Origin of the sequence: Paenibacillus sp. CFBP13512 (assembly GCF_005233705.1) — a bacterium.
In the GTDB taxonomy this organism is placed as follows: domain Bacteria; phylum Bacillota; class Bacilli; order Paenibacillales; family Paenibacillaceae; genus Saccharibacillus; species Saccharibacillus nuruki.
In genome coordinates, this window is record NZ_QGAD01000010.1 from 57672 (window position 1) to 115342 (window position 57671).

At 38.2% G+C, this 57671-nt stretch carries 23 protein-coding genes (2 of these 23 cut by a window edge); 20 read left to right on the forward strand and 3 right to left on the reverse strand.

Annotated features, from left to right (window positions below):
* Positions 1-558, reverse strand: the 5' portion of a protein-coding gene (locus tag PaeCFBP13512_RS15195; RefSeq protein ID WP_069328253.1) for a carbohydrate ABC transporter permease. Its footprint begins 354 nt before the window's first position; only the first 558 of its 912 coding nucleotides appear in the window; it begins with the start codon at positions 556-558; the stop codon falls past the left edge of the window.
* A 38-nt stretch (positions 559-596) separates the two neighbouring features.
* Positions 597-1568, reverse strand: a complete 972-nt coding sequence (locus tag PaeCFBP13512_RS15200) for an ABC transporter permease (protein WP_069328254.1) — start codon at positions 1566-1568, stop codon at positions 597-599.
* A gap of 469 nt (positions 1569-2037) precedes the next feature.
* Here PaeCFBP13512_RS15200 and PaeCFBP13512_RS15205 point away from each other — a divergent pair, with 469 nt between their 5' ends.
* The 13 genes from PaeCFBP13512_RS15205 to PaeCFBP13512_RS15265 all read left to right on the forward strand — a co-directional run bounded on the left by PaeCFBP13512_RS15205 (position 2038) and on the right by PaeCFBP13512_RS15265 (position 18482).
* Positions 2038-2559, forward strand: a complete 522-nt coding sequence (locus PaeCFBP13512_RS15205) for a general stress protein (protein WP_193555956.1) — start codon at positions 2038-2040, stop codon at positions 2557-2559.
* A gap of 234 nt (positions 2560-2793) precedes the next feature.
* Positions 2794-4530: an alpha,alpha-phosphotrehalase gene (gene treC, locus PaeCFBP13512_RS15210; RefSeq protein ID WP_137224186.1), complete on the forward strand. Its 1737-nt coding sequence runs from the start codon at positions 2794-2796 to the stop codon at positions 4528-4530.
* A 94-nt stretch (positions 4531-4624) separates the two neighbouring features.
* Positions 4625-6643 carry a PTS system trehalose-specific EIIBC component gene (treP, locus tag PaeCFBP13512_RS15215; RefSeq protein WP_137224188.1) on the forward strand — a complete coding sequence of 673 codons (2019 nt, stop codon included), beginning with the start codon at positions 4625-4627 and terminating at the stop codon, positions 6641-6643.
* A 94-nt stretch (positions 6644-6737) separates the two neighbouring features.
* Positions 6738-7466, forward strand: coding sequence for a trehalose operon repressor (treR, locus tag PaeCFBP13512_RS15220; RefSeq protein ID WP_137224190.1), 729 nt, complete (start codon positions 6738-6740; stop codon positions 7464-7466).
* Positions 7467-7779: 313 nt separating this feature from the next.
* Positions 7780-8703: a PLP-dependent cysteine synthase family protein gene (locus PaeCFBP13512_RS15225; RefSeq protein WP_069328259.1), complete on the forward strand. Its 924-nt coding sequence runs from the start codon at positions 7780-7782 to the stop codon at positions 8701-8703.
* A gap of 2 nt (positions 8704-8705) precedes the next feature.
* Positions 8706-9842 (forward strand): bifunctional cystathionine gamma-lyase/homocysteine desulfhydrase, encoded by a 1137-nt coding sequence (locus PaeCFBP13512_RS15230; RefSeq protein WP_069328260.1) that lies wholly within the window; start codon positions 8706-8708, stop codon positions 9840-9842.
* Positions 9843-10288: 446 nt separating this feature from the next.
* The gene (locus PaeCFBP13512_RS15235) at positions 10289-11056 is read left to right on the forward strand and encodes a general stress protein (protein ID WP_441343334.1); all 768 of its coding nucleotides are present in this window, start codon (positions 10289-10291) and stop codon (positions 11054-11056) included.
* A gap of 163 nt (positions 11057-11219) precedes the next feature.
* Positions 11220-11879, forward strand: a complete 660-nt coding sequence (locus PaeCFBP13512_RS15240) for a general stress protein (protein ID WP_069328262.1) — start codon at positions 11220-11222, stop codon at positions 11877-11879.
* A 280-nt stretch (positions 11880-12159) separates the two neighbouring features.
* A complete protein-coding gene (locus PaeCFBP13512_RS15245; protein ID WP_069328263.1) occupies positions 12160-12951 on the forward strand; it encodes an ABC transporter ATP-binding protein in 792 nt (263 codons plus the stop codon).
* Positions 12951-14465: an ABC transporter permease/substrate-binding protein gene (locus tag PaeCFBP13512_RS15250; RefSeq protein ID WP_137224192.1), complete on the forward strand. Its 1515-nt coding sequence runs from the start codon at positions 12951-12953 to the stop codon at positions 14463-14465. Before PaeCFBP13512_RS15245 ends, PaeCFBP13512_RS15250 begins: the two co-directional genes overlap by 1 nt.
* A gap of 233 nt (positions 14466-14698) precedes the next feature.
* The gene (locus tag PaeCFBP13512_RS15255) at positions 14699-16660 is read left to right on the forward strand and encodes an ATP-dependent DNA helicase (protein ID WP_069328265.1); all 1962 of its coding nucleotides are present in this window, start codon (positions 14699-14701) and stop codon (positions 16658-16660) included.
* A 153-nt stretch (positions 16661-16813) separates the two neighbouring features.
* Positions 16814-17596 (forward strand): hypothetical protein, encoded by a 783-nt coding sequence (locus tag PaeCFBP13512_RS15260; RefSeq protein WP_137224194.1) that lies wholly within the window; start codon positions 16814-16816, stop codon positions 17594-17596.
* 223 nt (positions 17597-17819) lie between these two features.
* Complete coding sequence (locus tag PaeCFBP13512_RS15265) at positions 17820-18482, forward strand: DL-endopeptidase inhibitor IseA family protein (protein WP_137224196.1); 663 nt, start codon at positions 17820-17822, stop codon at positions 18480-18482.
* 404 nt (positions 18483-18886) lie between these two features.
* Here PaeCFBP13512_RS15265 and PaeCFBP13512_RS15270 read toward each other — a convergent pair whose 3' ends face one another.
* Complete coding sequence (locus tag PaeCFBP13512_RS15270) at positions 18887-19126, reverse strand: hypothetical protein (protein WP_069327641.1); 240 nt, start codon at positions 19124-19126, stop codon at positions 18887-18889.
* A 424-nt stretch (positions 19127-19550) separates the two neighbouring features.
* Between PaeCFBP13512_RS15270 and ectB the strand changes: the two genes are divergently transcribed.
* The 7 genes from ectB to PaeCFBP13512_RS15305 form a co-directional block, all read left to right on the forward strand.
* Entirely contained in the window at positions 19551-20855 is a 1305-nt protein-coding gene (ectB, locus tag PaeCFBP13512_RS15275) for a diaminobutyrate--2-oxoglutarate transaminase (RefSeq protein WP_069327640.1), read from the forward strand.
* Positions 20856-20986: 131 nt separating this feature from the next.
* Positions 20987-22195: an ACP S-malonyltransferase gene (fabD, locus tag PaeCFBP13512_RS15280; protein WP_137224198.1), complete on the forward strand. Its 1209-nt coding sequence runs from the start codon at positions 20987-20989 to the stop codon at positions 22193-22195.
* Positions 22192-35004, forward strand: a complete 12813-nt coding sequence (locus PaeCFBP13512_RS15285; protein ID WP_137224200.1) for a non-ribosomal peptide synthetase — start codon at positions 22192-22194, stop codon at positions 35002-35004. Before fabD ends, PaeCFBP13512_RS15285 begins: the two co-directional genes overlap by 4 nt.
* Positions 35005-35027: 23 nt before the next feature.
* Entirely contained in the window at positions 35028-42791 is a 7764-nt protein-coding gene (locus PaeCFBP13512_RS15290) for a non-ribosomal peptide synthetase (protein ID WP_137224202.1), read from the forward strand.
* 42 nt (positions 42792-42833) lie between these two features.
* Entirely contained in the window at positions 42834-49271 is a 6438-nt protein-coding gene (locus PaeCFBP13512_RS15295; protein ID WP_161594281.1) for a non-ribosomal peptide synthetase, read from the forward strand.
* A 36-nt stretch (positions 49272-49307) separates the two neighbouring features.
* On the forward strand, positions 49308-57152 hold the full coding sequence (locus tag PaeCFBP13512_RS15300; RefSeq protein WP_137224206.1) for a non-ribosomal peptide synthetase: 7845 nt from the start codon (positions 49308-49310) through the stop codon (positions 57150-57152).
* Positions 57136-57671, forward strand: the 5' portion of a protein-coding gene (locus PaeCFBP13512_RS15305; RefSeq protein ID WP_193555957.1) for an MFS transporter. It continues 748 nt past the right edge of the window; only the first 536 of its 1284 coding nucleotides appear in the window; it begins with the start codon at positions 57136-57138; the stop codon falls past the right edge of the window. Before PaeCFBP13512_RS15300 ends, PaeCFBP13512_RS15305 begins: the two co-directional genes overlap by 17 nt.

A 57671-nucleotide genomic window follows, 5' to 3' on the forward strand; every position in this document is an offset into this window, starting at 1 on the left:
TAGTCGTAGATTGGTACAACCATCCATATGAGCCGCTTCTTGTAGTTCGATCGGAATAGTAGATTGGAAAAACGTACGAGCCACAATAATGTTCCATACCGAAGCAGCGCCCGGTAAAATCAATGCCCACATAGAGTTGACCAACCCTAATTGTTTGACAATCAAATAGGTCGGAATAAGACCACCACTGAAAAACATCGTGACCAGAAACATTCCCATAAAAAAGCCACGTCCTACAAAATCTTTACGGCTTAGAGCATAGGCAGCAGGTAAAGTGACCAATAGATTGATCAGCGTACCGACAACCGTATACAAAATCGTATTGCCATAACCGACCCAGATTTTACTATTTTCAAAAACTCTCATATATCCTTCAAATGTAATTCCTTTAGGGAGTAGCCACATTTCACCTGAATTCACATAAGAAGGTGTACTGATCGAAGCACTTAAAATGTACACGACAGGGTAAAGAACAAGCACAAAAGCAATCGCTACATAGAGGTAATTGCAGATCAGAAACAGACGATCTGTTTTCGATTCTTTGATCACAGCAGCCATAGCGTATCCTCCTTAGTATCGTATTCGTGAACAGTACATTACCATAGACTGTGCTCGGTTGTACGGCGAGCAATCTGATTGACAGTGATCAACAGAACCGCATTGATAGCGGAGTTAAACAGACCTACCGCAGTCGAGAAGCTGTATTGTACATTAATGAGTCCAGTTCGATATACAAACGTATCAATAACATCAGAAGAACTCATATTCAGTGCATTTTGCAATAATAGAATCTTCTCAAACCCAACACCGAGAATACTTCCTATACTCAAAATCAATAAAATCGTAATCGTAGGGATAATCGTAGGAATATTAATACTGATAATACGGCGGAAACGGCTTGCACCATCCATAATAGCGGCTTCATGAAGCTGTGGATCGACCGCAGACAGTGCAGCAAGGTAAATGATAGTCCCCCAGCCTGTGCTTTGCCAGACACCGGATAAGACATACATCGTTTTGAACCATGCGGGATCTGTCAGTAGACTCGGTGCACTAAATCCTGCCCATTCTATAAATTTGATAATGATACCTGTAGAAGGAGACAGGAAAGTAATAATAATTCCAGCCATAACTACAACTGAGATAAAGTGAGGTGCATACGTTACCGTTTGTACCGTACGTTTGAAAAATCCATTTTTAATTTCGTTAAAAGCGAGTGCTAATAAAATAGGTAAAGGAAAACCAACTGCTAATTCGTATAAGGAGATACTTAACGTATTCCATAATAAATCCCAGAAATAATAAGATTCAAAAAAACGCTTGAAATGAGTAAAGCCTACCCACGGGCTATCGGCTATACCTCGTGCAGGAAGAAAGTTTTTGAAGGCGATCTGAATACCATACATAGGTCCATAATGAAAGATAAGAAAGTACAAAAACGCAGGAGCAATCAATAGATACAATTCCCAATTACGTGTAATTCTTTTCCAAAGAGACTTGCGTCGCTCAGTGACAGTCACTTCAGAAATCGAGTCGTTATGAATTGTATTCGATACATTTCTTTGCATCATAGTCCTCCTTTCTTGTGGAACAGTAGAATAATAAAGAAGCGGTATATCGCTATGTGTATACTCTTATTGTAGGAAGATAACCGGTGAAGCGTAAATATGTGAATCATGAAGTAGTGCAGCAAAATCCGCATATTCCTTGTCAGTACTGGGTTTGTAGACGTTAGAGTGGGTAGGTATAGGTTCTAAAAAGATCAATAAGTATGTAAAATTTGCTGTCATATCATTAGCGATTTGGGTTATAAAAGTATTTATTTCTTGTTTTGAAAATATAATAGCGCTTACAAAATGAATAAAAATAATCAATGTTAGTTGTATGCGTTTACACATGTAAGGTTAATGATGGTATATCGCTATATGTTTAGCCAAAGGAGGTTATGTTTAAAATATCTCCATACCTTGTAACGGTATATATCTATTGAGTTCGTATAATACATATTTTAAATTCGATCATTAAAGGATGATAATCATGGATCAAAATGATAAAGTGTTGGATAAAATCGTAGGGGTATTTGATAATGAAACTCAAGTGAGTCGTACATTAGAAGATCTGAAAACGGCTGGATTTACAGAACAAGATATCTCTGTGATTGCTAAAGATCATGAAGAGATTGAACGTATTGAACAAGATACTCAAATGGATACCGCAGAAGGAATGGCTTCGGGTGCAGCTACAGGCGGAGTGTTAGGTGGAGTAGCAGGGTTATTGATCGGATTAGGAGCACTAACCATTCCCGGAATAGGTCCTATTCTGGCAGCTGGGCCGATAGCCGCTACTTTTACAGGTGCGATTGTAGGGGCGGGCGCAGGTGGACTGGCTGGTGGATTAGTAGGATACGGTGTTCCTGAAGAAGATGCGCGCCATTATGATAAACGTGTGAATGAAGGAGCTATATTAGTCTTAGTCGATGAATCAACAGGACGTGGAGCCGAAATCTACGAGATTTTCCGCAAAAATAATGCTTCTAATGCTCAATATGATGAAATGTAAAGAATAAAGATTATCCAAAGACGATTGTACAGGGAACTTAACTGTATGATCGTCTTTTTTGATGGATCGCTATCTAGCAATCTGATGTACCTTCTACATATACAAAATAAATAGTCGTTGACAACTTGTATATACAAGAATATAATCCTGTATATACAAGTTGACTGTAAGCGCTGTTGTAGAAGTTCTTATTGTAGAAATTCTATAGTGACCTTACTTAAGGAGAAATAGACTATGAATGCTTTATCTACACAATCTATAGAGATCACTCGCAAAGACTGGTGGCGTAAATCGGTCGTGTATCAAGTGTATCCACAAAGCTTTAACGATACGACAGGTAAAGGCAAAGGCGATATCAAAGGCGTAACCCAAAAGTTAGATTATTTGAAGCAACTGGGTATTGATATTGTTTGGTTGCAACCTGTATATGTTTCCCCACAAAATGATAACGGTTACGATGTAGCTGATTACTACCAGATCAACCCTCAATATGGAACGATGGAAGATATGGAAGAATTGATAGCCGAAATTAAAGCACGAGATATGTATTTGATGACCGATATTGTGGTTAATCATTCCTCAACAGAACATCATTGGTTCCAAGAAGCTTTGAAATCCAAAGATAATCCGTATCGTCATTATTATATCTGGCGTGATCCTGCTCCAGATGGTGGAGTACCTAACAACTGGCAGTCCAAATTTGGCGGTTCAGCATGGCAATATGATGAGCAAAGTGGACAATATTTTTTGACGTTATTTGATAAAACGCAAGCAGATCTCAACTGGGAAAATCCTAAAGTTCGACAAGAAGTGATTAACTTACTCACATTTTGGGCAAATAAGGGTGTTAGCGGATTTCGGATGGATGTAATTAATTTGATCTCCAAAGATCAGAATTTCCCAACCGATACAGACGAAGGTGAGCTAGCGATAAGAGATGGTCGTAAATTTTATACCGATGGGCCACGAGTACACGAGTATGTGAAAGAGTTGTATGAGAAAGTATTTGAACCTTATCAAGCGGTAACGGTAGGAGAAATGTCATCTACAACATTAGAACATTGTATTCGTTATTCTAATCCTGAAGAAAATGAATTTTCGATGACCTTTAATTTTCATCATCTCAAAGTTGATTATCCGCAAGGGCAGAAGTGGGAATTAATGCCGTATGATTTTGAAGCGTTAAAATCGTTATTATCCCACTGGCAAATAGGTATGCAACAAGGAGGAGGATGGAACGCTCTATTTTTCAACAATCATGATCAACCTAGAGCTTTATCAAGATTCTTGAATGACGATCAGTATCGAGTAGAAAGCGCCAAATTATTAGCAACCACTTTACATGGCTTGCAAGGAACACCTTATGTTTTTCAAGGTGAAGAAATTGGGATGCCTAATCCGCAGTGGTCCAGTATTGAAGAATTTCGAGATATTGAGTCTACAAATATGTATCGTATTTTACAGGAACAAGGCAAAACAGCAGCCGAAGCGTTAGACATTATTCGTGAACGTTCACGCGATAATTCACGTACACCAATGCAGTGGGATAATAGTCTTCATGCAGGATTCACGACAGGAACACCGTGGATCAAAGTAGATGAGCGTTATCCAGACATTAATGTACAATCTCAGCTTCATGATCCGTTCTCCGTCTATCATCATTATCGTCAATTGATTACACTTCGTCAGGAGATTGAAGTGCTTACGGATGGTACATATGAACGATTAGATCAGTCTCATCCTCAGATATTTGCGTATACACGTTGTAATCAGCATGAGCGAATGATTGTTATTTCTAATTTTAGTGAGCAACAAGCTATATTTAATCTACCTGATTCGATCACACAACAATATAGTGCAGAATCATTACAATCCGCTCGCTTATTAATTGGTAACACTATGGCTACGCCGTCTCTAAGTTATTCACTGATTTTGGAACCTTATGCTTCTTATATGTGGCTTATCCATTAACAAAGTATATGGTTATAAGCTAAGTAGAGCAGATTCTTTCTGTTCTACTTGGTTAGTATATTGAAATGTAGATATATTGAAGGAGTGGGGTCAGTTGGCAGATATCGATAAAAAAAGTGTAGAGCAGATTATAGCCGCAGTTGGTGGCAAAGAAAATATCGAAGTCGCTACACATTGTGTAACACGATTACGATTTGCTTTGCATGATGATAGTCTAGTAGATAAAGATGCACTGGATCAAAATGATCTGGTAAAAGGGCAATTTTCTTCACAAGGGCAGTATCAGGTCGTTATTGGCCCGGGGTTAGTAGATAAAGTGTACAACGAAATGATAGCGATTACGGGCGGTAACCGTGCTTCCAAAGACGACGTTAAAAGTGCAGCCAGTAAAAAGCAAAACCCGATCCAACGTGCCATCAAAACACTAGCAGATATATTTATTCCGATTTTGCCAGCGATTGTGACAGCAGGTCTGTTATTAGGGATTAATAATATTCTGACCGGTGCAGGTATTTTCTTTGAAGGGTTATCTTTAGTTGATGTCTATCCGCAGTGGAAAGATTTTGCTTCTATTATAAATACGATAGCGAGTACAGCCTTTACCTTTCTACCTGTACTGATTGGTTGGTCAGCCACCACGAGGTTTGGCGGTAGTCCATTACTCGGGATCGTGCTCGGTCTGATTCTGGTTCATCCAGATTTGATGAGTGCTTACAAATACGCTGATGCAGTTAATAGCGGTACAGTTCCTGTATGGAATCTATTTGGTTGGGAAATTAATAAAATCGGTTATCAAGGGCAAGTGTTGCCTGTACTTGTATCCGCTTACGTATTATCACGTATTGAAATCTTTTTAAATAAGCGAATAGCCGATTCATTCAAGCTATTATTATTAGCTCCAATTACATTGTTAATTACAGGTTTCCTTGCGTTTACAGTGATCGGGCCGGTTACTTTTGCAATCGGTAATGTAATTACAAGTAGCTTTGTTTATGTATTTGACACTGTGCCTGCTCTAGGTGGTCTGATCTATGGTGGATTGTATGCACTACTTGTCATTACAGGAATGCATCATACCTTCCTTGCGGTTGATGTACAGTTGATCGGAACACAAGGTGGTACGTTCTTATGGCCGATGTTAGCACTGTCTAATATTGCTCAAGGTGCAGGTGCACTAGCGATGGTATTGATTTTGAAAGATCAAAAAAGTAAAGGTCTAGCGATAACATCGTCTGTGTCTGCTTTTCTTGGTGTAACAGAACCCGCGATCTTTGGAGTCAATATCCGTTACAAATATCCATTCGTATTCGGTATGATTGGTTCAGCAATAGCAGGTGTATTGCTTACGATTAATCATGTATTGGCGTATTCGATCGGGGTCGGCGGTATTCCTGGATTCTTGTCTATTTTCCCGGATCAATGGGGCATCTTCTTTATCGGGATGGCGATTGTATTGATCGTTCCATTTACGTTAACGTTGATTTACGGCAAGATTATAGTACGTCGTCAGCAAAATAAGGCTTCAGCAGAGGATAACCAAACAGTATCCAAAGCAACAATGCCAACTACTACTGAATCGGTAAAAGGTTCTGCGCAACAAGCATTATCTGGTTCTAAGCCTACAGCTACAAGCGATGCAGATGCTGTCGATGTTTTGGAAGTGTTCGCTCCTGTAACAGGTGAAGCTGTGATGTTGGAACAAGTGCCTGATCCTGCTTTTGCAGAGCGACAAATGGGTCAAGGGATCGCAATCGAACCGACAGATGGAAAGATTGTAGCTCCTTTTGCTGGAACCGTCGTTCATATTATGGCAAATAGTAAACATGCGATGATTCTTGAGCATGCGACAGGAGTACAGATTCTGATTCATGTAGGGATTGATACGGTAGGCCTCAAAGGCGAAGGCTTCAATGTTCATGCAGCAACAGGTGATCAAGTAGAAGCAGGGCAGTTATTACTCGAATTCGATCGTGATACGATTCGTGCCGCAGGATATCCTATTATTACTCCTATTATCGTCCCTGATGGTCAAGATATGATTGAGTCGATTGAAGAATTACCTGGTACAGTAAATGACTTACAATCTCTTATTTTGAAAATTCATCTTAAATAATAATCTGTAGAATTAATCAGTTGGTAAAATGGAGAAAATAATTTGCTGATTTCAGATCATTTAAAAAGTGCTACAATAAATGTGGTGATGACAAGTGAATACTAATATTTTTCTACAAATTTATCATGATTATTCAGAACGTATACAATCCGGCGAGATAGCCGCAGGCACCAAGCTTCCGTCTGAAAATGATCTAACCAGAGAATATGGTATTTCCCGTGAAACTGTTCGTAAAGCACTCCAATTGCTTTCAGAGAATGGCTTTATTCATAAAATCAAAGGGAAAGGTTCATTTGTCTTGGATCTTGGGCGAATGAACTTTCCATTAAGTGGTCTGGTTAGTTTTAAAGAAATGTCAGAACGGATTGGACGTAAGTCGCAAACGATTGTGTATACGACAGAGCATATTCCTATTCCTCATGCTGTAGCTCGTCATCTGGAAACCGACAAACATGCAACGGTATGGCAAGTGATTCGCGCGCGCAATATTGAAGGCGAGAAAGTCATTTTAGACAAAGATTATTTTCGCTCAGATGTTGTTCCGTTGTTAACGAAAGAAATTGCGAGTGGATCGATCTATGCTTATCTGGAAAATGAATTGGATTTGCAGATCAGTTATGCCAAAAAAGTGATCTCGGTTGAAGATGCCACAGCGGAGGATAAAGAATTGCTAGATTTAAAACAGTACACTCATGTGGTGGTTGTACGTAATTATGTGCATTTGGAAGATACGACTCTTTTTCAGTACACAGAATCCAGACATCGCTTGGACAAATTTCAATTTGTTGATTTTGCCAGACGTTCTCCGGGAGAAGAGAAATAGCTTTAGGATGGCTTGAAAAAGAGTGCGCTATCAAAAGGTCTATACACATTCGCTGTAACATAGTGAATGTGTATAGACCTTTTTTAATTCTAAAAGTGAGCTGAATAGTTTATGTCATAGTGAGAATAAGTGTAAAGATGTTTGACTTTTAATCGTAATCTTACTACACTCAGAATATAGGTTTATAATTCCTATTTGTTTAATAGGTTTTTTTATTTTTCTATTTATTGACCAGTGGTTTAAAATGCAATATTCGTTATTATTGTTCATATAACATCATATAATGATTACGTAATTAAAGGAGCAAAATAGAATGGCTTTATATCGCAGTACGATGGATTTGATCGGAAATACACCGCTTGTGGAGATCAATGCCTATACATTACCACGAGGTATTCGTTTATTCGCTAAGTTGGAGTTTATGAATCCGGGAGGCAGTGTTAAAGATCGTGTAGGTAAAGCACTACTTCATGAAGCACTAGCTACAGGCAAAATCAAACCGGGCGGTACATTAGTAGAAGCGACAGCAGGAAATGCAGGGATCGGTCTAGCGATGGCAGCGATCCATGAAGATATTTCTGTTGTTTTTGCAGTTCCTGAGAAATTCAGTATTGAAAAGCAGACGCTTATGAAAGCTTTAGGCGCTCGAATTGTACATACGCCGACAGCTAAAGGTATGCGTGGTGCAATCGACAAAGCACGTGAACTGGTTGAAGAGATTCCCGGGGCTTATTGTCCGGGACAATTCACCAATCCTGATAATCCCAAAACGTATTATCAAACGATGGGACCTGAGATTTGGAACGATCTCGAAGGGAAAGTTGATGTTTTTGTAGCCGGTGCAGGTTCAGGCGGTACATTTATGGGCACAAGTCGTTACTTGAAAGAGCAAAATCCCAATCTTAAAACAGTGATCGTCGAACCAGAAGGTTCTATTATCAATGGTGGCGAATCCGGTTCGCACAAAACAGAAGGCATTGGCATGGAGATGATTCCAGAATTTATGGATAAATCTTATTTCAATGCGATTCATACCATCAGTGATGAAGATGCTTTTAACCGTGTCGCTGAATTGGCTCGCTTAGAAGGGCTACTAATCGGAAGCTCCGCAGGATCAGCGTTACATGCAGCACTACTAGAAGCTGAAACAGCGCCTGATGGTGCACATATTGTTACTATTTTTCCGGATAGCAGTGAACGTTATTTGAGTAAACAAATTTATGAAGGTGGTATTTAACTATGAAACGCAAAACAAAATTAATTCACGGCGGTATCTCCGGCGATCCACATACAGGCGCAGTCAACGTTCCTATTTATCAAGTCAGTACGTACAAGCAAGAAGAAATCGGTGTACACAAAGGATATGAGTATTCACGTACAGGTAATCCAACTCGATTTGCTTTAGAAGAATTGATCAAAGATTTGGAAGAAGGATTCAAAGGATTTGCCTTTGGTTCAGGTATGGCGGCTATTCATGCCGTATTCACTTTGTTCAATACAGGGGATCATGTGCTGTTAACTGATGATGTCTATGGCGGTACGTATCGGATTTTCACCAAAGTATTGGCTCGTCTTGGGATTGAGTCTACTTTTGTAGATACGACTGATCTTGAAGCGATTCGTCAAGCGATCCAGCCCAATACAAAAGCAATCTATGTGGAGACACCAACCAATCCATTGCTTAAAGTAACCGATATTCGCGCAGTAGCTGATGTCGCTCATGAACATGATCTATTATTTGTCGTCGATAATACCTTTGCGACACCATACTGGCAAAATCCGATTCCTTTAGGTGCAGACATTGTACTTCACTCGGCGACTAAATATTTGGGTGGTCATAGTGATCTTGTAGCAGGTTTGGTCGTTGTCAATAATGAGAAGCTAGCTGAAGATATTCATTTTATCCAAAATGCTGTTGGTGGAATTTTGGGTCCTCAAGATGCATGGTTATTGATTCGGGGTATCAAAACATTAGGACTACGTATGGAAGCGATAGAACGTAATGCACACGAAATCGTTACTTTTTTATCAGAGCATCCAGCAGTAAGCAAAGTGTACTATCCTGGACTTACTTCTCATCCTCAACATGAATTATCCAAAAAGCAAACAGCTGGCTTTGGCGGTATTATTTCATTTGATGTAGGTAGCGATGAGAAAGCAGCGGCATTACTGAAAAAATTAACGTATTTCACATTAGCTGAAAGTCTAGGCGCAGTGGAAAGCTTAATTTCGGTGCCTGCACGTATGACGCATGCTTCTATTCCAGCAGAACGCAGAGCAGAGCTAGGTATTACGCCAGGTCTTGTACGGATTTCTGTAGGGATTGAAGATATAGAAGATTTAATAGAAGATCTGACTAAGGGCTTAAATTCCTAATCATTAGCCATATGATAAAGCGATAATCTATCACTATAAATGACAAAATTGAAATATTTAATTTTTGTCTATGATATAGTGAATTGATTATCGCTTTTTTTAATAGAGTCTTATTTTTATGGATACATAAAGTAGAAATGAAAGATAAGTTATGAACGTATTTGTATAATATTACGGAAATAAATAATCAGAAGTATAAATAGTTATTGAACAGAGAACCTGCATAGGTAAGCTCAAAATGATAACAATAGGATCAAAATACCGCCTATATAAACCAATATTAGCTGATTTAATCACTTTTATACGGTTAATACTATAATAGACACCCAAAACATATATAAAAAAAGTGCATATTATTGTTTGCACAATTATAACTACATTCTAAACATATTCATGACAATCTGGTTTTCCGAAATGTGTATTGATCCTGAGGAGGACGAATGAAAATGATGAACCATGACCATGTAAATGAGATGAATAACGAACAAACAAATGACAAAGTTGTAGGAATGTTTGTAGACGAGCAACATGCGACTCAAGCGATCGAGCAATTGAAAGCAGCAGGTATTTCTACCGATCGAATCTCTGTTATTGCTAAAGATAAAAAAGATCTAAAACATATTAGTGATGAAACAGGAACAAAAGCTCCTGAAGGTATTGCAACAGGCGCAACAGCTGGAGGATTACTAGGCGGTACAGCAGGACTTCTTGCAGGCTTAGGAATGATGGCTATTCCTGTATTTGGACCGATTATGGCAGCAGGACCTATCGTAGTTGCTTTGACAGGTGCGGCAGTAGGCGCCGGTGCTGGTGGTCTAGTAGGCGGTCTTATTGGACTTGGTATTCCTGAAGATGAAGCAGCAGAATACGAGAACAATGTTAATGAAGGACAAATTCTAGTCTTGGTCGATGAGTCAGCAGGTCATCGTGATCAAATTTATGATATTTTCCGCACCAACCATGCTTCAAATAGTCGATTTTATGGTCGCAAAGATTCAGCATCTCCGACTATCCCGACAACTGATCATTTAAGTACACCTGTGGATCATACCGTAACAACAGATCACACAGATCATGATCGTTCACAAGTAACAGAAGAAGAGCAAGCGCTACGTTTACGTCAAGAAGAACTTCTAGCACGTGAAAATGAGCCTGTTATCAAAGAAGATGTAGCGGCGAATACAACTAACCCTTTACATCGTAATCAACGATAAGAAGTGCGTTGTTATATGAACAAACAATATCATTTATGAATTACAAAATAATTCTAAATAATCCAAATTAAGTGTTTTAAATATTTTTATACGGTTAAGTCTATATCAGAGTCACACGAAATCTAAATACAAATTTGGTATACATCCCAAGGAGGAAAACATCATGGAAAACAATAATCTAAATACAAACAACAACGAATTGAACAACGATAAATTAGTAGGTGTATTTCAAACCGAACAACAAGCGAGTCAAGCTATCGAAGATCTAAAAGCATCAGGTATTAACAAAGACAATATCTCTGTTATTGCTAAAGACAAAAAAGACTTGAAGCATATTAGTGAAGAAACAGGAACAAAAGCACCTGAAGGTATTGCAACAGGAGCAGCAGCAGGCGGTACTATCGGTGGTGTTGCAGGACTTCTTGCAGGTATCGGAATGATGGCTATTCCCGTATTTGGTCCTATCATGGCAGCTGGTCCAATCGCAGTAACATTAGCAGGAGCCGCAGCAGGAGCTGCTGGTGGCGGACTTGTTGGTGGACTTATCGGACTGGGTATTCCTGAAGATCAAGCAAAAGAATACGAAAACAATGTAAAAGAAGGACAAATTCTAGTGTTGGTTGATGAGCAGACAGGTCGTCAAGTGACTGTATATGATATCTTCCGCAAAAATCAAGCTTCTAATACTAGATATTATGATACAGATACAACAACGACTGCTTCCACAACAGGAACAGGTCTTGATAACGTAAATGTTGATCCTGATTTAAATGATGGTCGAGTTGGCGATGAGCGCGATCCGTTGAACTTACCTAGAAAATAAGTTGTTACTATTGAGACAACAATAATAAAGCTATGTATCGTTAATGCTTTAAAAGGCTCTATAAGCTAATCGCTTGTAGAGTCTTTTTTTCGTATTTCTGTTTAAGTGTTCCATTAGATATAACTTGGGTAATAGTAAAAGAAGTGAAATATAGTCAATATGCCATTATTTGATTACGCAAAATTTGTTTGTATGAAAACTCGGTCGAATGTAGTGGTTCGGCGCTGATATTATACATAACCTATAAAGATCAGATGGATGATAAAGAGGAGGCACGTTTATGATTAAGTTACAACAAGTCACGAAGCAATATGAAGACGGTACGATTGCTGTACATCCGATGAATTTACATATCCAAAAAGGCGAATTTTTTGTACTGGTTGGGCCTAGTGGATGTGGTAAAACAACAACACTCAAAATGATCAATCGATTGATTGAACCAAGTTCAGGATCGATTGAAATCAACGACCAACAAGTGAATCATATGCCTGTACATGAATTGCGACAAGGAATAGGGTATGTGCTACAACAGATTGCTTTATTTCCACATATGACGGTAGAAGAAAATATAGCGATTACACCTGAGTTATGCGGATGGGATCGTAAAAAAACAGATCAACGAATCGATGAACTTCTTCATATGGTTGGACTTGATCCTAAAGTGTTCCGTACACGTAAACCAGATGAATTATCTGGAGGGCAACAACAACGGATTGGTGTATTACGCGCGCTGGCTGCTGATCCACCCGTTATTTTGATGGATGAACCTTTCAGTGCACTTGATCCTTTGGCGAGAGAACGATTGCAAAATGATCTGTTAGAACTACAAGCGACGATTCAGAAAACGATTGTATTTGTAACTCATGATATTCAAGAAGCACTCAAATTAGGAGATCGTATTGGTGTGATGCGTGAAGGACATATTATTCAAGCGGATACACCAGAACAATTGTTACATCATCCAGCAGATCCTTTTGTTAGTGAATTTTTTGGTTCGGTACAAGTAGAATCCAATCCATTACCTTCACTACTCCAAAAAACATCTGTATATAGCAAAGGAGAAGCTGAATAATGAATAATTTGTGGGAAGTCATGATTCAGCGTCAGGATCAATTATTACAAGCATTAACTCAACATATCCTGATTTCTTTTGTAGCGCTATTATGTGCTTTGATTATTGCCATTCCTTTAGGGATCTATATCGCTCGTCATTTGAAAATATCAGAAGGAGTGCTAGGCGTTGCCGCTGTATTACAGACGATTCCTTCACTGGCTTTGCTTGGTCTGTTGATTCCGTTACTAGGGATTGGTATTGTACCTGCTATTGTAGCGATAGTGATCTATGCATTGTTGCCTATTTTGCGTAATACATATACAGGTATTCGAAAAGTCGATCCTTCTTTAATCGAAGCCGCAGATGCTATGGGTATGACACCGATGAAGAGATTGTTCAAAGTCGAGTTGCCTTTAGCGATGCCTGTTATTATGGCAGGTATTCGTACAGCGATGGTTCTTATTATTGGAACAACTACACTGGCTGCATTGATTGGTGCAGGTGGGTTAGGAGATATTATTTTACTAGGGATCGATCGCAATGATACAGCATTACTGATCTTAGGAGCAGTACCGGCAGCGTTACTTGCAATTATATTCGATCTATTACTACGTGTGATTGAAAAAAGATCATTCCGACAATCGATCATCTGGTTATCTGCTACAGCATTAATTGTAATTGCAGTTAGTGTGATTCCGTTGTTCAACAATACGCAAAAAGATTTGGTGATTGCAGGTAAGCTGGGTGCAGAGCCAGAAATTTTGATTAATATGTACAAAGAATTGATCGAACAAGATACAAGCTTAACAGTTGAACTAAAGCCAGGCATGGGTAAAACTACATTTTTATTCAACGCTTTAAAAAATAAAAATATTGATATCTATCCTGAATTTACAGGCACAGCTCTGGCAGAATTCCTTAAAGAAGATGCCGTCAGTACAGATAGTACAGAAGTATACAATCAAGCCAAAGAAGGCATGTCCAAAAAGTTCAATATGGATATGCTAGCACCGATGAAATATAACAATACGTATACATTAGCTGTACCAGAGGCATATGCAGAACAGAACCAATTGGAAACCATGTCTGATCTGCAAAATGTATCTTCACAAGTTAAAGTTGGATTTACACGCGAATTTGCCGATCGTAATGATGGATATATTGGGATAACCAAATTATACGGATTCACTTTCCCTAATTTGCAAACGATGGAGCCCAAACTCCGTTATAGTGCGATCGCATCCGGTGATATTCAATTGATGGATGCGTATTCGACAGATAGTGAACTACAACGGTATAAGCTAAAAGTGCTCAAAGATGACAAAGGATTATTTCCACCCTATCAAGGTGCCCCTTTGATGCGGGATGAGACATTAAAGCAATATCCTGAAGTGGCAGAAGCATTAGAGCGCTTATCCGGTCAGATTACTGATGATGAAATGCGCGCCATGAATTATCAGGTAGATGTCGAAGGGAAGCCCGCATCTGAAGTAGCAACAGCCTTTTTACAGCAAAAAGGGTTATTGAAATAAGAGGTATACACTAATGATGGATATTCTTGCAAGCTAATTTCAATAAGAATATAAGTTAAACAAAAGTCGTGCTTTTCAGTGGATGATTCGCTGAATCGTGCGACTTTTTGCGCTATGCAGAGAGAAGATTTGAAATGTGAAAAATTTGTTCATAATCAGTTGTACCTTGTTGTTCACATTTGAGGTATAATGAAAGGATGCACTAAATTAGATCATTTGGAGGAATACACGGATTGAACACTTATCCATTTACATTTGATCCCGGACAACCATTTATTAAGCAAGCGAGTGATTGGATCGCGGATGTATTTTATGATATTTTACCCGAAGCCGGCTTTGAGGTAAGAGACGAACAGATTTATATGGCTTTTCAATTGGAAAAAGCATATGCCGAAAAGAAAACTATTTTTGCAGAAGCTGGCGTAGGTACAGGTAAAACATTAGTGTATCTTTTGTATGCGATTGCTTATGCCCGGTATACACGTAAGCCTGCTATTATTGCTTGTGCGGATGAGTCGTTGATCGAGCAGTTGGTAAAACCAGAAGGCGATATTAGCAAACTGGCTAAGCACTTGAACTTGGTCGTCGATGCCCGTCTTGGGAAATCGCCAGACCAATACATCTGCTTAAACAAATTGGATGTCGTACGTGACGATGCAACTGAAAGTGATGTCTATCGTGATATCTATGCAGGTTTGCCTGAATTTGTTCACTATCCAGATACGATGCAATCTTTTTACCCGTATGGGAATCGTAAAGAATATCCTGAATTAACCGATGGCGAATGGAGCCGAATTGGTTGGGATGTATTCCAAGACTGTCTGGTCTGTCCGCAACGTCATCGCTGTGGGCAAACCTTATCGCGTGAACATTATCGCAAATCATCTGATTTGATTATTTGTTCGCATGACTTTTATATGGAACATGTCTGGACATATGATGCACGTAAACGTGAAGGACAACTTCCTTTGCTACCTGATCATAGCTCTGTTGTTTTTGATGAAGGGCATTTGCTTGAAACAGCGGCTCAAAATGCACTCACACACAAATTAAAACATTCGCTTTTTGAAAGTATTGTAGTGCGTTTGTTAGAAGGCGAAGTTCGTGAGACGTTAGCGCTAGCTGTTGAAGAAGTGATTTTGGAAAGTGATATCTTATTCGAGAAGTTAGCGAAGTATAGCCAGCCTGTACCTGCATCGGATCGGAAAGAAATCAACTGGAATACCGATCTTATGAATCAAGTAGGACGTGTGCAAGCACAGATTGCTGTCATTGAAGAAGAATTGGTATTTGAAAGTGCATTATTTACACTGGATGATTATCAGTTGAAGATTGTAGAAGAACATCTAGAAATGATTCAAATTGCACTCAACCTTTGCCGTAGACAAGATCAATTGATCTCTTGGGTAACAGGGGAAGAAGCTGATCTTACTTTAGTGATTATGCCGAAAAAAGTAAAAGAAATTCTGAACGAGAAAGTATTTGCTAAAAAAATGCCTGTTATTTTCTCTTCAGCTACCTTATCGGTAGAAGGTTCTTTCGATTATATTGCACATAGTCTAGGAATTGATAAATATTTGTCCTTCTCGGTCGCATCTCCTTACGATTACAAAGAGCAGATGCAAGCGAATCTAATGCCTGTATTACCAGGGGTGACAACAACTTCTGGAGCTTCTTTGGGATTGCTCGACTTGAATGCGGTCCATGTTCAGTCTGAACGTGTACTGGAATTGTTAGATCAATCGGGTGGACGTGCATTGATTTTATTCTCGTCTATCGAAGAATTAGCCGCTTTCCGTCAAAGTACACAAAGTCTTACAGGATATGCTAAGTATCGGATTTTGTACGAAGGATCGGCTGAAATTAGTCATTTGATCTCTGCTTTCCAACAAGATGAGACCAGTGTATTATGTGCCGTCACCCTATGGGAAGGATTAGATATTCCGGGACCATCATTGTCCAATGTGATTGTCTGGTCATTACCATTCCCATCTAACGATCCACTGTTTGCTTCACGTCGTGCTGAGGCTGTTAATGCATTTGAAGAAGTTGATATGCCTTATATGTTACTTCGTCTTCGCCAGGGTATGGGACGCTTAATTCGTTCCCGTGAAGATAGCGGAAGCGTATCAATCTTTGGTCGGGAACTCGATCAACCCGATGTTCGTCAAGCTGTTGAGCAGTTGTTACCTTAATACAATACAACAAATAAAATTAATATGTACCCATATGAAATGACTTAGTGAATTGCAAAGTTATTGTTAGAAAAGCATAGTAGAGGGGATTGAATAGTTTTTATTCAATTCCTTTTTGCTGTGAATATAATACATAAGAGTAGGGGATACAATATGCAGATGATCGATATTCAAGCGATGTATGAGCAATTTAATACATTGAGCGCCAGTACTAAATTTATGATTGCAGGTGTAGCGACTTTTTTTGTATTTATGTACAAAACATTTGCGACTATGTATGCTGAAAATGATAAAAATATGCAGTCTACTTCTACTCAGAAATTGGAGATTCTTTTTAAATTGCAAGCGGCGCTATCTATTTATAGTAAAAGCAGTAAACATGTAACAGATCAGAACGAACTGATCTATGTACTTGCACATACTATGATGTATTTAGATTTTAGATTAAGAAAAAAAGTAGAACTGTTTTACGAGAACCGATCCGACCATACATTACAATTAATAGAAAAACAGATTAGAGACGTATTGAACAACAGTCATACAGTTCTCGGTAAAAAATTATCAACAGAACGATTTTTTCAATTTGCAAGTAACATGGTCAGACCTTTATTCCCCGTATTTATATCTTTAATATTTATTGCTATTTCTCTTTTTATCGTTATTCATTCTATGTTAACAGGAGATATTTATAAACAATTGGAAATTGTGGCTGGCTATTTTTCAGTACTTATTGCACTATTTATGTTTGTTGTTTTAACGGATTTAATAATAAATGATTTTAAAAATGTTCGATTTCGCTGGATTCCATTAACAGGTTCCCTCCTTATAATAGTTGCACCTTTTTTACTTATAAGTCCATTTATTCCTATATTCACTATCATTACTGTACAAATTATTATTTTTATAGGCATGCTATTTTTACAAAAGAATAATTAACTTGTTGGATCTAAGTAGTAGAATCCAAAGCAATGATAATTAATTTAGCGCAGAATGGATCTTTGAATAGTTTCGCTTGAATATCTCCTTTTTATGGATATAAATGGTTAAATATTGAGCGAAAGTGGTATATAGGTTATGTATATGTCATAATAAAGAGGTTACATAGTAACGATTACAGATTTCAAAATAAAAGAAAGCACATTTGAGAGGACATGAAATAATGAAAAAAGTAAACAAACTGGCTATTGGCACTTGGGCACTTACTGCTTTGGTAACGGCATCGTTATATTCAGCACATTCGGTGCAAGCAGCATCTTCAACTCCAGCATTACCTGCTGCTAATGCATCTAAAGCAACAGCATCCACCACAACTACTGCTACAACACCAGCAGTCTCTTATTATACAAAAGATGGCGTATGGACTGGAGTGAAAAAGTTAAATCATGATAGTGTAACTCCACTGATTGTCGAAGCTGAAAAAAGATATGTATATACATCCACCGGTGGTAAACCATCTACAACCAACGCTACTTTTTCGATAAATAACAAAACATATCGCTATTTGTCTACAGATATTGATACACATGCTAAATTGTTAGCCTATTTGAAAGAAACGTATACGCAACAAGCGAGTGAAGCGTATATTCAAAAATATATCATCGAAAACAATGGTAAACTTGCACAATTGGTCACTGAAAAAGCTAGTATGTTAGAATTTAACCGTTCTACTGCTAAAATGATCAGCATGACTGATACCGCTCGTGTATATCGTTTGACCGTTCCTTATGTTAAAGATGCACATCCAGTAGAGCGTATGCTGGTTAAGTTCGAATTAGTAAACGGATTTTGGAAAATCAATACATCACCAAGCGCATTATTCTAATCTTGGGTTGTTCTTTAGAACTCAATGTTCTCTATAGAACTAACTATTAAAAAATGCTTTTTCTAACGTAATCGATTACGTTTAGAAAAAGCATTTTTAATTTAATGATAACGAGACAAAAGTTTTATATGATTTTGTCCATATATCCACTATGAAATTAGGAATAAATTTGAAATATAATATCCTTTTTATTGTTAAATATATAATATTTTTATATATTTAACAGGATAAATATGTAAAATAGTTACTTATAAAAGTATTTATAATAAAGATAATAGTCAATAAATTATAAAAAAATCAGACAATTTGAGCCATTTGTCTGATTTTTTTAATAATTAGCTATGTACATAACAGATCGATTGATTTTAAACAAAAAAGTTATTAATAGGTGGTTAGAAGAACATTTAAGAAGTTTGTTTGCTTCTGAAGGCATATACAAGGATACCTACAATAAAGCCTAAAATAATAAACCCTACAGGAACTGCTATTAATTCTCTGATAGCTGCTTCTGATCCATAATAAGTTTTATTACCAATAACAAGCGGAACTTCTAAGCCAAACATATTTAATACATATACCAAAACGCCTGCAATAATACCAAGTGGAACAAAAATTTTTAAATAATGACCAATAGACTTCGCCATATTATCCACCTTTCTATTATCCAAATACTGGAATGATCTGCTTGAGTATATATCATGAATTGTCAGAAGTCTATTATTTTGTTTATGTTTTCTAAAAATGACATTGTAAACTATATGTAAAATAATTACTTATAAACGCTATTTAAACATGAAATAAGTATTAATAATTACCATTTAATGGTTTGACATCCTCTTCGTTACTAATCTATCATAAGAATGCAAGTTAGATTAGCTGATGAGTTAATTTGTTAAATATTTCTTTATTTAATCATTTGAGTATTATTTCCCATGCTAAATTATTCCACTAATAATTATCATACCTTCCTAAAATTAATCCTATCTAATTTAAAGCAAATGTGTATTACGATTTTGGCACAGCATGTCAAAAATCTTTTGAATATACCAAAAACATGGAGGATGAATAATGAATTCATTTGAGCTTTGGGAATCGAATGTAAGGTCTTATTGCAGAGCATTTGGTGATGTATTTCAATATGCTAAAAATTCAACAATGGTCACTGAAGAAGGGAAACAATTTATCGACTTTTTTGCTGGAGCAGGAGCACTAAATTATGGGCATAATCCTGATTTCATCAAGCAACAGTTGATTGATTACCTAGAATCAGATGGTATTATTCATGGATTAGATATGTACACAATAGCCAAACGGAAATTTATTGATGCATTCACCGAACTTATTCTTATTCCTAAAGAAATGAATTATAAAATCCAATTTTGTGGGCCTACTGGAACCAATGCAGTTGAAGCGGCTTTGAAATTAGCGCGTAAAACAACTGGGCGTACAGGTATATTCTCTTTTATGGGTGGATTTCACGGTATGTCTTACGGCAGTTTGGCAGTTACAGGTAATCTTTATAACCGTAACGGAGCGGGTGCTCCATTGCCAAATGTAACTTTTATGCCTTATCCTCATGGATTTATGGGGAGCTTTGATACGATTGAATACATAGAAAATGTGTTGACTGATCCTAATAGTGGCATAGAAAAGCCAGCTGCTATTATTTTGGAAACGGTACAAGCTGAAGGTGGCGTGATTGTTGCCCCTATTGAATGGCTACAACGTTTAAGCGAGTTATGTAAGCGCCATGAAATTCTGATGATTGTTGATGATATACAAGTAGGTTGTGGCCGAGCAGGTTCATTCTTCTCTTTTGAACGAGCAGGTATACAACCCGATCTTGTTGTGTTATCCAAGTCAATCAGTGGATATGGATTACCGATGTCATTATTACTTATTCAACCTGATCTGGATATTTGGAAACCAGGTGAACATAATGGTACTTTCCGAGGTAATCAACTTGCTTTTATTGGTGCAACCGCAGCTTTGGAATATCGAGAGTCTGTTCATCTCGAAGAAGTGGTCAAACGTAAAGAAGCAATGATTCATACATTTTTACATCAGGAGATAGCGATATTACATTCTACAATAGAAATTCGTGGACTTGGTTTGATTTGGGGAATTGATCTTGGTGGTTTAAAAGACGCAGAAGGTGCCGCCAAATTCGTGGTTTCTCGTTGTTATGAACTGGGCTTAATTATTGAGCGAGCAGGTCGTAATGATACTGTGATCAAATTGATGCCTGCTCTAACGATAGAAACTGAATATCTACAACAGGGATGTAATATCATCAAACAATCTTTAATTGAGTATTTAGATCATCAAACAACGGATTACCAACAACAAGATTATGCTACTGTTATGGAATAATAAATAATTTCAAAATAAAAACAGATAGCGAGTCATTTAAAAAAGCTCGTTATCTGTTATGTTTACTGTTTGCAAAAAGGCCCATCTATAATGATACAGATAGGGTGCTACAGAGAGGAAAGGGATTTGTTATGAGTGGTATTGCTTTATTATTTCCTGGGCAGGGCTCGCAGTATAAAGGAATGGGCGTGAACACATACAAATATGAATCTCATACAAAACAGATCATGGAAGAAGCCAGCGACATACTTGGCTATGATATGTATACATTATGTTCTACAGGCGAAATGGAACAATTATCACGTACTTCTTACACACAGCCCGCGTTACTAACGATGAGTATGATCGCATTTCAAACATACATGCACCAAGTGGGAATAGAGCCTATTTTATCTGCCGGACATAGCCTGGGTGAATATTCAGCACTGGTTGCTAGTGGGGCTTTATCTTTTCAAGAGGGATTACGACTTGTTCAGCAACGTGGTCAGTTCATGGAGAACACTGCCAAAGATGGTACAGGTAGCATGATCGCTATTCGAGGAATAGATCTCGATGAATTAGAACGGTTATGTATACAACATAGTACACCTGAACAACCTGTCGTGATTGCTTGTTATAATTCTCGACTTCAACATGTAGTAGCAGGGCACTCGCAGGCTCTGGAAAGGTTAAACAGATCACTTGAACAGCAACAGGTACAGATGAATTTATTATCTGTGAGTGGTCCTTTTCATACTATTTTGATGGAACAGGCAGCAGATCGCCTGGCAACTTTTTTACATACGCAAACATTTCAACAAAGTCGCTGGCCTATTATTTCTAATGTTACAGCACAACCATACACAAGTGATGTACATATTCGGCAAGGATTAATAGATCAAATGACTTGCGCAGTCAAATGGCAACAATCTCTGTTATACATGGTAGCAGAGGGAGTACATACAACGATTGAAATCGGCCCGCGCAATATATTAACACGATTATCTGAGGATATTGTTCCCACGACCCACGGCTATGCTTTTGATAAACATCAGGATAGACAGCGCTTAATTACAGATTATTCTTTAGATGGTTGGCTTAAGGAATGTCTTGCTCAATCTATATCTTTACCTAACTGCAATTGGAATGAAGAAGAATATGAATTAGGTGTAATTCAACCTATTCAACGACTCAAACAAATGTTAAGCGAAGTGTCGCTCTCCAATAAGAATGATTTACATGCAGCGGATATTCGTGAAAAGGCGGCTAGTTGTCTTAGTGAAATATTGCGTACCAAAAAAGGTGAAAAACCAAGTCAACAAGACGTTTTAATATATCAGCTTGTAGGGGGATTGGCATGAAGCACTATCTGACATTATTGGATGCTTTTGAAGATCAAGCCCGGTTGGCATCCCATGGGATTACTTATATTACAGCGGATACGGTAGAAGAATATCAATCGTATCGCCAGTTAAAAGAAGAATCTTTACTGGTGCTCAGAGAACTTCAAGCAGCAGGAATGGTTGCAGGCGATGAGTTACTGATGCAAGTCGAAGATAATCGTTCTTTTTTGAATATATTTTGGGGCTGTCTACTAGGCAGTATTATCCCTGTACCTGTTACGGTTGGAAATAATGAAGAACATCGAATGAAATTATTTAAAATTTGGAATACGTTAAATCATCCATATCTGATCACAGACCCCAAAACATTTTCAAATTTAGAAAAATATGCTGTTCAACACGAATTAAGTGAAGATTATCAGAAAATCGCCAATAAAACATTATTTATTGATGCGCTAGACTATAAAAATCTTACGCCAGGAATCCCCGCGAAAGTGCAAGCGGAAGATCTCGCATTTATTCAATTCTCTTCAGGATCTACAGGTGACCCTAAAGGGGTCATGCTTACCCACGAAAACTTAATTTATAATACACGCGATATTGCCCACGGTACTCAATTAGGCGAAAACAAAGCTTATCTCGGATGGATGCCTTTAACTCATGATATGGGATTGATTGCTTTTCATCTAACTTGTCTCGTTTCGAATGCAACCCAATATATTATGCCTACTGCTTTATTCATAAGACGTCCTACCCTTTGGCTCAAAAAATCTTCAGAGCACCAAGTGACACATATTTGCTCTCCTAACTTCGGCTACAAATTTTTCCTTGCTCAATACAAACCTGAAAATGCACAGAATTGGGATCTTTCTACGATAGAAATGATTCAAAATGGAGCAGAACCGATCTCTATTGAATTAGCAGATCTATTTCTAGAAACGATGAGCAAACATAACTTAAAAAAATCTTCAATGATCGCTGTATATGGTATGGCAGAAGCAAGTGTGGGTGTTAGTCATCCACCAATTCATGAAGAATTAATATCTATCCATTTGCATCGAGATCAATTAAATATTGGAGAAGCTATTGTTGAAGTAGCTTACAATGATCGGAATCGAATTAGTTTTGCAGATGTAGGATATGCGCTAGAAAACTGTGAAATACGTATCAGCGATCAAGATCATCAATCTATACCCGATCTTCATATTGGTCATATTCATATTCGTGGAAAAAATGTAACCAGTGGTTATTACAATAATCCTGTAGCTACTGCTAAAGTGATCACTTCAGATGGTTGGCTAATTACAGGCGATCTAGGTTTTATGTGCGCAGGCCGATTGACTATTACCGGTAGAGCCAAAGATATTATTTTTGTGAATGGACAGAATGTGTATCCTCATGATGTAGAGCGAGTGGCAGAAGAAGTTGAAGGCATTGAACTCGGCAAAGTAGCCGTATGTGGAGTCTATGATGAGAGCATTCAACAAGATCGAATGATTGTATTTGTGATGCATGTAAAGCAGTCTATTGATTTTGCCCCTATTGCTCAACGCTTGAAAAGCCATCTTAATTATCGTGGTGGATGGCAAGTTCATGAGGTATTGCCTATTCGTCGTATTCCCAAAACAACCAGTGGTAAAGTGCAACGCTTTAAATTAGCAGAAGATTATGCACAAGGTGTATTTGCTAGTGTAATGACACAACCTTTGTTGCATCCATTAGAAACATTAGAAATACCAGAACAAAAGGATGCGGAAACTATTTTACCAGTAGATTTGTTACAATCTGCTACTGTACCAGATTCTTTGCTATTGGAGATCTCTTTACCCACTTCTATATCCGCATCACTAGAACAAGCAGAAGTGGAGCGCCAATTAGTAGATATCTGTCAGCATATTTTAAATACAAATACGATTGGTGTGCATGATAGTTACTTTGATATTGGTGTTAGTTCATTACAAATGGTACAAATCGTAGATCAGTTAGAAGAACGATTCGATGTGAAAGTGGAAGTCACAGATTTTTTCTCCTATCCTACCATAGCCAAACTGGCTCATTATCTAGCAAATGGAGATGAGTCAGTAGATATTTCTGATCATAAGTCTATACCCAATATGTCATCGTCTCTCGCAAGTAAAGATATTGCTATTATCGGAATGGACGGTACATTCCCACAAGCCAGAACGTTAGAACAATTCTGGAGCAATATTGCGGAAGGCAAAGATTGTGTAGGGAGTTACAGCGAGCAACGACAAGCAGATGCACAGTTCTTTATTTCTCAATTGAATACTGAGGGGCGTAGTCAGCAATTAGCAGATGGAGGTTATTTGGATGAAGTGGATAAGTTCGATTATTCCTTTTTTAAATTAACTCCACGTGAAGCTTCATTGATGGATCCTAATCAACGTTTATTTCTACAGACTGTCTGGAGCACGATTGAAAATGCAGGTTACGGTGGCACTATATTATCAGGTCGTAAGGTAGGCGTATACGTTGGTTTTTCCAAAACAAGCTTTGAATACGAGCGTTTACTTAGTGAAGTAACACCAGCTTCTATTTCTAATTTTGCGATAGGGAATCTATCTTCGATTATTCCAAGTCGTATCTCATATCTACTCAATCTTAAAGGACCGGCAGTAACTATTGATACAGCTTGTTCTTCCTCTCTTGTAGCTGTACACATGGCATGCAAAGCAATTCAAAGCGGTGAATGTGAAATGGCTTTGGCAGGTGGAGTGAAAACGATTTTGCTTCCATTAAAAGCAGGGCTAGGCATGGAATCTTCCGATGATCGTGCACGTGCATTTGATGATAGTTCAGATGGGACAGGTTGGGGAGAAGGCGTAGGCGCGGTATTTCTGAAGTCTCTGGAACAAGCGAAGATAGATGGCGATCATATTCTAGCAGTGATCAAAGGAAGTGCGATCAATCAGGATGGCAGTACAGTAGGTATATCTGCTCCTAATGCATTGGCTCAAGCAGAAGTGATTACTCAAGCATGGGAAGATGCAGGTATAGATCCCGAGACGATTGGCTATATTGAAGCACATGGTACAGGAACTCGCTTAGGTGATCCTGTTGAAATCGAAGGCATCAGTCGTGCATTTCGAGCATATACTTCACGGAAACAATTTTGCGCAATCAGTACAGTGAAAAGTAATATTGGTCATCTTTATGAAGCCGCAGGCATTGCAGGACTCATTAAATCTGTTTTGTCGTTACAACATCAACAACTTGCGCCATTGGTTCATTTCCGTACACCGAATCAGCAGATTGCTTTTGAACAATCGCCTGTCTATGTGAATCGTAAGCTTCAACCGTGGCTACCTATGGATGGTATACCAAGACGTTCAGGGTTGAGTTCGTTCGGATTCAGTGGTACCAATTGCCATATGATACTTGAAGAATATATACAACCTGAAGATCAGGATCGAACACAAATAAATACCGATCCTTTGATTTTGACATTATCAGCAAGAACCGAAAAGGCACTTCAACAATTGATTGAGCAATATACGGAATGTTTACAATCTCCTGCGATGTCTAATCGTTTACATGAAGTGTGTTATACCGCTAATACAGGTCGTAGTCATTTACATTATCGAGTGGCTATCGTAGCTCAGTCTTCTACCGAACTCCTAAGTCGGTTAACCCAACTTCATCAACAAGGAATAACAGCGCCGGGGATTTTTGCAGGAAAAGTAGAATTGATTCAAACTTCTGCTTCTAAATATCAAGGGACTATCGATACCTTATTTGCTGTAGAGCAATTAGCTGAACAGTATGTACAAGGAGCGGATATTGCTTGGCAAGAAGTATACGCCCAAAAGAACTATCGACGTGTACCATTACCAACGTATCCTTTTGAACAGAAAAGGTGCTGGATTGAAGCACCTCAACAAGCAGTTTCATTACCATTGCGATCTCAAGAAATAAACAGTAATACATCTCATGAAGTTGTATCTATACAGAATCATCAAGAATCTACGATGCTAATGATGAAGGAGTCGAAGAATGCTGTGAAAGATGTTGTCAGACAAACGATTACGCAGATGATCAGTAATGTATCTCAGTTAACAGCAGAAGAGTTGGAAGCAGATACTCACTTTCTGGAAATGGGTCTAGATTCTATCAATTTGTCTCAAGTGAGACATAGTATCAAAGATACGTTTAATCTAGATATTCCGATGAGTGAATTTTTCGAATCTCTAACGAATCTTAATATACTCACTACGTATATTACAGATATTTTGCCTCAGCAAACGATCGATACATTAATGGGGACTCAGCATGAAGTGATTGTGAATACCTCTTCAGCCCATCATGAAGTCAGTCTGGAAATAGAAACGTCTTCAGCGAACCAAACGGTGACAGCAGACATTCAACATTACACTTCGCAGAGTAATCGTACCCAAAGTATTCCGGAATCTAAAGTGAATAGTTCTTACTCATCTGTAGAACGAATCATGGCACAGCAGCTTCAATTAATGTCTTATCAATTAGAAGTATTAAATGGACAAGCTGTGGCTACGATCGGTTCAGAATCAAGTGTAGTTCAAGAAACAGCGGTAACTGAATCAATTATCGTAGATCAGCAACAGACATCTCTAACTACCATTTCATCCCAGCAACCAACCATTCATCCAGAAACGAAGCCATTTGTTGCTTATAAGTCATTAGAATTACAAGCAGATCATTCGTTACCTGTACGTCAAGCTAATCATATCCAACAATTAATAGAAAAGTATAATCAGCGCACAGCAAGTACAAAAGAATATACACAACAATATCGCTCTGTTTATGCCAATAATCGCAATATTGCTGGATTTCGACCATTGTTAAAAGAAATGGTGTATCAAATTGTATCCCAACGCGCAGAAGGTTCAAAGTTGTGGGATCTTGATAATAATGAATATGTGGATATCACCATGGGATTCGGAGTGAACTTTTTCGGTCATAATCCTTCATTTATTCGTGAAAAGATTGAAGCTGAGTTACAGCAAGGTATGTGTGTAGGACCCATGTCTAATATGGCAGGGCAAGTGGCAGAAGCGATCACACGGATGACGGGAACGGAACGAATTTCTTTGTATAATTCCGGTACTGAAGCTATTATGGTAGCTTTACGTTTAGCGAGAGCAGCTACTGGACGCAGTAAAGTTGTTATTTTTGCAGGCTCGTATCATGGTACTTTTGATGGCATTCTTGCTCTGGGTAGTGCAGGTGCAAATAAAGAACATTCTACTCCTTTGGCACCTGGAATTTTGCAACATATGGTCGATGATATTGTTGTTCTTAATTATGGTACACAACAAGCTTTAGATTATATTGAAGCCAATGGTCATGATTTGGCTGCTGTACTTGTTGAACCTGTTCAAAGTCGTCGTCCCGATTTTCAGCCGAAAGCATTTTTACAACAGATTCGTGAATTGACTCGTCGATCAGATACAGCTTTTATTTTTGATGAAGTGATTACAGGTTTCCGTATTCATTCAGGTGGAGCACAAGCGATATTCGATATTAAGGCTGATTTAGTAACTTATGGAAAAGTCATTGGTGGCGGAATGCCGATTGGTATCGTTGCTGGAACTGCCAAATATATGGATGGAGTCGATGGAGGCACCTGGATTTTCGGAGATGAATCTTATCCTGCTCATGAACATCGCCGTACTTTTGTTGCAGGTACATTCTGTCATCATCCATTAGCTATGGCGGCAGCATTGGCTGTATTGAACCGTATGGAAGAAGAAGGACCTGAATTACAAGAGAATCTCAATGTAAGAACAGCTCAGTTGGCTTCAGAATTGAATACATTTTTTGAAGATGGACAATTACCTATGAAAGTTGTTCACTTTGGATCGTTATTCCGTTTTGTATTAAAAGGAGATCTAGAGCTGTTTTATTATCATATGTTGAATAAAGGCATTTATATCTGGGAAGGACGCAATTGCTTTTTATCTACTGCACATACCGAAGAAGATATTGCTCGTATTGTACAGGCAGTCAAGGATAGTGTACAAGAGTTACGAGATGGAGGGTTTTTACCTGATCTGCCGACCGATCCAGATGATGATCCTGATCAATTATCTATACCACAACCTATCGACTCTTCTTCTGCGAATGAGAAAATCATTCCTTTAACAGCTGATCAGAAGCAATTATGGTTTGCTTCTTCATCCGGTAAAATGGAAGCTCAGTCCCTTCATGAAACTGCGATTTTGCAGTTTCATGGAGAACTGAATATGACTCTTTTCAAAGAGGCAGTACATACAGTCATGCAACGTCATGACGCATTACGAACATACATGAGTCATGATGGAGAAAATCAAATGGTTGCTCCACAGATGGAATTGTTAATTCCTGTATTTGATTTTACAATGTATGATTCGACCGACAAAGAACAAAAAATGAAATCATGGTTGAATGAACAGCAACAACTATCTTTCACCATGACTTCGATAGAACCGTTATTCCGTATCCAATGTTTGCAAATGAAAAAGGATGAGTATATTGCTGTGTTTACTTTCCATCATCTTATAGCAGATGGTTGGTCGATCGGTGTGTGTATTCAGGAACTGGAACAGATTTATTCTGCTCTTGTACATAATAAACCTGTTCGCTTGCCTGAATCGATTCCTTTTCAGCAGTACGTCCTATGGCAAGAAGAACAGCTAAATCATTCTAAAAGTCGTGAAGCTGTGACCTACTGGAATCAGTATTTGAAGCAGAGCCTTCCAGTGATGGAGCTTCCATCTATCTATCGAGGTACTCTTTTACCTTCTGTTCAAGGCGGTCGACATACAGTGACTCTGACTGAAGAACTGGCGCAGCAATTGCGTACTACGAGTATTCAATTGGGAACCACTTTATTTGTTACTTTATTGACTGCTTTCAAATATGTACTTCATCGTCTAACAGGACAATCTACAGTCACTGTAGGTGTACCTACAGCAGGACAAGCACATATGGAAGCTTATGCGTTAGTTGGAAATTGTGTAAATCTGTTACCGGTTATTACTGAAGTTACACAGGAAATGTCTTTTGCAGAATATACAGATCAAGTGAAGCAAAAGATGAAAGAGATAGAACAATATCAAATGTATAGTTTTGCATCTTTGGCTGAACGTGGTATAGGACATTTACCCGCTATTCATACTGTTTTTAATATGGACCGTGCATTGCCAGCTCTTCATTTTGAAGGATTAGTCACTGAACTGGTAACTCATGATATTCATTATAGTAAATATGAATTGTTCTTGAATGTCACTCCAATAGGTAAAGAACTTTCTATAGACATGGATTATAATGCAGACCTTTTTTCTAAAGAAGTCATTGAAGAATGGACGATAGGCTTCGTTACATTTTTGGAAAAAGTGGTTGCACATATGGAAGTGCCTATGATGAAGCATACTCTTTTGTCTGCAACTGCTTTGAACAAGCTTGATGAATATTGGATTTCATTAGCAGATCATCAGGGACAATTCCCTTATGTCTTAGACAAATATGGCCAACCCGCTTTGCCGGGAACGATAGGTGAGTTGCATGTTGGACAACAGCATTCAACATTTACTAATTCTCATGATTCGCAAAGTAATCAATCTATACCTGCGTTACAACGTACCGGTCAACTTGTGTATTGGGGCATAGACCAACGCATTCAATATGTAGGCGATACCAATCGTGTTCAGATGATTCGTGGTCATCAAGTTTATCTAGAACAGTTAGAGAAATACATGATAACTACATTTTCGTTCCAAAAATGTGTGGTCATTCCTGTTATCACTTTAAGTAACACATTCGATCCATATCAACTTTGTGCTTATTTAGAGATGGATCAAACACATCATCAGTCGTATGATCCTGAGTATATTCGTCAACAGATGAGTGAACAATTGCCTGATTATATGCAACCACGTATTTTGATTCCTATGTTATCTATTCCTGTATTGGAAGATGGGCAACCTGATTTGCAATGTTTACCTGATCCATTACAACAAGGAATCACGGCAATACCTTTACAAAGTGGTATTCTTTCTGTTGAAAATGAAAGTGATACGACTTATAAACTTCTTCAAATCTGGCAGGACGTATTAGGGATTGAAAACATACAGCGAACAGATAATTTCTTCCAATTAGGAGGAGATTCTTTGAAAGCTACCGTGATTTTATCACGCATTAATAAAGAATTTGCTATACATATTCCGCTTCGTGAAATGTTCAATCTACAGACTATAAGTGAACTTGTCCAGTATATTGAGGGCGGTGAACATATTATTTATCTGCCGATTGAATCCGTTGAACCTCAAGCCTTTTATCCCGTATCATCTGCACAGAAGCGAATGTATATTATGGAGCAAATCGGTAATGGTGGACTAGCTTATCATGTTTCTGGACAGCTTATGATTCAAGGTCCATTGCAGACAGAGCGTCTTATCAAAGCATTACAACAAGTCGTTGCTCGCCATGAATCATTTAGAACCTCATTGGAATGGGATCAGGATCAGGTGATTCAGCGTGTTCATCCATATCTGCCAATCGAAATAGAGACTCTATCGATTCAAGAAAAAGAGTTGCCAGAAATGCGTCAGGCTTTTGTGCAGTCTTTTCAACTGAATCAATCTCCGTTATTTCGAGCTCAATTATTAACATGGTCAGATCAGAATTATGCTCTTCTCGTTGATATGCATCATGCAATAGCAGATGGATTTTCAATGGCGATACTGTTGGATGAATTGGTTCATAGTTATCAGGGAAGATGGTTACCTGAAGTTCATGTTCATTACAAAGACGTAGTGATGTGGCAACAGCAGCAGATAGCAGAAGGAATATTACAGACACAGCAAGCTTACTGGCTGAATACATTAAGTGGTGATCTGCCTGTTCTGAACTTACCTACTGATTATATCCGTCCGCAGACACAACAATTTGCGGGTCATACCTTAACGTTCACAATTGATAATGTGCTGACTGACAAGCTATATACATTAGCGCAACAGACGGGAACGACATTGTATATGGTGTTGTTGACAGCTTATGAGATTCTTTTGTCTAAATACTGTGGTCAAAACGATATGATTATTGGTACTCCTGTAGCTGGACGTAGACATGCGGATACAGAAGCGGTGATCGGAATGTTTGTAAATACATTAGCTTTGCGATTACAACCACAGCCGTCTCAGAATTTCTATCAATTATTAGAAGAGGTAAAACAAGTATCTTTAAATGCTTTTGAGCATCAAGAATATCCATTTGAAGAACTGGTAGAACAGCTGGATAGCGTACGTGATCTTAGCCGTAATCCAGTATTTGATACACTATTTAGTCTGCAAAATACAGGTACTAATATTTTGAAAGCAGGAGAAGTCACTTTTGTTCCTGATGAATTTAATGCGGGGATAGCCAAGCTAGATTTATCGCTGTATATGACGGAACAGAAAGAACAATTGGATTGTACATGGGAATATGCAACAGCATTATTTGCACAAAGTACTGTTGAACAATTACATCGACACTTTATTCACATTTTACAATTAGCTGTTGACCATAACCATCTTCCACTTGCAGAAATCGATCTAATGACAGATATAGAAAAGCAACTGGTATTGCATGATTTTAATCATACAGCAGTGCAGCTCCCTTCTAATCAGACTATCCACAGTCAGTGGGAACAACAGGTAAGATCATTGCCTGACAATATTGCATTAGTCTGTAATACACAATCAATCACTTATAACGAATTGAATGAACGTGCGAATCAATTAGCACATACGTTGGTTCAATATGGAACAGGTTACGATCAATTGATTGGAATTATGGTAGATCGATCGATTGAAATGGTAATTGGTCTGCTAGCTATTCTCAAATCAGGTAGTGCTTATGTTCCGATTGATCCTGAATATCCAATAGGTCGGATCGAGTATATGTTGGAGCATAGTGAAGCTTCGATTTTACTGACGAGCCGTCATTTGTTAAAAGAACTGAATTATACAGGCACAGTATTATATCTTGAAGATCAAACATCTTATCATATGAATAAAACGAATGTAAACCTTTCTGTAAAACCAGATAATCTTGCTTATGTCATCTATACTTCAGGGTCTACTGGACAACCGAAAGGTGTAATGTTGCAACATCGTTCGGTTATGAATTTTGTAACAGGAATGAAGCAAGTGATTCCTTTTACTCCAGATAAAGTGATCTTATCTCTAACCACGATGTCTTTTGATATTTTTGTACTGGAAACGATATTACCGCTATTGGAAGGAATGCAGGTAGTTATAGGAGAGCGTCATCATCAAGCAGACCCTATGGAGCTCACTAAGTTAATCATCGATTATCGTATTGATATGATACAAATGACGCCTTCTCGTCTCCAAATGCTACTTAATCATGAAGAGGGTAGACAAGCCCTACATCATGTAAAAGATATGATGATCGGTGGGGAATCTCTACCGATCCAAATGTTGCAACAACTTCAGACTATTGAAGGATTACGTATATTCAATATGTATGGTCCTACCGAGACAACGGTCTGGTCGACTGTTAAAGAATTAACAAAAGCTTCTTCGATATCTATTGGCCAACCTATTGCCAATACAGAATTATATATTGTTGATTCTGCCATGAGAACTCAACCGTTGGGGGTTGCCGGCGAATTATGTATTGCAGGTGAAGGATTGGCTCGAGGGTATTGGAAGCAAGAAGATCTTACAGATGAGAAATTTGTAGATAATCCATTTACAAGTGGTCAACGTATGTACCGCACTGGTGATCTAGCACGCTGGAAAATCAACGGTGAGATCGAATTTATCGGACGTATTGATTATCAGGTTAAAGTGAAGGGTTTCCGAATTGAACTAGGCGAGATTGAGAATTGCTTAACTGCTATGGAAGGCATACAAGAAGCTGTTGTGGTAATTAAAACAAATGATCAAGAAGAACCTGTAATTTGTGCTTATGTTATTCAGAATACACAACAAGAATATACAGGAGCAGATCTACATCAATATGTTGCCCAACACCTTCCTTATTATGCGGTACCTTCACATTATACATTTATCGATCAGATGCCTTTAACACCGAATGGCAAAACCGATCGTAAAGCATTACCTGAACCTCAAGAGGGGTATGCAACACATACTGAATATGTGGCTCCAGAAAATGATCTAGAATGGCTAATGGCTCAAATTTGGCAAGATATATTGAAACGTGAATTGGTGGGAGTGCATGATAATTTCTTTATGCTTGGAGGAGATTCGATCAAAGCGATTCAAGTGATTGCAAGGCTACATGAGCATAACTATACACTTGATATCAAATCGTTATTTGAACATCCATCGATTCGTGGATTAAGTAATATTGTCCAATCTAGTGTTCTTCTTGTAGATCAATCTCTAGTAACAGGTGAAGCGATATTATCACCTGGACAGCATGCATTCCTACATCAATATTCAGATATCTCTATTCCTTATTATCAATCTGTATGGTTGCGTGCTAACGAGCGTTGGGAAGAGAAAGCTGTAAGAACAGTGATAGAGAAGTTGCTAGAACATCATGATGCTCTACGTTTGGGATATATACCTGTAAATAATGAGTTTTCAGAAAAGACAGACAAGGTAAACGATCAGAATAAGCAGATGCAAGGAAAGTGGATCTATCAGACACCAGACCCGTCGTTATTTAGCTTGGATATATTGTCCTTATCTTCATCACCAGAGCAGGATCACGAATATATGCAGCAAGACCAGAAACGGATCGGTCAGCAGATCATTCCAGGAACAGGGCCACTGATTCGGTTAGCTATTTTCCATACTAATACGAGCGATTATTTATTCATTGCTCTACATGAGTTATTGATAGATCAAGCTTCATGGTCTATTTTATTGGAAGATTTAGAACTCGGGTACAGCCAATATTTAGCAGATCAACCGATTCAATTTGTAGATAAAACAATCGCTTATCAGACATGGAATCAGCAGTTAGAGTATCAACTCATCACAGGTAATTGGCAGAACCAGGTTCGCTACTGGAACCAGATTCCATCGGATATTCAAAACAACATTCCAAAGCTTGCACAACAAGCGAATTTACGCCCGATGAATCAAATGTCAATCAAGTGCTCACTGGAAAAAACAAAACAATTGATGACTGATGTACATCATGTCTATGGAACTCATACCTCTGAAATTTTGTTGGCTGCTTTTGGTCAAGCTTTACAGTTAGCGATATATCCAAATGAACAAGCCCTTCTTATAGATATGAAGATAATAGGGCGTGAAATGTTATTTACAGAAGGACAGCAGACATGGGATGCCACTCGCACAATCGGTCATTTTAACTCATTGTATCCACTTGTATTTAATACGACATCAGAGGATCTTGCTGTTGTGCTTAAACAGGTCAAAGAATCAGTAAGACAGGTACCGGATCAGGGAATGAGTTACGCTATGCTTCGATACATGGAAAATGAATTGTCTGAACACTATACACCAGTTAGCTTTCACTATAGAGATATTTGGAATAAAGAGTATCTACATTTTGAAGCAGAATTATTAGATCATTTGGCTCAAGTACCTTCTATTCACGATTTAGTATGTAGTGCTTATATAGAAGAAGAGCAGCTAAATATTAAGCTGAATTACAATACTGAACGCTATACTGCTACAGCTATAGAATTACTGTTACAGCATATAGAGCGCTCATTAGGGTCTACGATTGATCACTGTATGCATAAAGAAGAGCGTGAATTAACACCCACTGATGTCGGTGCACAAGATATAGATTTGGAAGATTTCGAAGATATCCAACAATTTTATGAGAATGTCTAATTATATATTCAGGGAGGCTCATCATGAGTAAGCGTCTTGAAATTGAAAAAATGGTTTATCTTACACCGCTACAAGAGGGCATGTTATTTCATTCGATGATGGAGCCTGATTCATCCGCTTATATCGAACAAGTACAATTATCTATTACAGGCGAATTGGATCACTTTATGTTAGAGCAAAGTATGCAAACTGTGATTCAGCGCCATGAAACGTTGCGTTCCAATTTGTATCACAAAAATATGGCACGTCCGCGTCAAATTATTTTTAAAGAACGTTCTATTTCTATTCAATATATAAATGGGATGCACACTTCAGATGATGTAGCAGAGCAGATAAAGAAAGATCGTCAGACTCCATTTGAGCTAACTAAAGATTTATTAATACGTATTTCTGTACTTCATACAGGATCAGAACAATATACTATTCTTTTTACTTTCCACCATATTATTATGGATGGTTGGTGTCTGGGGATTGTTCTAGAAGAATTATTGACTATTTATGCAGCACTACGTAATGGTCATACTATTCAGTTAGCTGAGCCTGTTATGTACAGTCAATATGTCAAATGGTTAGAACAACAAAATGAAGAAGAAGCTCAGTCCTATTGGGAGAACCTTTTACAAGGATATGATCAACAATCAACAATTCCTTCTATCAGTACTTTAACTGGGAAAAGCGATCTTCAAATTAAACCTACATCTTCCTATGAAATAGGAGAGCATTCTTTTCAGTTAAGTGTTTCATTGAGTCGTTTGCTTCGTCAAACCAGTGAATCTTATGGAGTTACAGTAAGTAATCTTTTTCTAGCGGTCTGGGGAGTTATCCTTGGGAGATATAATCAGCGTGAAGATGTAGTTTTTGGAACGGTGATCTCAGGTCGGCCACCACAGATTCAAGGGATTGAACGAATGGTAGGTTCATTTATCAACACCATTCCAGTGCGTATTCAGATGTCGAGTGAACAGACATTTGCACAATTATTTAGACACATTCGTCAATTGATGATCGAAGCGCAGACATATGATTATTGTTCATTAGCCGAAATTCAATCTCGTAGTGAATTGAAGCAACAACTGCTTGATCATATTATGGTATTTGAAAATTATCCATTACAAGATCTTGTCCAACAAAATGAATGGGCTGAAAAGCTAGGTTTTCATATCACAAATGCTCATTTATCTGAACAAACACCGTATGATTTCAATATTGAAATCGAAGATGCAGAACAATTTACTATTTTGTTATCTTATAATCGTCAAAAATATGATGAATCTATAATGAAGCAGATTGAAGGACACTTGATACAAGTGTTAACACAAGCAATACAGTCACCTGAAAGACCTCTTATCGAAATCAATATGATGACAAAAGAAGAATCTATGATCATTCTTGAAAATTGGAGTGGTCCACATACAGATCGTGTACCAACTACATTTCATGCCTTATTTGAGCAACAAGCTTTGCTTACACCTGATCATATAGCAGTTATAGATGAGTATGAAGAACTTAGTTATAACGAATTAAATGCACGTGCGAATCAACTGGCACAAGTATTACAACAGCAAGGGGTGCGTCGTGGTCATCCAGTAGCTATTCTGGTTGAACGTTCGGCACAAATGATTATTGCAGCACTTGCAGTCATGAAATCAGGTGGTGCTTATATACCTGTTGATCCCACGTACCCTTCAGAACGCATTGCTTATATGTTACAAGATAGTGGAACAGCACTTTTAATAAGCCAATCTTATCTGGTATCTGCTCTGGAAAATAGTAACTATACAGGTCAGACGATATATATCGATCAGTTAAAAGAACGTGAAACTACGGCTGTTGTAGAAAACGAAAGTGTGGATGATTCTGACCTTGCTTACATCATCTATACTTCTGGAACAACAGGCAATGCCAAAGGCGTTATGATTGAACACGGTCAATATGTGAACACAGCATACGGATATCGAGATGACTATCGTCTGAAAGAATTTGCAGTAAAGTTATTGCAAATTGCTAGCTTTTCTTTCGATGTATTTGCAGGAGACATGGCACGTACTTTCTTAAATGGAGGAACAATGGTGATCTGTCCGCAAGACGTTCGGATTGATCCTTCTGCATTATCACAATATCTTGTCAAACATCAAATTACTGTATTTGAATCTACACCTGCTTTAATTTTACCTCTAATGAAAGAAATATATGAGCAACATATTCAACTGGATACGATGAAATTATTAATTACCAGTTCAGATAGTTGTAGTGTACAAGATTATCGAGTCTTACTTGAACGGTTTGGATCACGTATGCGTATTATGAACAGTTACGGAGTCACTGAAGCAGCGATTGATTCTAGTTTTTATGAAGAGGACGCAGATCATTTACCAGTTAGCGGTAATGTACCTATTGGAAGACCTCTGGCCAATCATTCTTTTTATATCGTAGATCAGTATCTTCGTCCAGTTCCTGTAGGTGTAGCCGGTGAATTATGTATAGGTGGACAGTCTGTTGCTCGTGGATACCTGAATCGTCCTGAACTTAGCGCAGAGAAATTTATTACAAATCCCTTTTCTGAAAAAGGTAGATTATATCGTACAGGTGATCTAGCACGATGGTTACCTGATGGGCAGGTTGATTTTATTGGACGAATCGATTATCAAGTGAAGATTCGAGGATATCGTATTGAATTAGGCGAAATCGAATCTGTACTGCTAGCTCAGTCGATGGTTGAGCAAGCTATTGTAACCGATCGTAGAGATGAACAAGGAGATAAATATCTTTGTGCCTATGTTACAGGAACAATTGATATTCAAGTATTACGAACAATATTGCTAGCACAACTTCCAGTGTATATGATTCCTGCGCATTTTGTTCATCTAGAGACTTTACCACTTACGCCAAATGGTAAAATCGATCGCAAAGCGCTTCCTGCACCGACCGATTCGCCAACAACGACTTCTTCTTATGCCAAACCTCGTAATACAACAGAGGTAGAAATGGCTCAAATCTGGGAAGACGTATTGAGTATTAATCGTGTTGGAATTGACGATTCTTTTTTTGAACTGGGTGGACATTCACTCAAAGCAGTAATGTTAGTTGGACGGATTACCAAGCAATTCGGTGTTGAATTACCTATACGTCATGTATTTGCTTATCCAACCATACGTCAAATGGCACCACTAGTAAGAGGTGCTGAAGATACAGGTTACACTGAAATTGAAGTAGCACCTATTCAAGAATATTATGATGTTTCATCAGCGCAAAAAAGACTGTTCATTATTGATCAGTTAGGCGATACTCAGCAAGCTTATAACATGAGCGCTGTATTAGAATTACAGGGGAAATTAGATCAAACACGGTTGGAAAAAGCATTTGCAGCTATGGTTGAACGTCACGAATCGTTACGTACTTCTTTCCACTTTGTCGATGGACAACCGGTACAAAAAATTCATCCTCAGGTTGATTTTCAAGTCAGTTATCGTGAAGATGATTTTGCAGATCCGGCACAACTGATGGAATCTTTTATCCGTCCATTTTCATTGGATCAAGCACCATTACTGCGTGTAGAACTTATTGAGGTTGCTAATGATTATCATATATTGCTTGCAGATATGCATCATATTATTACAGACGGTATATCTATAGAAGTATTTGTGGAAGAATTTAGCCGTTTATATGCGCAAGAAGAATTACCAGAGCTACGTATTCAATATAAAGACTATGCGGTATGGCAACAAAGCATGATGGAAGAGACTAGAGAAAAGCAGCTCCCGTACTGGGAACAACTATTTGATCAGGGCAAAGATGTTCCTGTACTCAATCTGCCAACTGACTGGAATCGACCAGTTATGAAAAATTTTGAAGGCAGTAGTCTGATACAGGAATTGAAGCCTGAACTGACTCGGGAATTGTATGCATTATGTGCCAAATCTGGAACGACTCTTTATATGGTGATGTTAGCTGCTTATGCTAGTTTGTTGTATCGCTATACGAGTCAACAAGATCTGGTGATTGGTTCACCTATTGCAGGTAGACCTCATCCAGATATTGAGCAAATCATCGGTATGTTTGTTAATACATTACCAATTCGTACTCATATAGACCCTGAACAGACATTTATGCAATTGCTTGAACAGACCAAGCAACAGACGTTAACAGCTTATGAGCATCAAGATATTCCATTTGAAGAAGTGGTCGAACGTTTGAATTTGCGCCGTGATGTTAGTCGTAATCCTTTATTTGATGTCATGTTCGTTCTCCAAAATACGGGTATGAAACAGATCGAAGTAGAAGGCCTAACTTTCCGTCCGGTTGATTTCGAAATGGGTATTGCCAAATTTGATGTAACCTTAAATGTCGAAGAATTTACAGATAAATTAATTGTTTCTTTAGAATATGCTACTAAATTATTTCGTATAGAAACAGCACAACAAATGCTTAATCATTATATGGCGATTTTAGTAGCTATTGCCTCTAATCCAGAAACATCTATAGCAGATATACCTCTATTGCAAAAAGAAGAGCAAGACCAATTGTTCTTATTTAATCATACAGCAGCTCCATATGCTGAGCAGGATACGTTGTATCAACTATGGGAAAAACAAGTACACAAAACACCTGATCATATTGCTTTAATTTGTGGAGATCGTCAGATCACGTACACAGAATTAAATGCTAGAGCGAATACGTTAGCCATGAAATTACGTAATCAAGGTGTAGAGCCTGATGCTATTGTTGGGCTGATGGTAGAACGCTCAATTGAAATGGTAGTTGGTATTCTAGGAATTCTTAAAGCAGGGGGCGCTTATCTACCGATCGACCCTTCACATCCTGAAGAACGTATCCAATTTGTTTTAGAGGATAGCCAGACTTCATGGTTATTACGACAATCTCATCTTGGAGAATCCATCGCTTTTGCTGGGACTACTTTTATATTAGAAGAATCAGAAATGTACGATGAACATATGCATGATCTATCGCCTATGAGTCAATCTACAAATCTTGCTTATGTTATCTACACATCGGGTTCAACAGGTCGCCCTAAAGGAGCTATGATTGAACATCATTCTGTGATCAATCGTCTGCAATGGATGCAAAATCGCTATCCTTTGGGAACAGAAGATGTGATATTGCAAAAGACTCCATTCAGCTTCGATGTCTCGGTATGGGAACTGTTCTGGTGGGGAGAAGTAGGCGCTAAAGTAGTTTTATTGCCACCAGGAGGAGAAAAAGATCCTGAGATTATCTTAACTGAAATAGAAAAGCATCATGTGACTACTATGCACTTTGTACCTTCAATGCTATCTGCTTTTCTAGATGTATTAGAAAATTCTTCTCGTATTCATCAAATTCGAAGCCTTCGCCGCGTTTTTGCAAGTGGAGAAGCTTTACCAGTGAGATTAGTAGAACGATTTAATCGTTTAATTGCAACTCATTATGGAGCAGAACTTATTAACCTGTATGGACCTACGGAAGCAACAGTAGATGTCAGTTATTATGATTGCCCTTCAACAAACGAAGTTGTAAAAGTACCTATTGGTAAACCTATAGATAATATTCAATTATTTATAGTAGATGCACAGTATCATTTGCAACCTATTGGAGTTGCTGGAGAACTATGCATTTCAGGAGTAGGGTTGGCTCGAGGATATTTGAATCGACCTGAATTAACAGCAGAGAAATTTATCGAGAATCCATTTGTGCCCGGTCAAAAAATGTATCGCACAGGAGATCTCGCTCGTTGGTTGCCCGATGGAAATATCGAATATCTAGGGCGAATTGATCATCAAGTAAAAATTCGAGGGTATCGAATCGAATTGGGTGAGATTGAGACTCACTTATTCCGTCATGAAGTCGTTAGTGAAGTACATGTAATGACCCGTCAAGTCTCTGATGAAGGACAAGAACTGTGCGCTTATATCGTGCCTGATTTGAATCAAGTAGTAGATATAGCCGAATTACGCTCTTTCTTGGCTCTATATGTTCCTGAGTATATGATTCCAGCTCATTTTGTATTTTTGGATCATATGCCAGTGACTGCTAACGGTAAAATTGATCGTCGCGCATTACCTGAACCTGATCTTAATCAGCGTCATACTCAAGCTTATGAAGCTCCGCAGACTGAGGTACAACAGATATTAGCTAACGTATGGCAAGAAGTACTAGGCATTCGCCAAGTAGGCATCACAGATAACTTTTTTGAATATGGTGGCGATTCAATCAAGGCTTTACAAATAGCATCACGTCTTAATCGTCAAGGACTCAAAATGGAAATTCGGGATCTTTTCCGATACTCAGATATTGTCAGTATTGCTCCTTATATTGAGAAAGTAGAGCGTCAAATTTCTCAGGATGAAGTACAAGGTGAAGCTCTACTTACACCTATTCAAAAACGATTTTTTAAATATAATCTGGCGCAACATCAACATTATAATCAAGCAGTCATGCTTCAAAGTACTAACCGAATAGATATAGATGTACTGAATCAAGTATTTCAGCAAGTGGTTGAACATCATGATGCTTTGAGAATGGTATATAAGCAGCATAAAGACATTGTATCTGCACAACATCGCAGTATAAAAGAAGAACATTTATACCTGTTAGATGCACATGATTATTCTCAATACTCCCAGACACAAGCGTATGAACAGATAGAGCAAATAGCAGATCGTCTTCAGCATAGTTTGAATCTAGAGCAAGGACCTTTAATTCGTGCAGCTCTATTTCAAGCGCCAGAAGAAGATCAATTGTTCATTGTCATTCATCACTTGGTGGTAGATGGCGTGTCATGGAGAATTTTATTGGAAGATTTGGAAGTAGGCTATCAGCAAATTTTACAAAAACAGCCTATCCAATTCCCTTCCAAAAGCGACTCTTATGCAGAGTGGTCAGCACGTTTAGACCAATACTCTAATGAACAAAAAGCAATAGAAGAGTTGGCATACTGGAATACATGGGCATCACAGAAACAAGAAAAGTTGCCACAAGATATGCCTGTTATAGATGATGGATATGAACAAGATAGTCGTGAAGAAGTAATGACTCTAAGTAAAGAGGATACTCAGCGTCTACTTCAACAGACCAACCATGCTTATAATACCGAAATCAATGATATTTTACTGACAGCATTAGGGCTTACTTTCTATGAATGGAGCGGTCGATCACAGATTCATGTCAGCGTAGAAGGTCATGGTCGGGAGTCTTTGTTCAGCAATATAGATATTTCGAGAACAGTTGGATGGTTTACCGTCATGTATCCACATATTTTGAATATAGATCATGCGGATGATCTGGGATATCAGTTGAAAGAAATTAAAGATGGATTGAGGAGAGTTCCGAACCAAGGTATAGGATATGGCATTCTTCGTTATTTAACATTAGAACAGGAATCACTACCTTTGGAGAAGCTACGTACTGCTCAAGAACCAGCAATTAGTTTCAATTATTTAGGTCAGTTTGATGAAGCTAGTAACGATTCATCACAACGTCTTCTTCAATCTTCTCCTTTATCCGTAGGAATGGAAATCCATCCAGAAATGAAACGTGCATTTACATTGGATATTAATGGGATGGTTAATGATGGACAGCTGAAAATGACCTTTAATTATAATCGTCATCAGTATACTCCAGCGACTATAGCGAAATTGGCCAAACAGTATCAGCACTATTTACTGAAGTTGATTGATCATTGTACAGGTAAGCAGACGACAGAACAGAGTCCTACGGATTTCACATATAATCAGCTTTCAATTGGTCAATTGGATCAGATTAGCAACATGTTAAGCGGAAAGTTGAAATGATTTTCAGTCAGAAGGTATGTTAATCCAGAAAGGATGAGCACTTTGAGTCAGCCACAAATTCAAGATATTTATCCATTATCTCCAATGCAAGAAGGCATGCTATATCATTCATTATTAGATCCAGATTCAGATGCTTATTTTCAGCAAAATGTTATTACTTTGCAGGAAACGTTGAACCCTTATTGGGTTCAACAAAGTCTGCAACAGATTATTAATCGTTATGATGTTTTTCGTACGATTTTTCTGCATAAAGAAACAGAACGTACTTTGCAAGTCGTTTTAAAAGAGCGTGAAGCACCTCGTGTGGAAATCAAAGATGTTCGCCAGCACTCGGACGCTCAGAAACAGCAACTACTGACAGAATTTCAGCAACAAGATCGTATATCCGGGTTCGATCTGGAGAGCGATGTTCCTCTGCGTATCACTCTTTTTCAATGGGAAGAAGGGGTATCAAAATTAGTATGGAGTTTCCCGCATATTATAATGGATGGTTGGTGTCTAGGCATTGTAGCTAAAGATTTCTTTGCTATCTATACGTCTTTACGTGATCAGACAACTGTTCAGTTAGAGACCGTCTATCCATTTAGCCAATTTATCCAATGGATAGAAGGTCAAGATAAAGTAGAAGCTTCTGCTTATTGGAATACGTATATGGAAGGATTAGATCAAGAGACGGTTATTCCTGGATATATACGTTCATTAGATAAAGATTCACAGGCGTTTGATTTAGAACAGCATACTTTTCGCTGGAATCAACAGTTAACTCATCAGCTAGAACAATTAGCAAGGCAGTATCAAGTAACTGTGAGTACTGTATTTCAAGCAGCATGGGGAGTGATGCTCCAGAGTTATAATTGTCGTCGCGATGTGGTATTTGGCGCTGTCGTTTCGGGAAGACCTGAACATATTTTAGGAATCGAAGAAATGGTAGGCTTATTTATTAATACTTTACCTGTAAGAGTACAAAGCAAGGAAGAACAGACATTTGTGTCATTATTAGCACAGATGCAGTCTGCTATGAACGAAGGGACTCGTTACAGTTATCAGTCGCTTGCAGAACTTCAGAATCAATCTATATTGAAGCAAAATTTATTGTCACATATTCTTGTTTTTGAAAATTATCCGCTATCTGAAGAAATTACTCATGGTGATGAAAACGGTAATGCAAGCTTACAGATTACAGACGTCGATGGATTTGAACAAACGAATTATGATTTGACCGTTATGGTGGTACCGGGTCAGGAATTAGAAATTTCATTTTCATACAATCTGCATCGTTATGAGTCATCATTTATGATTCGTATGGCAGATCATTTAACCCGTGTTATTGAACAAATTATACATACACCGGATATAGAGTTGTCGCGTATCCAATTGCTGACTCCTCATGAGTGGACTCAAGTCATTGAAGAGTTCAATGCTACAGATGTCGAATATCCTTCTCATCTTACTATTCATTCGTGGTTCGCAGAACAAGTGGAACGCACACCAGATCAATTGGCTGTAAGAGATGGACATACGTCACTGACTTATACCCAATTGGATAAGCAATCGAGTGACTTGGCTCGTCTGTTACGTGCTCAAGGTGTTCGCCCTGATGACATTGTAGGCATTATGATGGAACGTTCTCATTATATGATGGTCAGTCTACTAGCAATTCTCAAATCAGGTGCTGCTTATCTTCCCCTTGATCCTTTTCATCCGCAAGAACGCTTGGAATTTATACTTCAAGATAGCGGCGCACAGGTAGTAGTGACTACTGTTCAGCATGAATCACGTTTACCTGAACATCTTCATTTGATTACGGTAGATACAAGAACGCCTGATGAGAACGAGACGTATCATGAGGATGATCTTATTCTAGTAGAACCTTCTCATCTGGCTTATGTCATCTACACGTCCGGTACCACTGGAAATCCTAAAGGAGCGATGATTGAACATCGATCTTTAGTGAATCGAATCCACTGGATGCAAAAGCAGTATCCTCTGACTTCACAAGATGTTATTTTACAAAAAACACCTTACAGTTTTGATGTATCTGTATGGGAATTATTCTGGTGGAGTACGCAGGGAGCAAGTGTCGTCTTTTTAGAACCGGAAGCGGAAAAAGATCCTGCTATGATTGCACAAGCGATTGCTCAGTATGGAGTCACTACGATTCATTTTGTACCATCGATGTTATCTGTTTTTCTAGAACATCTTGAACTAAAAGCAGAAGTAGAACGGTTATCAAGTCTTCGTTATGTATTTGCGAGTGGAGAAGCTTTACAAGTGCAACAAGTCAATCGCTCTAATGATCTTCTTTATAAAACGAATAATACACGTCTTATTAATTTATATGGTCCTACTGAAGCTACTATTGATGTATCTTATTATGATTGTTCACACCAAGACAACAATACACAGTCTGTCCCTATCGGACGTCCTATAGATAATACTCAATTGTATATTATGAACACAGCTTTGCTTCCACAGCCTATTGGTGTTCCAGGAGAATTATGTATTGCCGGGGTAGGATTAGCTAGAGGATACCTCAATCGGGAGCAACTTACTGCTGAAAAGTTTGTACCTATTCCACATCAACCTCAGCAACGTATATATCGTACAGGTGATCTTGCACGCTGGCTACCTGACGGCAATATCGAATACATGGGACGCTTAGATCATCAGGTGAAAATTCGTGGGTACCGCATCGAATTAGGAGAAATCGAAGCCATTCTTTTGGAAGACAAATCGATTAAAGAATGTGTTGTGTTAGATCGTCGTGATGATCAGCAACAAGCGGTATTGTGTGCTTATCTAGTGAGTGATACAGAAGACATTTTACTTGAAGAAGCTATTCGTGCACGTATAGCTAGCAAACTACCATCCTATATGATTCCTACTCATTTTATGATGATTACGCATATGCCTGTGACTTCTAATGGCAAAATTGATCGTCGCTATTTGCAAAATATAGAACTGGATCAAACATCTACTGAATATGTAGAACCCTCTGGTGCAATAGAAGAAAAGTTAGCTGATATATGGAAAAAGTTGCTGAATGTTAAAGTAATTAGTGCTACAGATTCCTTTTTTCAACTAGGTGGTCATTCTTTAAAAGCATCTCAACTGGTTGCTTTGATTCATCAACAATGTCAGGTGGATGTACCGTTACGTCAAATTTTTAAATATCCTATATTACGCGACCTAGCTAGATTCATTACAACAAGTGAATATGAACTAACTACGTCGATTCAACCTGCACCTGAACAACCCTATTATCCTGTAACTTCTGCTCAGCGCCGATTGCTTATTTTGGATCAGTTGGAACAACACAGTTCTGCATATCATATTCCACATGTACTTCTGACAGAGCAACATGTAGATATTTCACGTTTACAGTCTGTTTTTGAACAGTTGATTCAACGACATGAATCGTTCCGTACTTCATTTACAATGGTACACGAACAACCTGTGCAACATATTCATCCTCAATCACATTTTCAACTTGAAGTTACAACATCGGACTTGGATTATCAATCCATTGTTCATGCCGAACATAATCTATTCGATTCAATTATTGATACATTTATACGTCCATTTGATCTGAGTCAAGCTCCTTTGTTACGTGCAACCGTCGTACAGTTTGTAAACGGCGGAAGCGCATTGCTGATTGATATGCACCATATTATCGCGGATGGAGTCTCGTTGACTATTATTACAGATGAATTTAATCGCCTGTATGAAGGTCAGTCCTTACCTGCTCTCAAGCTTCAATACAAAGATTATGCAGTATGGCAACAGACACATTCAGATCTTATGGGTACACAAACTCAATATTGGCTAGATCAGTTATCAGGAGAATTGCCTGTCTTGAATTTACCTACTGATTTCTCCAGACCTGCGTTACAACAATTTCAAGGTGATCATTTTTTATGCACACTTAGTGCCTCCGAAACACGACAACTTAAAAAATTAGCTTCTGATTATGGAGTTACTTTGTACATGTTGTTATTAGCGGCTTACCATACATTGTTGCATAAATATACAGGTCAACAAGATATTATTACAGGCTCACCTATTGCTGGAAGATCACATGCTGATGTTCAATCGATCGTAGGGATGTTCGTCAATACGTTAGCGATACGGAGTCAACCCCAACCAGATAGCACATTTATTCAATTTCTAGAAGAGATCAAACAACTATCTATTGGAGCGTTTGAAAATCAAGAAGTACCCATTGAACAAATCATAGATGGGTTAGCTTTGCGACGTGATTTAAGCCGGAATCCATTATTTGATACGATGCTTATTGTACAAACGATGGAATTTGATGATACAGCAAGTAAAGATGTGCTGTGGAAAGCTTATGAATACAATGCAGCAGTATCCAAAGTAGATTTGACTCTACAAGTAGAAGAACAAGAACAGCAACTTCAATTCCAGTGGGAATATGCCACCCACTTATTTAAGCAAGAAACGATTCAACATATAGCAGAGCACTGGTTGTGTTTATTAACTGCTATTATTGATTCTCCTGAAGCTCGATTGTCTGAACTTCATATGTTAACTCCGGGTGAACAAGAACAACTATTATATCAATTCAATCCAATTCCAGTAGCTTATGCAGATCAGATGACCATTCATGGATGGTTTGAACAACAAGCACAAGAGACTCCGAATGCGATTGCTCTGATGTGGTCTGAGCATCAATTGACCTATCAACAGTTAGATGAGCAGGCGAATCAACTGGCTCGTTTGTTAATCAGTCATGGTTCAGGACCAGATCGCTTGATTGGCCTTATGACTGAACGTTCTGATTGGATGATTATTAGTCTACTGGCTATCCTGAAATCAGGAAGTGCTTATGTGCCGATTGATCCTGATTATCCAGCTGCTCGTGTGCAGTATATGTTAGAAAATAGTGAAGCTTCCCTATTAATCACTCAACGTAACCTTGTAAAAGATTGGGAATATTCAGGAACAATGATTATGGTAGACGATCGAGAATGGGCTACAGAATCGACTCAAAAATTACATCTACCGATCCCGGTTCGTTCGAAACATTTAGCTTATGTTATTTATACTTCTGGATCTACTGGACAGCCCAAAGGCGTGATGCTTCAACATCAATCGGTAGTGAATTTCATTACAGCAATGCGACAAGAACTTCATTTTACAGCAGGTCATAAAGTGCTTGCTTTAACTACACTATCATTTGATATTTTTGTATTAGAAACGCTCGTTCCATTAACTAGTGGTATGACTGTGGTTATAGCAGAAGAAGTACATCAAAAAAATCCGCATCTTTTAGCAGCATTGATTCAACATCATCAGATTCATATGATCCAAATGACACCTTCTCGTCTACAAATGTTGATGAATAGTAAAGAAGACGCGCAGTGTCTAAATAATGTGCAAGAACTTTTAATTGGTGGAGAAGCTTTGCCATTATCTTTACTACAAGCTGTGCAATCATTTAAAAACCTGCGAATTTATAACATGTATGGTCCTACAGAAACGACTGTCTGGTCAGCAATGTATGAATTAACAGATGCTTCTGCTATTCGAATTGGACATCCTATATTGAATACACAGATTCGTATTGTAAATGGACAAGGTCAATTGCAACCGATCGGTATAGCCGGTGAGTTATGTATAGCTGGTGAAGGGTTAGCTCGTGGATATTGGAAACAGGATGTTCTTACATCTGAAAAGTTTGTAGATGATCCTTATGGACTTTTAGTCACTGAAAGCAATGCGTCTATCTATGCAGAATCTACAGGTCAAGCTCAATCGTCCAAAATGTACAAAACGGGGGATCTGGCACGCTGGTTATCTTCAGGTGAGATCGAATTTTTGGGGCGGATAGATCATCAAGTTAAAGTTCGAGGGCATCGAATCGAGCTTGGAGAGATTGAAGAAATGTTGACCCGTCTACCCGCAGTCAATGAAGCGATTGTGTTAGCAATTAAAGATCATGCTGATCTGTATACATTAGCTGCCTATTTGGTACTAGTGGATTCTACATCCATTTCGTTATTGGCTGATATCCAGACTCATTTACTTTCACAGTTGCCTGATTATATGGTTCCTTCTTCTTTTGCACTCATAGAGAAGATGCCATTAACACCTAATGGCAAAATTGATCGTAATGCTTTACTCCATATAGAGACCGAAACGATTGCATTAACAGATTATATCGCTCCACGTCATGAAATGGATCAAGATTTAATTGAAATATGGTCGGATATTTTAAATCAACCACAATCACAGATCGGAATTCAACACTCCTTTTTTGAGCTAGGTGGGCATTCGTTGAATGCATCATTGTTTATTGTACGTCTACGGGAGAAGTGGGGGATACAATTAGATCTGCGTCATTTTTTCCAATATCCTACTATTGAATGGACAGCCGATCAAATCATACAAGAGCAAGAAGAACTGCGACGTTTTGAAGAGTTACTGCGTGAAGTAGAAAGTATGGAACAGTTGTAACATGATAGCCAATAGGTAGAGGAGTGAATCAAACGGATGGATTTAGCACAACGTATTGCCAATCTTTCTCCTGAGCAACGCAAATTGTTAGAAGCACGCATGTCTCGTGAAGGAATAGCTCATACTACATCTGTTCAAATCGCAAGTCAACAAGCGACAACTATTACACCAGCGCCTATTCAAGCTTATTATCCTGTATCAACAGCCCAGCATCGGTTACTGCTGGTGCAGGAAATAGGTGGAGCATCGTTAGCCTATCATATGCCTATGATCGTTCAATTATATGGAATGTTGGATGATAAACAGTTGAATAAAGCGTTTAAGCAACTGATTGAACGTCATGAATCGTTACGTACTTCTTTTGCTTCCGAGAGTGGAAAAAGTGTACAAAGAATTCATGCAATAGAAGACATTACTTTTGAAGTGGAATATCTTACTCGTGCAAAGAAAACAGATGCTATCGTTGAAGAGTTAATCACTGAATTTATGATTCCTTTTACATTAGAGAATGCTCCTCTAATAAGGGTTCAGGTAGTTCAGTTCAATTCCCAAGAACATGTGTTGATGTTAGATATGCACCATCTTATCTCAGATGGATTGTCTATGGAGCGTTTGACAGAGGAATTTATTGCATTTTATAGTGGTGAATCGTTGCCTCCTTTGTCTATTCAATACAAAGATTATGCAGTCTGGCAACATACACACTTAACAGAAGGACATTGGAACAAGCAAGAAGAATTCTGGTTGACTACTCTTCAAGGGGAGCTACCTGTACTTCAGTTAGCTACAGACTTCTTGCGCCCATCTGTACAACAGTTTGATGGAGAACGTGTTTCGGCTACTGTAGATGGATCACTTCTCAAATCACTTAAGCAATTTGCAACACAACAAGGATGCACATTGTACATGTTGCTGTTGTCGGCTTACTATATTCTTTTATATAAATATACCGATCAAAATGATGTGATTGTAGGGACACCTGTAGCAGGTAGATCTCACTCGTCATTACAACCGTTGATTGGTATGTTTGTGAATACATTGCCATTGCGTCAATACCCTTCAGGCGAAAAGTCAGTCATTTCATTTGTGGAAGAAGTCAAGCAACATGTGTTGCAAGCTTTTCAATATGAACAATATCCGTTAGAACAAATTGTTGAAAAGCTTGCTATTCCAAGAGATATTAGTCGAAATCCATTATTTGATACTGTATTTGCATATCAGCATGCTCAGCCTGAAGTCATTGAGATTCAAGGATTACAATTTCAACCATATCAAAACGTCACTCACACAGCAAAATTTGATCTTACATTAATGATTGAAGAAGCGAGCTTATTAGATAAACTGATAATTCACTGGGACTATGCTAGTCATTTATATCAAAAAGAAACGATCACGGCATTTCATCATCATTATATAAATATTCTACAAGAAATGATGTCTGCACCAGAAAAATCACTAAGTACCATTCAGATGTTAACACCATCAGAACATGATGAATTGGTTATCGATATGAAACGTTTAACAGCAGATTATGATAGAGAACAAACGATTCATGGTCTTTTTGAACAGCAGGTTTTACTTTATCCGAATCAAGATGCAATCGTCTACGAAGACGACAAAATGACGTATGCAGAGCTGGATGAGCAAGCAAATAGAGTCGCTGCTTATTTACAACATCAAGGTGTTATGCCTGATGATATTATTGCCATTATGCCAGAGCGCTCTCTTCAGATGGTGATTGGCATTTTGGGAATTCTCAAAGCAGGAGCTGCTTACTTGCCTATTGACCCTGAATATCCAACAGCACGTATTCAATTAATGTTAGAAGATAGCAGTACTTCATTGTTACTGACTCATCATCATTTGGCTCAAAATATAGAATTTAGTGGCACAATACTAGATTTAGATGAGTCATACCTTTACCAACATGATTATGTGTATACGCCTTCGGAAGTGACTTCAGATCACTTGGCTTATGTTATTTATACATCAGGAACAACAGGTACACCCAAAGGTGTTCTAGTAGAACATCACGGTATGGCTAATATGAGATTAACGTATGAGCATACTTTTGAATTAACAATGCAAGATCGTGTGGTTCAGTTTGCAAGCCTATCTTTTGATGCTTCTGTGTGGGAAATGTATATGGCACTATTTATGGGAGGAACATTATATTTGGCTCCCAAAGAAAAGTTAATTAATATTGATTACTTTACCCGTTGGATGAATACACATCAGATTACTGTCGCCATGTTACCGCCTAACTTTGCTATTTATGTAGAACCCGAAAAATTACCTTCATTACGTCTATTGATTACAGGAGGCTCTGAGTCTTCTGCTGAATTGGTACGTCGCTGGAATCCTTATGTGGATTATTGTAATGCTTATGGTCCAACAGAAGCGACTATCTGTGTATCGATCTGGAAAAGTAATCGTGATGCACCAAAGCAGGTATCAGGTACGATTCCGATTGGCGAACCATCATGGAACACTCATCTATATGTTATGAATTCGGAACAGCAATTAACACCACGCGGAGTAGCAGGCGAATTATATATTGGTGGAGATGTATTAGCGAGAGAATACTGGCAACGTCCCGAGTTAACAACAGAGAAATTTATAATCCATCCTTTTTTACAAGGAGAACGATTGTATCGCACCGGCGATCTGGTACGTTGGTTACCTGATGGTCAGCTAGAGTATTTAGGAAGAATCGATCAACAGGTGAAGATTCGAGGATACCGAATTGAACTTGGCGAGATTGAGAGTAAGCTTGTTACTCATCCACAGATTCAAGAAGCAACTGTAGTCGTACATGAGCTTCAAGGAGAAAAAACAATTTGTGCCTATATTACAGTCCATGCTTCTATAAATAATGAACAGTCTATATCGTCAAATCAATTGCGTCAGTATATGCAAGAACAATTGCCTGTTTATATGGTACCTGCTCATATTATACAACTTGCTGAATTTCCATTAACCCCTAATGGAAAAATTGATCGTAAAGCATTACCTTTGCCTGATTTAACCCTTTTGTCTACAGAAGATTATGAAGCACCGGTTACGGATATAGAGCGAAAGCTTGCTGAACTATGGGCAGGTATTCTCGGAGTCGAATCTATTGGAAGGCAGGATCATTTTTTTGAACGTGGAGGACATTCTTTAAAGGCAGTTGTACTGATCTCACAAATTGCGCAGGAGATAGGAAGCGAAATCTCGTTACGACATATTTTTGAATATCCGATATTACAGGATCAGGCTCATTATATTGAGAATGCTCATCCGGCTTTACATATCTCAATACCTCGAGTAGATGATCAATTGGCTTATCCAGTATCTTCTGCTCAAAAAAGATTACTTATGATTGAAGATATTGCAGACGTTGGTGCTGCATATCATATTCCACTTTTGCTACATATTCAGGGAACACCTGATATAGCGCGAATGAACAAAGTATTTGTGCAGTTAATTGAACGCCATGAAGCTTTACGTACTTCGTTTTACCGAGAAGGGGAGGAGTATTATCAACAAGTACACGATATTTCTCATATTCAGTGGCAAATAGAACAACTGGAATATTCGCAGGCAGATGTGGTCGATTTTTCAGATTTGTTAACGACCTTTGTTCGTCCTTTTGACCAAGCTCATGCACCATTATTACGTGCTGGATTGGTTAGTATCAGCGCTCATGAACATATTTTGATAATAGATATTCATCATTTAATTGCTGATGGAAGCTCTATGGAAAGTCTAACTTTAGAATTTAATCAGTTGTACGCTGGAGAGACTTTAGCCGAGTTAAAAGTACAATATAGAGATTATACGGTATGGCACCAACAGCAACTTGAAGCAGGGTTGCTAGACCAACATGAATCGTTTTGGCTTAGTGAATTAGAGGGTGAACTTCCAGTATTGAATTTGCATACTGATTTCCCACGTCCTGTTCAACAAAGCTTTGCTGGACATTCATTTACAGTTCAAGTAGACCCTGAGTTAACCCATCAATTGCGACAGATTGCAGGGCAACATGAATCCACCATGTATATGCTCCTTCTTGCTGCATATCATATTTTACTTTCTCAATATACCGGACAAGAAGATATTATTATTGGTACACCGGTAGCAGGAAGAAATCATGCTGATCTTCAAAGTATGATGGGGATGTTTGTGAATATGCTACCATTGCGAAATGTCTCCACGAAAAAGCAAAGCTTTTCTCAATTTTTGAATGTGGTCAAAGAAAGAACATTGGAAGCTTTTCATCATGAACAAATGCCATTGGAACTTCTGTTGGAACAACTCAATCTTAAGCGTGACCTGAGTCGGAATCCGTTATTTGATACCATATTTACTTTACAAAATACAGGTTCTTCAGCGATGGTGGCAAATGAAGTAACATTTACACCTATTCCGATCAAGACGAATACATCGAAATTTGATCTATCGTTGACTGTGGAAGAAGAGGAAGGTTTGTTATTCCATTTTGAATATGCAGTCCATTTATATGAGCATGTAACGATTGAGCAGATGGCTACACAGTACCTGGAATTGTTATATCAATTAGCTTATGATCCGCATATTCTTCTGGGAGATATTAAGCTTATATCGGATAAGCAACAGGAATATATATTAACTACATGTAATCCACCTCATACAGTGTATCCGCGACATGCAACGATACAGCAGTTATGGGAAGAGCAGGTTTCGGCGCATGCAGATATGTCAGCAGTCATCTGTGGTGAAGATAGTTGGAGTTATCAGGAGATTGAAGATCGAGCGAATTCATTAGCATGGACATTGAATGCATTAGGCGTTAAAGCCGATACACTGGTAGGTATTATACCAGAGCGTTCACCGGATATGATTATTGGTATTCTGGCTATACTCAAAGCAGGTGGAGCTTACGTACCGATAGATGCTTCTTATCCAGCAGAGCGAATTCAATATATGCTTGATGACAGCCAAATTTCTATATTACTAACCATGAATCGCCCCTCTGAACTATCGGAACAAGTATTTAAAGGCACGATTCTGAATTTAAAAGAATCTGCATCTTATGATGAACGCACGCATTCATTACCATTTATCAATCAAGTTAATGATTTAGCTTATGTTATGTACACTTCGGGATCTACAGGACAACCCAAAGGAGTCATGGTAGAACATCGTAATGTTATTCGGTTGGTCAAAGAAACGAATTATATTCAATTCAATCCTGCTGATCGTATTCTGATGACGGGAGCGTTAGTATTTGATGCCTGTACATTTGAAATATGGGGAGCACTGCTTAATGGATTAAGTCTTTGTTTGGTGCCTGACACAACTATTTTAGATGCTGAAAAATTACATGTAGCTTTGCTTCAATATCAGATTACGACCATGTGGTTAACATCACCATTATTCAACCAGCTCGCATTGCAAAAACCAGAGCTTTTTCAACCTTTACAACAATTAATAATCGGTGGAGACGTTCTGTCGCCCAAAATGCTGAAAAGCGTACAAAACCATTGTCCACAGCTAACCCTTATTAACGGATATGGGCCTACAGAAAATACAACTTTTTCTTGTTGTTATACTATTCCATTCATCGAAAACGAACGTCCAATTCCGATCGGAAGACCGATTATGCATTCGACGGCTTACATTGTCAGTGAATCCGGTCATCTCTTACCTCCAGGAGTACCTGGAGAAATATGGGTAGGCGGAGATGGGGTAGCAAGAGGATATCTGAATCGAGATGATCTAACTTCCGAGAAGTTTGTTAGCAGTTATTGGCTTCCAACAGCACGAATGTATCGTACAGGAGATCTGGGTAGATGGTTATCCGATGGCACTATAGAATATTTAGGTCGCATTGATCATCAAGTGAAAATTCGTGGGTACCGGATAGAACCTAGTGAAATTGAAAATATACTACTTCGTCATGAGTCTGTACAACAAGTTCATGTTGCAATTCTTACTAGCGAGGATGGACAGAAAAGTCTATGTGCTTATATAGCTACACAAGAACCTTTAACGTATACCGATATTCGTCATTACCTCAATGGAAAATTGCCAGACTACATGGTACCTCAATATTATGTATTTCTGTCTGAGTTACCATTGAATACTAACGGTAAAGTTCACCGTCAAGCCTTGCCTCAGCCGGATTTGACATCGGCTTCTCTTCAGGATTATGTAGCACCGCGTAATGATCAAGAGCAAAAATTAGCTTTAATCTGGGCAGAGGTTTTAGGAATGGACAAAGTTGGAATCGATGATCGGTTCTTCGAATGTGGTGGGCATTCGCTAAAAGGTATTCAGCTTATATCTCAAGCTAAAGAACAAGGGATTTCTTTAAATATTCATCAACTCTTTCAACATCAAACGATTCGTGCGCTGTCTGATCTGTATATACCTAAAGATCAAAATCCAGATTCATTGTATATCTCTCAACAAAATGTAGTTATAAATGATGATTGGAAGATGGCAGATAGAAATTGTGACATTTCAGCAGAGCAATTCAAGCAGTGGAATCAACATATTCAGATTCATAATATGAAGTGGCATCAATATACGATGCAATCATCTGTGACAGAAGTATATCCGCTTGCGCCTGTTCAGCAACATCATTTGCTTCATCCAGAATGTTCTGGTGTTGTAATTCCTTTGCCTTATGCAGTAAATATAGAACGGCTAGCAAAAGCTTTTGCTAACATTGTTCAACGTCATGAATTACTACGTAGTCGATTAGTCAGTCATCAACAAGCTTGGGAATGGGAAGTCCGTGATCGGAATATCAACATTAATGAATCTGTATCTCATTTTCCAACATTGGATTTATCATTCTATACAGAAGTACAACAGCAATCGATATTATCATCTTTATTACCAGATTTGTATATGACTCCTTATGTATGTACAGAAGATCCATTGTATCGAATCTTATGTGTACGTCTTGAACCAGAGAAAAGCGTAGTTTTATTCGCTTGTTCACATCTTATTTTCGATGGCATGAGTGGAGAGATTCTCAAAGCAGAATTAGCCCAAGCTTATGAACGTGGTGAACACTATCAATCTGTATCATATGAGCATGTTCAGTATCATGATTATACGGAATTGGTTCTTCAGGGGCCACAGCATATAACAGATGAAGAGTTAAGTCATCGTTTTGAATTAGAACAGTTCTCTATAGCTAGTCAGCAAGTTCAGCAGAGTAATTCTTTAGTTCGTAATCAGTATAGTAAATGGGAAGGATATTTCGAATATGAGCATCTAGAAAAAGCAGATTCTTCTACGTCTATGAATGTGTTATTGCAATTATCTGCAAAAGTATTAGGTGCTTATTTTAAAATATCGAATGTTCCTTTTTGGTTAACTCATTATGGACGACAATATGGTGAACATTATTTTTATGAGCAAATGGGTGAATGTATTGATCAAATTCCTCTAGTGATAGCTACGGATCAAGCATTGCCTGACTTGCCTGCTCTATTAAATACGGTAACTACCCATCATATTAACTTCTTTAATCTACTCTATAACGAATCAATGAGCAAAGTATATCCACAAGCTTGTGCGTATTTATTATCTGCTTTTGCAGGTATGCCGATTGTATTTAATTATTTAGGTGAGCAAGAAGAGGAAGATCGAGAATGGAATCAAATGATTCAGCATACACAAGCTGTGAATGAGCTGGATGCAACAGAACAAACAATCGAACCTATCATTTATGTGACTGCACAGCATATTGGCACCCGATTGTATTTATCGCTGTTACTTCCATACGAAGCAGATATACAAGCAATTCATACGATGATGCAACAGCAATCTTCATTACTATCTCTACATCTACATCTGAATGCAGACCAAAGGAGTCGAGATTATGATTCAATTATTTAAAGATAGTCGATTTACTCGCTTTTTTATCTCTCGGACTTCAGCAAATATTGCAGATAGTATCTATTCGATCGTATTATTATATTTTGTACAAAAATCAACGTCATCTGTGTCATTCACTAGCTTCACGTTTACAGCGATCTCAGCAGCTTCTATATTTAGTTTTCTTTTGGGACCATTAGTTGACCGTTATTCCCCTTCACTGTTGGCAAGTATATCACTATTTGCTCAAGCTATTTTGATTATGCTAGTCCCATTTTTGATTGGCGATCAATATAGTAGCCTGATTATGATTTTAGTTTTAGTATTTGTAGCTTCTTGTTTTTCAATGTTATTTTATCCAGCCAATAATAAAATGTTGCCGATGCTCATTCGTTCACCTGATCGAATCGTACAGGCCAATTCAATGGTTGCATCCAGCGATCAGATTGTTAATATTGGAGGTTATTTATTAGGAGCTTCTGTTATTCTCTTGGTAGGTATGGAAAATACATTTTTCCTTGCAAGTGGATTGTTATTACT

Bases quoted from the DNA above. Each gene is read 5' to 3' on its own strand.
- PaeCFBP13512_RS15200 (WP_069328254.1), bottom strand. From the start codon at position 1,568: ATGCAAAGAAATGTATCGAATACAATTCATAACGACTCGATTTCTGAA.
- PaeCFBP13512_RS15205 (WP_193555956.1), top strand. From the start codon at position 2,038: ATGGATCAAAATGATAAAGTGTTGGATAAAATCGTAGGGGTATTTGAT.
- treC (WP_137224186.1), top strand. From the start codon at position 2,794: ATGAATGCTTTATCTACACAATCTATAGAGATCACTCGCAAAGACTGG.
- PaeCFBP13512_RS15225 (WP_069328259.1), top strand. From the start codon at position 7,780: ATGGCTTTATATCGCAGTACGATGGATTTGATCGGAAATACACCGCTT.
- PaeCFBP13512_RS15230 (WP_069328260.1), top strand. From the start codon at position 8,706: ATGAAACGCAAAACAAAATTAATTCACGGCGGTATCTCCGGCGATCCA.
- PaeCFBP13512_RS15235 (WP_441343334.1), top strand. From the start codon at position 10,289: ATGATGAACCATGACCATGTAAATGAGATGAATAACGAACAAACAAAT.
- PaeCFBP13512_RS15240 (WP_069328262.1), top strand. From the start codon at position 11,220: ATGGAAAACAATAATCTAAATACAAACAACAACGAATTGAACAACGAT.
- PaeCFBP13512_RS15245 (WP_069328263.1), top strand. From the start codon at position 12,160: ATGATTAAGTTACAACAAGTCACGAAGCAATATGAAGACGGTACGATT.
- PaeCFBP13512_RS15250 (WP_137224192.1), top strand. From the start codon at position 12,951: ATGAATAATTTGTGGGAAGTCATGATTCAGCGTCAGGATCAATTATTA.
- PaeCFBP13512_RS15260 (WP_137224194.1), top strand. From the start codon at position 16,814: ATGCAGATGATCGATATTCAAGCGATGTATGAGCAATTTAATACATTG.
- PaeCFBP13512_RS15265 (WP_137224196.1), top strand. From the start codon at position 17,820: ATGAAAAAAGTAAACAAACTGGCTATTGGCACTTGGGCACTTACTGCT.
- PaeCFBP13512_RS15270 (WP_069327641.1), bottom strand. From the start codon at position 19,126: ATGGCGAAGTCTATTGGTCATTATTTAAAAATTTTTGTTCCACTTGGT.
- ectB (WP_069327640.1), top strand. From the start codon at position 19,551: ATGAATTCATTTGAGCTTTGGGAATCGAATGTAAGGTCTTATTGCAGA.
- fabD (WP_137224198.1), top strand. From the start codon at position 20,987: ATGAGTGGTATTGCTTTATTATTTCCTGGGCAGGGCTCGCAGTATAAA.
- PaeCFBP13512_RS15285 (WP_137224200.1), top strand. From the start codon at position 22,192: ATGAAGCACTATCTGACATTATTGGATGCTTTTGAAGATCAAGCCCGG.
- PaeCFBP13512_RS15290 (WP_137224202.1), top strand. From the start codon at position 35,028: ATGAGTAAGCGTCTTGAAATTGAAAAAATGGTTTATCTTACACCGCTA.
- PaeCFBP13512_RS15300 (WP_137224206.1), top strand. From the start codon at position 49,308: ATGGATTTAGCACAACGTATTGCCAATCTTTCTCCTGAGCAACGCAAA.